This window comes from Geobacter sp. SVR, from assembly GCF_016865365.1.
GTDB lineage: Bacteria > Desulfobacterota > Desulfuromonadia > Geobacterales > Pseudopelobacteraceae > Pelotalea.
On record NZ_AP024469.1, the window covers coordinates 2,700,151 to 2,757,821 of the forward strand.

The following is a 57,671-nucleotide window of genomic DNA, read 5'->3' on the forward strand; positions in this document are numbered from 1 at the left end:
TCTCCTCGACGAGCGCCACTACGACCTCGTCCATCCCGGCCCCCTGATGCTCCATCCCTTCCACTTCGAGACCGAGCATGGTCAGCACATCGGCCAACTGCGCGGGTGTCAGGTCACATTCAACGAATTCCTTCAGCCAGTTGTAGGTCACTTTCATATCTGAGCACCATGTACCGGAATAAATTCAAAATCGCTTTGCCACAGAGGAAATAAAAACAAATCAACAGATTTAAAAACGTCCATCCTGTTTTTGTTTCTCTGTGATCTTTGTGTTCTCTGCGGCGAGAGGTTTACCGCTTTCAGAACTGCTTCAAAAACCGGACGTCATTTTCGAACAGCAGGCGCATGTCGCTGATGCCGTACTTCAACATGGCAATGCGTTCGATGCCCATGCCGAAGGCGAAACCGGAGATATCTTCGGCATCGTAGTTGACGTGGCGGTAGACTTCGGGGTCGACCATGCCTGCCCCCAGTATCTCCAGCCAGCCGCTGTTTTTGCAGACACGGCACCCCTTGCCGCCGCAGATGACGCAGGCAATATCCACCTCGGCCGACGGCTCAGTAAAGGGAAAGAAGCTGGGGCGGAGACGGACACCGGTCTTCTGACCGAACAGTTGGTTGGTGAAAATCGTCAGAATCCCCTTCAGATCTCCGAACGTGACCCCTTTGTCGACCATGAGTCCCTCAATCTGATGGAACATGGGAGAATGGGTCGCGTCGGAGTCGCACCGATACACGGTGCCCGGAGCGATGATGCGCAGGGGGGGCTTCTTCTTCAGCATGGTGCGGATCTGGACCGGCGAGGTGTGCGTGCGCAGCAGCAAGCTGTTGTCCACGAAGAAGGTATCTTGCATATCGCGGGCCGGATGTTCGGGAGGGAAGTTGAGCGCCTCGAAATTGTACCAATCGTGCTCGATCTCCGGCCCTTCGGCCACCGAGAATCCCAACCCTGCAAAGATGTCGCTGACCTCTTCGATAACCTGGGTGATCGGGTGCTTGCTCCCGGCCAGCGGGCGGCGTCCGGGCAAGGTCACGTCGATGCGCTCGGACCTGAGCCGCTCATCCTTGGCCTTTTCCCGGGCAGCGGCCAGAACTGCTTCCAGAGCGGTTTCGATCTCGTCCCTGATAGTGTTGACCAGTTGCCCCACCACCGGGCGTTCTTCGGCAGCCAGAGCACCCAATCCTTTCATCAGAGCCGTGAGTTCACCCTTGCGCCCCAGAAACCTGATCCGTACTTCCTGAAGGGCATCTTCACCGGAGGCACCGTTAATGGCTCCCAGCGCATCTTGTCTCAATCGTTCAAGCTGTTCCCGCATGGCTTTTGACCTTTATGTTTCAAGGTTTTTTGAAGTTAGGGTTGTACCTTAAAAAAAAGGAACGGGAGTGTTTCGTCCCATTCCCTTTTTAATTAGGTTATGCCGCGATCCTGTCAGAGGCCGGCCTTGGCCACTCCGGCAATTTCCGCGAACCCTTTCGGATCGGAAACAGCGATGTCGGCCAGTACTTTGCGGTCGATCTCGACATTGGCCTTTTTGAGGCCGAAAATGAACTTGCTGTAAGACAACCCGTTGACACGGGAAGCAGCATTGATGCGGGTGATCCACAGGCTGCGGAAGTCACGCTTCTTGACGCGACGATCGCGGAAAGCGTAATTCAGGGCCCGATCAACTGCTTCTGTCGCACTACGGAACAATTTACTACGCGCGCCACGATACCCCTTGGCAAGTTTCAGTACCTTGTTACGTCTGCGTCTCGCTTTAAAACCTCTTTTAACACGTGACATGTTACTACTCCTTCAGTCATGGAATATTGCCCGATCCACAAGGGGAGACAGTCCTCGTGGTTCTTGGCTTTCCCGGTTGCGGGAACTTATTTGTAGGGAATCAGGCGTGCAATGTTTTTCTGGTCCACGTCGGCCACCATGGCGCCCTGACGCAGGTTACGCTTGCGCTTGCGGGTCTTGGGGGTCAGGATGTGGCTCGTGAATGCACTGCCGCGCTTGATGCGGCCGGAAGCCGACTTTTTAAAACGCTTGGCAGCGCCACGATTTGTCTTGATTTTCGGCATCTTCTCTTCTCCTTCTGCAAGTAATAAATGAAATACTGTGTGCGTTATTTCTTTGCCTTGGGGGCAACGATCATGAACATGTTACGACCATCAACACGCGGCTGTGACTCGATCACGGCAATATCTTCAAGTTCGGCGGCAAAACGTTGAATGACAGCCCGGCCGATATCCATATGGGTTATCTCGCGACCACGGAATACCAGCGTCACCTTGGCCTTGTTCCCCTCTTCAAGGAAACGCCTGACGTGCTTGACCTTGAACATCAGATCGTGGTCGTCGGTCTTGGGACGCAGCTTGATCTCCTTGACCTCCACATGGATCTGCTTCTTCTTGGCCTCTTGCTGCTTCTTGCTCTGCTGATACTTGAATTTGCCGTAATCCATGATGCGGCACACAGGCGGCACCGCGGTGGGGGAAACCTCGACCAGGTCGAGCTCCAACTGCGCGGCCAATTCAAGAGCCTTGGAAGTGGGGATGACTCCCAGCTGTTCGCTGTCTGCACCAATCACCCGGACTTCTGCGGCACGAATGGCATTGTTGATATTCACGGTCGGTTTTGCTATGACTGCACCTCCTGAGCGGCACGGCTCAACTGCCGTTGCCTCGATCGCGCATCTATCTGAAAAGTTTGGATTCCTGTTCTACAAACGAGACAAATTCCGCTACTGTCATGGGATTCAGGTTCTTCCCGTCGCGGAAACGGGGTGTCACGGTACCGGACTCCATTTCCTTATCGCCGATGACCAGCATGTAGGGAATCTTCTGGAGCTGAGCCTCGCGGATTTTGAAGCTCAGTTTTTCGTTGCGGAAATCACCCTGAATTCTGATGCCAGATGCCCGAAGCTGCTTCAGAACCTCCTGACCGTATTCAGCCTGATTGTCGGTCACTGTCAGAACGATGGCCTGCACCGGCGACAGCCAGAGCGGGAAATTCCCGGCAAAATGCTCGATCAGCACACCGATGAAACGCTCGATGGAACCGAGGATGACACGGTGGACCATCACGGGTCGCTTCCGGTCGCCGTTGCTATCGACATAGGTCAGGTCAAAACGGTCGGGAAGCGTGAAATCGCACTGAATAGTAGCACACTGCCACTTTCTGTCAAGACAATCGCGCAGCTTGATGTCGATCTTGGGGCCGTAGAAGGCACCATCTCCCTCATTGATCTCAAAGGGCTTGCCGGAATCTTCGAGGGCGCCGCGCAGGGCCCTGGTGGCATTGTCCCAGTCCTCGTCGGATCCGATTGACTTCTCCGGCCGGGTGGACAATTCCATCTCATAGTCGAAACCGAAGATACCCATCACATCACTGACAAAGGAAAGCACCCCTTTGATCTCGGCATCCAGCTGTTCAGGAGCACAAAGGATATGAGCATCGTCCTGGGTAAAGCAGCGCACCCTCAGAAGACCGTGCAGCACGCCGGCCCGTTCATGGCGATGCACCGTACCCAATTCGAAGAAACGGAGCGGAAGGTCGCGGTAACTCCGGAGATGCGATTTGTAGATCATCATGTGCGACAGACAGTTCATCGGCTTGATTCCGAATCCCTGCTCGTCGACCTCGGTGAAATACATGTTCTCGCGGTAATTCTCGTAGTGGCCGGAGCGCTGCCAGAGTTCGGTCTTCAGGATCTGCGGCCCCACAACGATGTCGTAACCCCGCTTGAGGTGCTCGCGACGCTCGAAGTCCTCCAGGAGGGTCCGCAGCATGGCCCCTTTGGGGTGCCAGATTACCAGCCCCGCTCCGACCTCGTCGGAAAAGGAGAACAGATCCAGCTCCCTGCCCAGCTTGCGGTGGTCACGGCGCTTGGCCTCTTCCAGACGGTGCAGATAGGCATCCAGCTCCTTCTTGTCGACAAAGGCGGTGCCGTAGATGCGCTGCAGCATACGGTTCTTTTCATTGCCGCGCCAGTAGGCACCTGCGATCGACAGCAGCTTGAAGGCCTTGATCCGCGAGGTGGAAGGCACATGCGGACCGCGGCAAAGATCGGCAAAGCCCCCCTGCGTGTAAATCGAAACGGTATCGACACCGAGATCCTCGATCAGTTCACGCTTGTAGGGCTCCCCCATCTCGTCGAATTTCCTGATGGCCTCAGTGCTGGAAAGCACCTGGCGCTCCACCTTCAGATTGGCCGCAGCCAGCTCCCCCATTTTAGCTTCGATCCGCTCCAGATCCTGGGGCGTGAAGGGGGTTTCAACGTCGAAATCGTAGTAGAAGCCGGTTTCAATGGCCGGCCCGATGGTCACCTTGGCTGCCGGAAAAAGCTCCTTGACCGCCTGGGCCATGAGATGGGAGGCCGAGTGGCGCACGATTTCCAGCGCTTCGGGACTTTTCTCCGTGATGATCTCGACCTGTGCCCCGTCACTCAGGACAGCGGCCAGATCGACCAGCCCGCCGTCAATCCTGCCGGCAATGGCGGCCTTGGCAAGACCGGCACCTATCGAAGCGGCCAGGTCGGCGACAGTGGCGCCGACAGGCAATTCACGCTTGGAACCGTCTGGAAGTGTAATGGCGATCATCGACATATGGAGATCCTATTCAAATTCGTGACAGATCATTAACCGGTTTATTAAAAAGAAAAGGCATCGAACTATCGATGCCCCCGACACTACCGGCTTTAATGGTAGGCGCGGGCGGTCTCGAACCGCCGACCTCTACCGTGTCAAGGTAGCGCTCTCCCCCTGAGCTACGCGCCTGTACCAAAGCAAAAGAGTAATATCAACAAGCATCTTCGTTGTCAAGGTTTTTGTCCATTTTTTCTAACAAGGCTACATTTTCCACATGCATCGTCTGGGGAAACATGTCTACCGGCTGGATCTCCCGACAGATATAACCCAATTGGTTCAGTATGTTGAGGTCACGAGCAAGGGTGTTTGGAGAGCAGGAAACATAGATCAGCTTGGCCGGAGCCAAGGCGGCCACACGCCGCAGCACCTGCTCGTCACATCCTTTACGGGGTGGATTGAGCACTGCCAGGTCGACCCGCTCATTGTCCTCGGCGAACTGTTCCAGCAATTCGGCAGCGTCGCCCGCCTCGAAAGTGCAGTTTTGCACGCCGTTCAGACGGGCATTCTTACGGGCATCCTCCACGGCAGGCTCGACCACCTCCACGCCGATCACCTTTCGGGCGCCGGTAGCCAGGGACAACGCTATCCCGCCGATGCCGCAGTAGAGATCCAGCACGGTCTCGCGCCCGGTCAGAGCGGCCCACTGCCTGACCTTGTCATAGATCAGACAGGCACCGTCCCGGTTCACCTGGAAAAAGGACCGGGGAGACAGCATCAGGGTCACGTCGCCAATGGTCTCGGTCAGATGATGCTTCGGCGTGAGGAAACGGTCAGTGGACCCCAGGATCACATTCCCCTCGGAGGTGTTGATGTTCTGGGCAACCACCTCCACCTCCGGCATCTGTTCCCGCACGAACTTCGACAAGTGATGTATTTCATTGTAGGAGCGTTCGGCGGTGACAAAAATCACCATTGCCTTCTGTTCCGCTTCCGAGATCCTCACCACCAGGTACCGCAGCACTCCCATCCTGCTGCGCGGATTATAGATCGGTACCTTCATCTTGGTGATGCCGCGCCTCACCACCTCGATCACCCGGTTTACGAGAGGGTGGTGGATCGGACATTCATTCAGGTCGATCACCTCGTGGGAGGAGCGACGGAAGATCCCGATGCAGGGTTCGGAATGCTTTCCCGCAATGGCCAGCTTGACGGTGGTGCGATAGTGGATCAGGCGCAGCGGGGAAAGCAGGGGGTGCACGGTGACATCCCCCAGGGAACGGTACTGCCGAAGCTGGTTGAGAATGAATTGCCGCTTCCATTCGGCCTGATCGCGATACTTCATCGTCACCAGCGGGCAGCCGAGACACTGGGCGCTCTGGCTGCAGGGGGGGCGTTTGCTCCTCTTGGGGGATGGCACCAGGATCTTCTTGACATGCCCGAAGGCGATCCGTTGCGCCACGTGATCTATGCCGATCCTGACCGAATCACCGGGCAGGGCGCCGGCGATTCTCAGGGAATGCGTCCCGCCGGATGCAATTCCATAGCCTTCGTCATCGAGACCTGAGATCTCCACCTCGAGAACGGAACGGCGGGTGAGTTTGGCCTCACGCGTGTCACCGGCACCTTTTCCAGCGGTGTCCCTGTTTCTCTGCACTTCATTCTGTTTTGGGTTCTGCACGTTTTTTGAAGCTCGCTTCACACATATTCCTTTTTTGTTCTGGTCGGCCATCATGGGCCGGAAAAATCAGCGGACCTACTCCAGATACTCGCGAAATTGCCGCAGCGCCTGGCCGCGGTGGCTGATCCGGTTTTTCTCGTCGACCGAAAGCTCCGCCATGGTACGGCCGAAACCGTCTACCAGGAAAAGAGGATCATATCCGAATCCCCCTTCTCCACGTGCTTCAGCAAGTATACACCCCCCTACCCGGCCGTAAAAGACCTTCTCCTCACCTTCGGGGGAAATAAAGGCCAGGGCGCAGACAAAGGCTGCCTGACGCCGTTCCGGCGACACACCCGCCAGTTCGTGCAGGAGCGTGCGGTTATTGGCGGCGTCATCAGCCCCCTCTCCGGCAAAGCGAGCCGAATATACACCAGGCCGCCCGTCCAGCGCATCCACAACCAGCCCCGAGTCGTCGGCCAGGGCGGGCAATCCCGTAAACTTCATGGCCTCACGGGCCTTTTTAAGGGCATTGGCCTCAAAGGTCGCACCATCCTCGACGGTCTCGGGAAATGCTTCGAAATCGGCGGCACAGGTCACCCGTTCCACCAACCCTGCCAAAAAGGCCTCAATCTCTTTCATCTTTCCGCGATTGCGGGTGGCGATCACCAATTCCTTCATCCCTGCAAGGCCTCCTGCTGAAGGGCAAACAACTGGCTGATGCCCTCCACTGCCAGGCTTCGCATGCCATCCATCTGGTCCAGGGTGAACGGCTCGGCCTCAGCCGTGCCCTGCACCTCGACAAAACGGCCGCTGGAGGTCATCACGAAATTCATGTCCACCTCAGCCGAGGAATCTTCCTGATAATCGAGATCCAGCAGGGTTTCGCCTCCAACAATGCCGACACTGACAGCAGCAACCGCCTCCTTCAGCGGAATCTGTGCCAAGAGTCCTTTGTCCCTGCACGTGGTCAGAGCATCCACCAGGGCCACGTAGGCGCCGGTGATGGATGCCGTTCTGGTACCGCCATCGGCCTGGATCACGTCGCAATCGATGTAAATGCTGCGCTCCCCCAGGGCAGCCAGATCGGTGACCGCCCGCAGGGAGCGGCCTATCAGGCGCTGAATCTCCAGGGTGCGGCCGGTCTGCTTCCCTTTGGCAGCCTCACGGGCCGAGCGGGTGTGGGTGGCACGGGGCAGCATGGCATACTCCGCCGTTACCCAGCCGGTACCTTTGCCTTTCAGAAAGGGGGGTACCGATTCTTCCACCGAAGCGGTACAGATTACCTTTGTCCCGCCAAATTCCACCAGAACGGACCCTTCGGCATGCTTCGTGAAACGCCTTGTAATAGCCACCTGGCGCAGCGTGTGCGCCCCCCTGCCTTCGTTTCGTGCCATACCTGCTCCCGTCTGCGAAATCGAATGAAACGAAGGTGTTCTTATACGTTCGCCTTGATCGTGTCAAACAAAAAAGGGAAACCCCCAGCGGGTTTCCCTTGTGTGCAGATGTCGTTATGTCCCGACGATCAGCCGAGGTGAGTGTTGTTACTGCGAGCCCTGTTCACCAGAATGGTCGAGTCGAGCAATTCTCCGCAGCTGGTGCATTTCCAGGCGTCGAATGAGCGAACGAAATCGTAGTATTTCTCAGCGAACATGCGACCTTTGCAACGTGGACACTGCATACCAACCTCCCCTTGATGTAATTGCATGTGGTGTCATCGGTACCAAGGGGTATTTCAGCAAATGTGCCAAAAGAGCCGAAAAAAACATTACTACCGGCGCTTGCCGGAATCATTGAACGTAAATCCGGGCATTTAAAAGAATTTTTTTAAAACAGAATATTTTCTTTCACCGATTCCCTCCACCTTCAGCAGATCATCTACCGTCATCAAACCGCCATTCCATTGACGGTAAAGCACGATCCTCTGTGCCAGTGCCGGGCCAATGCCGGGTAACTTGTCGAAATCCCGGATCTCCATCCGATTGATGTCCAGCGGGATGCCCAGCACCATCCTTTGGGAGGCAGGAATCGGGCGAACCGCGATATCGGCGGCTTTGGAGCCACGGCGGAAGGTCAATCGGATTTCATCTCCGGCGGCAATCGCTCGGCGTTCGACACCGGATGGGAAACAGGCGGCAATGGGGCTCACGGGAAGCGCCAATCCAATGACGGTACTCGTCATTGGATTGGCGGGTAGTTCGTAAATGCCCTGATGATGGACATCGCCACGTATGCTCACCAGGGGCGATGATGATATGAAAAAAGCCGCAGGAGCGGGGTTCAACCCGCTCGTACGGCTTCTAACGACGATCGGCACGAGTGCCAGAAGGGACAGCAGAACAACAACCAGGCGTCGATATGCTTCGCTGTTCAGGTACGAGGTATGCCCCGCAGCCTGCCCGCGCACATCATCCCTCGGATTTGTGCAGTTTATAGTCGATACTGTCGATCAAGGCTTGGTAGGAAGCATCGATAACATTGTCGGAAACACCCACGGTGCCCCAACGCTGGGTCTTGTCGCCCGACTCGATCAATACGCGGATGGACGAAGCGGTACCCTGGCCGGCAGGCAGGACACGCACCTTGTAATCCAGCAGCTTGACCTCCTTCAGTTTCGGGTAGAACTTCTCCAGCGCCTTGCGGATGGCGTTGTCGAGAGCATTGACCGGCCCGCTTCCCTCGGCCGCGGTGTGCTCGACCTTGCCCCCTACCCTGACCTTGATGGTGGCCTCGGCCATCGGCTTGTGGCTATCACCCTGCTTTTCATCAATTACCCTGAAGCCGAGAATATGGAAGTAATTCTTGTGAGTTCCAAGTGCTTTCTTCATCAAAAGCTCAAAGGAGGCCTCGGCACCTTCGAACTGATACCCGCGGTTTTCCATGTCCTTGATGTTGTCCAGAATTTCCAGGGTAACCGGGTCCTTGCTGTCGAGGTTGAGATTGAATTCCTCGGCCTTGGCCAGAATATTGGAGCGGCCGGAGAGATCGGAGACCAGTACCCGGGTACAGTTGCCGACCAGTTCCGGGCGCATGTGCTCGTAGGTTTCAGGGTGGCGCTGAATGGCGCTGACATGCACGCCCCCCTTATGGGCGAAGGCCGAGTTGCCCACATAGGCCTGGTGCTTGTTGGGGGAAATATTGGCCAGCTCGTAGACAAAGCGCGACACATCGCGCAGATGGCGCATCTGCTCGTCGGAGATGCAGGTTTTGTTCATCTTGACCTTGAGGGCCGGAATGATCGAGCACAAGTTGGCATTGCCGCACCGCTCGCCAAAACCGTTGATGGTTCCCTGGACCTGGACGATGCCCTGCTCCACCGCAATCATCGAGTTTGCCACGGCGCAATCGCCGTCATTGTGGGTATGAATGCCGAGCGGCGTCTTGATCTGCTTCCTGACCGCCTTGATGATTTCGGCCACTTCGAAGGGCATGGTGCCGCCATTCGTATCGCACAGGATGATGCAGTCCGCCTTGGCCTCTTCGGCAGCCTTGAGCGTTTTGATGGCATACTCGGGATTGGCCTTGTAACCGTCGAAGAAATGCTCCGCATCGTAAAACACTTCAGGCGCATTCCTCTTGAGATACTCGAGCGAGTCGTAGATCAGCTCCAGATTCTCCTCGAGCGGGATGCGCAGCGCCTCGCGCACGTGAAAGTCCCAGGTCTTGCCGAAAATCGTGATCGCATCCGGCTCGGCCGCCACCAGCGTCCTGATGTTGTTGTCCTTTTCAGGAGTAACCTTGGCCCGGCGGGTCGAACCGAAGGCAGCGATCTTTGCCTGGGAAAGCTTCTCTTTTTTGATGTCCTTGAAAAACGCCACATCCTTGGGATTGCTTCCCGGCCAGCCCCCCTCGATATAGTGCACGCCCAGTTCGTCCAGCCGATGGGCGATACGGATCTTATCCTCCAGCAGGAACGAGATATCCTCCGCCTGGGTACCGTCACGCAGGGTTGTGTCATACAGTTTAACAAGGCTCATCGATACCTCCCGTACATGCTCTGATGCTTGATGGTAAAAGTTTTAAACTTGTAAACGTTTTCAAGGCAATTTTCAACAAAAACAGTGCGGCAGACGCCTTTGGCAGGCCTCGGCTTCGGGATGGGAAAATTTGCTGCCCTCACCGGGCCGTTTTTAGTATATAGTTGCCGACGCACTTCGGGTCCTGCCCATCAGACAAGCGATCATGAACAATTTTTCCGAGCTCACAACCGATCCCATCCCGGTCCTGATCCGGCGTCTGGCCATACCGGCCGGAACCGGTTTTTTTTTCAACACCATGTTCAATGTGGTGGATATCTGGTATGGCGGCCGCCTGTCCACGACCGCCCTGGCAGCCATGTCGCTCTCCTTTCCGGTGTTCTTCATCCTGCTGTCCATCGGCGCAGGGGTGTCGACCGGAACCACCGCCCTGATCGGCCATGCCCTGGGGCGCAACGACCATGAGACGGCGCGCATCTACATCCTCCAGGCGCTTTCGTTTGCCCTGTTGAATGCGCTGTTCCTGACGGCGCTGGGCATCTCCTTTTCGCCGGAGATATTCATGTTCATGGGCGCTCGGGAGGAATACCTGGCACTGGCCCTGAGCTACATCGACGTGGTCTTTGCCGGAGCCCCCTTTTTCATGCTCAACTTCGTGATGAGCGCCATCCTCAATGCACACGGCAATACCGCCACCTACCGCAATTTTCTGATCTGCGGTTTTCTGCTCAATCTGCTTCTCGACCCGTGGTTCATGTACGGCGGCTTCGGCCTGCCGGCTTTAGGACTGCCCGGCGTGGCCCTGTCTACCGTTGCGATCCAGTGTCTCGGCAACTTCTACCTCTTCAACCGGCTCTCCCGTACCGAGGCGATACCGAGCTTCACACTGCGGGAACTGCGTCCGCAGTGGAACTACTACCGCAACCTGTTCGGGCAGGGGTTTCCGGCTGCCATGAACATGATGACCGTCACCCTGGGCATCTTCATCATCACCTGGTTTGTCGGAAGATACGGACAGGAGGCGGTGGCAGCATACGGCATCGGTACCCGCATCGAGCAGATCGCCCTGCTGCCGGTAATGGGGCTCAATATTTCCACCCTGGCCCTGACCGCCCAGAACTTCGGAGCCGGTCAGATCGGGCGCGTCCGGCAGGTACTGGTTCTTTCGCTTCGTTACGGCTTCGTGCTGGCCCTGAGCGGAACCGCTGCAGCCCTGATTTTCACCGGCGAGCTGATGCGGCTGTTCAGCAGCGATGAAAAGGTGGTGGCCATCGGCATCAGGTTCCTGCGCGTCGAAGCCTGGGTATTTCCCGCCTATGTGCTGCTCTACATCTGCGTGGCCGCCATGCAGGGCATCCAGCGCCCCTCCCTGGCCCTGTGGATCGGCCTGTATCGCCAGATTGCCGCTCCCGCCGCCGCTTTCCCCCTGTTGACCGTGTCCGTCGGAATGGGCATCATCGGCATATGGTGGGGCATCTTCAGCGTGACCTGGTCGGCGGCGCTGTTCGTTGTCTTTTATGTCACCCGGGTTTTGAAAATGTTGGAAAAGGAAATCGTACCCCCATGAAAACCGTTGCCATTGCCACACTGGGATGCAAAACCAACCAGTTCGAATCAGCCGCCATTACTGAACAGTTCGGACGTGCCGGCTATACCGTCGTCCCTTTCACCGAACCGGCCGATATTTACGTGATCAATTCCTGTACCGTCACCGCCCGGACAGACAGCGAAACCCGCCGCATGATCCGTCGGGCCCGTCGCCTGAACCCGCAGGCGCGTATCGTTGCCACCGGCTGCTATGCCCAGGTGTCACCGGAGGAGCTTTCGCGCATGCCGGAGGTTGACGTGGTGCTCGGCAACCTGGAAAAGCTCGATACCACGCTCCTGGCGGAAGCCCCGCAGGACCGGGTCGCCGATACCGGCGCTGAAACGACCTTTTCCCCCCTCAAGCTCACCAGTTTCGCGGAGCACACCAGGGCCTTCCTGCAGGTCCAGAACGGCTGCAATACCTTCTGCGCCTACTGCATCGTGCCCTTTGCCCGCGGCAGAAGCCGCAGCGTTTCGGGCGCAGAGGTGCTGGACGGCATCCGGGGACTGGTGGATCAGGGCTTTCGCGAAGTGGTGCTGACCGGCATCCACCTGGGGGGATACGGTCTTGACCTGTCACCGGCTGACTCCTTGGAAGGGCTGGTGCGCCGCATTCTGAACGAGACGGAATTGCAGCGTCTGCGAATCGGTTCCATTGATCCCAACGAGATCAGCGACAGCCTGCTGGAGCTGTGCGCCGGCTCATCCCGGATCTGCCATCACTTCCACATCCCGCTCCAAAGCGGCAGCGACAGCGTGCTGGGGCGCATGGGGCGCCCCTACGGCACGGCCGCCTTCACCGCCCTGCTGGAACGGGTCGTGGCCGCCATGCCGGACGCCTTCATCGGCACCGACATCATTGCCGGATTCCCCGGCGAAGACGAAGAGGAGTTCCAAAGCACCTGCCGTCTGATAGAATTGCTGCCGCTGGCCGATCTGCATGTGTTTCCCTACTCCCGGCGCCCCCGGACCAGGGCGGCCGACATGCCGGACCAGGTCCCTCCGGCGCTCATCAAGGAACGTGCCGCCCGGCTACGAGCCATTGCCGGCCGCAAACACGAGCAGTTCCTGCAACGCGCCGTCGGTGGTGAACTGCAGGTGCTGGTGCAGCACCATGAATCTGCTACGGGTATGGTCAGGGGGGTTTCCCGGAATTACATCCAGGCGGAATTTCAGGGATCGTCAGCGGATATCAACTGTGAGCGGCGGGTATTGGTGACGGGCATCGAACAGGGGCAGGCGGTTTGTCACCCGATGGAATAAGCTTTGAAAACATTATTTCACCACAGAGATCACAGAGGAAAAACAAACAAATCTGGTTATTGATTGTCGGTGACGTTGGTAAACCTGCATTAGCTTGATTTCTCTCTGTAAACTCTGTGTTCTCTGTGGCAAATGTTTTTTTATGTTCGGGCAATTCATTCCCCGATGATCTTCAGCAGCACCCGTTTGCGGCGTTTACCGTCGAACTCCCCGTAGAAGATCTGCTCCCATGGTCCCAGATCGAGCTTGCCGCCGGTCACGGCCACGACCACTTCGCGTCCCATGATGGTCCGCTTGAGATGCGCATCGGCGTTGTCCTCGTAACTGTTGTGCCGGTAGCGCGAGTAGGGTTTCTCCGGAGCCAGCCCCTCCAGCCAGACCTCGAAATCCTGGTGCAATCCCGCTTCATCGTCGTTGATGAAGACGCTGGCGGTGATGTGCATGGCATTGCACAAGAGCAACCCTTCACGAATGCCGCTCTCGCGCAGATGCTCCTCCACCGTGGGAGTGATGTTGATCAATTCCCGGCGCTGCCGCGTTTCAAACCATAGTTCCTTGCGAAAAGACTTCACGATTCCTCCCGAAACCCGGATCCGCACCATCTCCCTGCCGGAACGCCTGAAAGGCCTCTGCCTTTGCAGTTTCGCGGCATTGAGCGTTTCGGCGGAGGGCCAGCGGACTATACTATCGCCACAGCCCGGCGACGTTCGGGCCCCGGCTTCTTTCAGACACTCCGGCAGTCCGGCGGCGCGGACCCAGGTTTGCACTGTTCACAGAGTTTATACAGTGTAGGTTCAATACAAACCATGTAGCGGACCGCCCGGCGCGGCCAGTTCGTCGACCTTGCGCTCCATGGCTGGATCCTCCTCCAGAACAGGGGCATGGAACGGCTTGGTGCGGGCATCGATGACCAGCGGGCCGCTGCAGCCCCAGTGGCGGCCGCGTGTTTCCGCTCCAATGCCGTAGATGTCGGTGGCGGGATTGGAACGGGTGAAGGTCACCCACAGGAAGTTGTTAAGCGTGGCTGCGGTGAAGCGGCTGTCATCGCAAATCACGATCAGGGCCACTCCTCCGAACATATCGCGCTCCCCGTAGAAACGGCAGAACTCGTCCATCAGCGCATCGCCCTTACCACGCTCCTGCCGGGAGGCGGGTCCTTGAATGGCCAGTACGCCGGGCAAACAGACCTGCGCCCCTCCGAAACCGTCCGGGTATTCCATCCCGGCCGGCACTTCCCCGGCCAGCCTGCGGCGGACCGGACCGGCGGCGGCGATCACCACCTTGGATCCCTCATTGAGGCCGGAGCCGCTGTAATCCAGGGTATCGATGGTAGTGGCGGTCTGGAAATGCAGGTTCCTGCGCCAGTCGGCCCGTTCCAGAACATGACTCAGGAACGCGGCGATATCGTGGGTATGCAGGCCGGGTGCATCCTCCTGGGCTGCGATGAACAGATACTTGGCCAGGGAAAGCTGCCCCTGCCCCAGGATGGCGTTGGCAATGGTCAGCAGTTCCTGGGGCTGGCGCTCCGCGGCATAGGGCACGTAGCGCTCGGAGGCGATGGCCAGCAACAATGGATGCACGCCGGCCGCATCCACGGCATGCACCTCCTTGACCCCCGCCACCACGGTCGGGATCAGCGGCCCGGTCAGTTCGTGGATAAAGGCGCCGAAACTGGTATCCTCCTGAGGAGGACGCCCCACGGTGGTAAAGGGCCAGATGGCATCCTTGCGGTGGTAGACCTCCTCCACCTCGACATAGGGAAAGTCGTGGGTCAGGCTGTAATATCCCAAGTGGTCGCCAAAAGGGCCTTCCGGCAGGGTTTTGCCCGTATGCACAACACCGCAGATACAGAAGTCTGCTTCAGCCGGGACCGGCAAGCGCCCCGGCAGGCGGGTCATCGGAATCCGGTGTCCGGCCAGCAGCCCGGCAAAGGAGAGCTCCGGCATCCCTTCCGGCAGCGGCATGACCGCTGCCACGGTCATGGCCGGCGCGCCGCCGACAAACACGTTCACCCGCAGGAGATCACCCCGGGCAATGGCTTCGGCATGATGCGCCCCGATGCCGCGGTGAATCTGATAGTGCAGACCGGCCTGCCGGTCCGGCTCATAGCGGTTGCCCGACAGTTGCACCCGGTACATGCCGAGATTCGATTTCGCAAAACCGGGGTTGGAAGGATTCTCGCTGTAGACCTGGGGCAGCGTGATGAAAGCACCCCCATCCCGGGGCCAGGAGACGATCTGCGGAAGCTGCGAAAGGGTGGTGCGGCACTCCAGCGCCGGCGCGGCCGTAGTGGTTGAGGGCAACAGGTGCAGCGCAGCGAAGGGTGCTCTGACGGCATCCAGGGGATGCTTCAGCAGGGAAAAGGGATTGATTTTCAGATCGACCAGCCGGCGGATGTCGTCCAGGGTATCCCGGAAGATGAAGCGGGTTCTCTCCAGGGTGCCGAACAGGTTCCCCAATAGTGGAAAACGGCAGTTGACCGGATTGGTAAAGAGCAGCGCCGGCCCGCCGGCCTGGTAGACGCGCCGCTGTACCATCCCCACCTCCAGCCGGGGATCGAGCGGCACGGCAATCCGGCGCAGCATGCCATGCCGCTCCAGGTCGAGGACGCATTCCTGCAGATTACGGTAACCCATCAGCTGCCCACCTTGCGTAGTTTTTCCAGGATGGCCTCAGTTGCGCGCATCTTGTCGCGGGCAGCGAGAATTTCCTGTTGGGAGGACTCGAGCGGAAAGCGCCTGAGCCCCTGCTGCAGCAGTTTTTCCGCATCTTCCAGGCTGCCCCGTTTATGCAGCAGCCGCGCCCGTGCGACCAGGTACTGGGGCGAGTAGGGATCAAGGGCATCCGCCTTTTCCAGATCGGCCTCGGCTGCGGTTTCGGCACCATTACGGTCGTATTTCTGGGCTCTCAGAAAGTAGACGTGGGCCAATGCCCCCCGCATCCCCTGCCGCTCCCCATCGCTTTCGGCCGATGCGAGGACATTCTCGAGAAAAGCTATGGCGCCGTCATGGTCCCCCATTCGCACCTGAGCCGTCATTACCGCGGCGACCGCCTCCACATTATGGGGCTGTAGGCTGTAAGCCTTGCGGAAGCTTTGGAGGGCCCCCTTGTAATCCTCGGCGACCAGCGCAGCCTTGCCGGCCAAGAGTCCCGAACGGACGCGCTGCCCCGCAAGCATGTCCCTGATCCCGGCGTCGCTGACAACCCCTATCCGCTCGTCATAGAGCCGGCTGAACTGGGCAAAGCGCCCCAGCCTTACATAGGTGCCGGCCAGCCCGACAACATAGGCAGCCATTTGACCTGCATCCCCCCCTGCTGACGCATCCGCCATAGCCAGGGCCTTCTCGTACAGCGGCAGCGCCTCCTCGTAACGCCCCTGACCGGCCAGATCGTAAGCCTCCGAACGCAGCAACTGGGCCTCGAACATGGCGGACACCGGTTTCAGAAGCGATTCGACGGACTCCCCCTTTCCGGTGCGCGTCAGGCGCATGCGCGCCAGATCGAAGTTGCAGTCGTCGTCGCCGGGTTCGAGATGGCGGTCGCGCAATTCCACCAGCAGTTCTCCACCGGCGGGGGTGATGCTGAGGGAATGCCCGGACGCTCTGAGTTCGTCGTGGTAAGGATAGCGCACTTCGAGTTTCGACAGGTCCTTGCCGGAGAACTTTCCGGTCGTGATGGTGGCCCCCTGGAAAAAACCGGAAACCGGGGAACCGTCCCGGTCGCGGCGCAGGAACAGGGAGACGTTATGGGCAAGTTCCAGGCCGCCGCAGGCATTGCCGGAAACGGCAAAGATCTCCATGGTGCCGGTATAAAGCTCCGTTGCGGCGGAAGCGGTGCCAGGCAGGAATACGCAGCAGAGTGCCGCATATAGTATCGAGCTGAATCGCATGCTGAACCTCGTTAAAAGAACGCTTGACCCGGCAAAGGGTATCATTGTACTCAAAGACAATCAAGGACTGTCGAGTCCAATCACGGGTTCACGATGCTGCCTGCATGCCACGGATGACCATTTTCAAGAAAATAATGGCAGTGACCCTGCTGCTCTCCCTGTTGCCGCTGCTGGTGTCGTCATTGATTCTGCTGTCCGACCTGGAATCGGTCAATGCACGCCTGTCGGCCGAGATTGCCGGGACTTCCGACATCCAGGCCTCGGAGTCGCTGCAGATGCGCGCCCAGAGCGTGGCCGAATCGATCTCCGATTTCCTCCACCAGTGCGAAAACGACCTGCAGTTCCTTTCACGCACCTCCCTGGACCAGCAAAACCTGCTCAACTTCTACGAAATCCGCCGCGGGGAGATCTGGGAGCGCGGCCCCGGGAATGTCCCCACCGGGACCCGCCGCTTGATTCCGCTGTACCGTTCCTTTGCCTTTATCGGGCCGAACGGGATGGAACGGCTGGTTATCCGGGACGGCCGTTTCCTGGCCCCCTCCGAGTTGCACAACGTTTCCCGGCCGGCCGGCACTGAATTCAAATGTGAGGATTATTTCAACCGGATCAGGCACCTGAAGCAGGGGGAGATCTACGTTTCCCACCTGGTCGGCTTTCATGTCTCCAAACAGGAGCAGTTGGCCGGTGCCGCATCCCCGGAAAGAGCCTCTAACGGTGCTTCCTACCAGGGGGTGATCCGCTTCGGCTCACCGCTGTTCGACCCGAGCGGAAGCTTCATCGGCATGGTGGTCATCTCCCTCAATCACCGGCACCTGATGGAGTTCACCCAGCACATCGATCCCGGCCGGAACTTCTCCACCGTGTTTCCCTCATACCAAAGCGGCAATTACGGCTTTTTGTTCGACGACGAGGGTTGGATCATCACCCACCCCAAATACTGGGACATCAGGGGGGTTGACCGCAACGGCAGGCAAGTCCCCCCCTACACCAAGGCCTCCAGCAAAACGGATATCGACAACGGCCTGATCCCGTTCAACCTCGATCAGGCCGGATTCGTCCACCCCAATTATCCGCAGGTGGCAGAGACGATCAGAAAGCGCAAAAGCGGCTACGTGGACATCACCAATGTCGGTGGCTCCAAGAAGATCATGGCCTTTGCGCCGATTCTGTACGGAACCGGAGATTTCAGCAAATACGGAGTTTTCGGCGGGGTCACGATCGGCTTTCAGGTGGACCAGTTTCATGACGCCGCCCGCAAGGGAAGCCGCCTGATCAACCGCGAGCTGATGGATCACCGCAAACTCAGCGGCCTGATCATCCTCATCACCGCCATCCTGTCGGGCCTCTCCGCCTGGGCCCTCTCACGCGGCATAACGCGCCCCCTGCATCAGCTGATCGATGGTGCCCGCCGTCTCGCCAAGGAGGACACGCGCAGCAATGTCAGCGTTTCCTCGAAAGACGAACTGGGAGAACTGGCCAACACCTTCAACTATATGGCCAACGAGCTGAAAGTCCGCAAGACCAACCTGCTGTCGACCCTGGAGCAATTACGCCACTCGCGGCTCGAAATCCTTGACGAACGCAACTTCAAGGAAAGCATCCTGGAAAGTATCTCCAGCGCCATCGTAACCTTTTCCACCGAAGGGCTGATGACCTCCATCAACGCCACCGGCAGGCTGTTCCTCGGCAATCACATCAGTGTCGATACCCATTACCGGGAGGTGTTCCATGGCTGGGGCGAGATGGCGGATCTCACCGAACAGACCCTCCGCACACGCAGCGGATACGGCCGTCAGCCGCTGCATCTCGATCGGGGCAATGGCATGTCCCATTTCGAGATCGGCTTTTTTCCGATCGGCAAGGATGCCGAACGCGGCCTGACTGTAACCATGCGCAACGAGACTGAAAAGGAGAAGCTTCGCGAGGAGATGATGCGGCTGGACCGGCTGGCCTCGCTCGGCAAACTGTCGGCCGGCATTGCCCACGAGGTGAGAAACCCCCTGACCGGTATATCGCTCCTGCTGGACGACCTGCACGACAACGCGACCCTGGCGCTCGACGACCAGACCATGATCAAGAAGGCCCTGACCGAAATCGAGCGGGTGGAACGCCTGATCAGCGCGCTGCTCAACTATTCTTCTCCTCCCCGGGCCGACTTCAGGACAGGAGACCTCAATGCGGTGGTCAACGACACGGTCCTCCTGATGCGCAGGCAGTGCGAGCGGCAGCAGGTGCGGATCGTCTTCGAGGCGGGCAGGCTGCCGTCGTTCCGCTTCGATGCCGAAAAGATCAAACAGGCCCTGCTGAACATCATCAGAAACGCCGTGGAGGCCATGCCAGAAGGGGGCGAGATCTCCGTCACCACCTCTGCGAATGAGGAACGCGCCATCATCACTGTCCGGGATAACGGTCCCGGCATCCGGGAAGAGGATCTGCCGCTGATCTTCGAGCCCTTCTTTACCCGCAAGGGGGCCGGCACCGGATTGGGGCTCTCCATTACCCAGCGCATCATCGAGGAACACCACGGCCGCATCTGGGTCGACTGCAACGAGGCATCCGGAACGGTCTTTCATCTGGAACTGCCGCTGAACATGGGCTGAAGGAGTACTGCAAAAAATGAGGGTAAACCTGGCGAATTATTATGGGTTTATCCGAAGGCAGGCATCCGGCGCAACTGCGTGATGTCCCGCAACGGCGGTGCTCCGAACATCCGGGTGTATTCGCGGCTGAACTGCGAAGGGCTTTCGTAGCCGACCTGAAATCCCGCGGTGGCGGCATCTAGGCGTTCCGTCAGCATCAAACGCCGGGCTTCCTGCAGGCGCAGTTTCTTCTGATACTGCAACGGGCTCAGGGCGGTCATGGAGCGGAAGTGGTGATGAAAGGTCGACGTGCTCATGCGGGCCTGGGCCGCCAGGTCATCGATCCGCAGCGGCAGCGCAAAATTGCCTTTCAGCCAGTCAATGGCCCGCGCAATCTGATGGCTCTGGCTTCCTGCCGACGCTATCTGGCGCAGACGTTCGCCCTGATCCCCCACCAGCAGCCGATAGATGATCTCCCGCTGGATGATCGGGGCCAGGATCGGAATGTCCTGCGGGTCGGCCAGCAGATCGAGCAGGCGCTGAAAAACGGCCACGAGCGCCAGGGTCACCTCACCGGTCGCCATGCCGCGGCCCGATTGCCGCACACGCGGCAGGGGCAGCGTACTGTCCGCCATCAACTGCGAAATCTCGCGCTGATCCAGCTTCAACCGGAGCCCCAGATAAGGCTTCTCCCGACTCGCCTCGACAATCTGAACCACCGTCGGCAAATGAACTGACGTGATCAGATAGTTGTGTGCGTCGTACACGTACGCATCGTCTCCCAGCAGCACCCGCTTGGCCCCTTGAGCCACCAGGCAGATGCTCGGCTCATACATGCCGCAGACCGCCTCGCTTGGCTCGATCCGCTGAAACAACGCCAGTCCCGGGACGGCGGTTGTGTGTTGTTCCCCCTGTTCGGTCCATCGGGCAATACTCCCGCCCAAAGCCTCAAGCGCAGTCATCATATTCCCTCTCCAAAACTCCTCTTCGCATCGTTTGCCAGACTGTTTGAATTACAGGTTGTTCAAAATAGGCAGATCGTCGCGCTCCCAGGAAGCTCCGCTGAGGCGCCCGAAAGGTGAGGCCGCGCGCAGCCACAAAGAGGCTTCGAGGACGGCGGCGAGATGCCTGTTTTTCAACAACCTTTTACCACACATACCCGTTGCAGATAGTACCTGCCACCATTCCAGGCCACAACCATTATCCTGGTCATCGCAGGATCAGGCAAGAATTAAACAGAATTGATCTACCGGCTTTGTTTTTTCCGAAATACGATACAATCATCAAAAGGGGCATGTGAACAGATTCGGAAAAGGCCCAGATATGAAAGGAGAAAAGGATGCACAAACGAACATTGGGGAAAAGCGGCCTGGAAGTCTCTGCCCTCGGGTTCGGCTGCATGGGTATGAGCTTCGGTTTCGGCCCCCCAAAGGACAGGCAGGAGATGATTTCCATCCTCCGAACCGCCGTGGAGCGCGGCATTACCTTTTTCGATACGGCAGAGGTCTACGGCCCGTTCATCAATGAGGAACTGGTCGGCGAGGCACTTGCACCGGTGCGTGATCGGGTGGTGATTGCCACCAAATTCGGCTTCGATACCAGCGTCGATCCCCGGGGAACCAAGGGGGCGCCGGTCCTGAATAGCCGGCCCGAACACATCAGACAGGTTGCCGAGGCCTCACTCAAGCGGCTCAAAACCGAGGTCATCGACCTGTTCTATCAGCACCGGGTCGATCCGGATGTGCCGATCGAAGAGGTGGCAGGTGCCGTAAAAACGCTGATTCAGGAAGGAAAAGTCAGACACTTCGGCCTCTCGGAAGCCGGCGTAGGGACGATACGGCGCGCCCATGCCGTCCAGCCGGTGGCAGCGCTTCAGAGTGAATACTCCCTTTGGTGGAGAAAGCCCGAAACGGAAGTGATTCCAGCCCTCGAAGAGCTGGGTATCGGCTTTGTACCTTTCAGCCCGCTGGGCAAGGGGTTCCTCACCGGCAAGATCGACGAAAGCACGTCGTTCGACAGCACCGACTTTCGCAACGTTCTTCCCCGGTTTACGCCGGAAGCCCGCAAGGCCAATCAGGCATTGGTGGACCTGCTGGGCACCATCGCGGCCCGAAAGAACGCCACCCCGGCCCAGATTGCCCTGGCCTGGCTTTTGGCCCGCAAGCCCTGGATCGTGCCGATCCCCGGCACCACGAAGCTGGAACGCCTGGATGAAAATATCGGGGCGGTCTCACTCGAACTGTCAGCCGAAGATCTGCATGAAATCGAGCAAGCCGCCGCACGCATCGACGTGCAGGGGGCGCGCTATCCGGAAAAACTGGAGCAGTTGACGGGGCGGTGACGCTCCCGGGACAACCACAATCTCAGAGGCAATGGGGCGCGGAAAAGGCCTGATCAAAACGGATTGCCGCGGATACGGCAGGATTTTTTCGGTCCGTATTTCAGCATCCGCCTAAATCCGTTGCATCAGCGAACATCCGTGTTTCCATTGCAGGTTGAAGCTTACGTATGACAGGGCATCACTCACATCAGAATACTCGACAGGAGGACAAACTATGTACAAAGCAAAAGCCTATTCCGCCGCCAGCGCTACATCGCCGCTGGCCTCCGCCGAAATCCCGCGCCGCGATGCCACGGAACGCGACGTGCAGATCGACATCCTCTACTGCGGCATCTGCCACTCCGACCTGCACACCGTGCGCGACGAATGGAGCGGCGTCATGCCCACCACCTACCCCTGCGTGCCGGGGCACGAAATCGTCGGACGGGTCACGGCGGTCGGCCCGGCAGTCACTAAATTCAAGCCGGGAGACCTGGTAGGGGTCGGCTGCCTGGTGGACTCGGACCACACCTGCCCCAACTGCAAGGCTGATGTCGAGCAGTTCTGCAACAACGCCATTTTCACCTACAACTCACCAGACAGGCACCTCGGCGGCATCACCTACGGCGGCTACTCGGAAAGTATCGTGGTGGACGAGCACTTTGTGCTGCGCGTACCCGCCAACCTCGATCCTGCCGGGGTGGCACCGTTGCTGTGCGCAGGAATCACGACCTACTCCCCCATGCGCCGCTGGGGCGATCTCACCGGCAAGAAGGTTGGCGTGGTCGGCCTGGGCGGTCTGGGACACATGGGGGTCAAGTTCGCCCGGGCCTTCGGCGCCCATGTCGTGGTGTTCACCACCTCCCCCAACAAGAAGGAGGATGCGCTCCGTCTGGGAGCCCACGAGGTGATCGTTTCCACTGATCCCGAGGAGATGAAGCGGCAGGCCGGCACGTTCGACTTCATTCTCGATACCATCGCTGCCGAGCACGACATCAATGCCTACATCGCCATGCTCGGCCTGGACGGAGAGATCACCTTGGTTGGTGCACCGGAAAAGCCGCTCCCGGTTTCCGCCTTTGCGCTCCTGTTCGGCCGCCGCAGCCTTTCCGGTTCGCTTATCGGGGGGCTCAAGGAGACCCAGGAGATGCTCGACTTCTGCGGCCAGCACAACATCACCGCCGATGTCGAAATCATCCCCATCCAGAAGGTCAACGAAGCTTACGACAGGCTGGTCAGATCCGATGTGAAGTACCGCTTCTCGATCGACATGGCCTCGCTGAAGGCCGAGTAACCGCCAGGCAAGGGGAAAACAAGAGGCCGACCGGAATGCCCGCGGGCACCGGCCGGCCTCTTTCATTATGGGTGGATGAGAGGAGCGAACACCATGAGCAAGGAACCTTCTACCGCGCGGGCAATGCTCGGCGATTTTGCGCCCAAGCTGGCTGAACTCACCGACAGCGTGCTCTTCGGCGATGTCTGGGAACGGAAGGAGCTGTCGAAACGCGACCGGAGCCTGATCACCGTGGCGGCACTGGTCGCCATGAATCGCCCGGAGCAGCTGCGGTTTCACCTTGACAGGGCACTCGACAACGGACTCACGCAGGAGGAACTGATCGAGGTCATCACCCATCTGGCATTTTACTCCGGCTGGCCCAACGCCATGACCGCCATCACCACGGCCAGGGAGCAGTTTGCCAGCCGGGATGCATGAAAGTCCGGCAAGTCAGGGCGTCACCCCGCCTTTGTTTCCATGGAAAAAGCTCGCCACCTGCGGGCTTTTTCTGTGGTAATGTTGCGGACATTATAAGGGGTATATCTCAATTTTCAGGAGCCAAAGATGTTCAAGCGCATAGACCACGTGGAACTTATCCCCCGCGACTTCGACCATGCCATCGGTTTCTATACCGAAATCCTCAGTTTCACGGTCAAGCAGCGCATGATGATAAATGCCCCTCCGCTGGAGGAAATCGCCTATCTTGCCCTGGGCGATACGGTACTGGAACTGATGCGCGTGAAGGAGCCGGTGATCGGAGAGCAGGACCCGTGGCAGACCGGCTACCGACTGATGGCCATCGAAGTGGAAGACATGGATCAGGCGGTGGCATACCTGGCCGGGAAAGGGGTGCCGGTTACCTGGGGACCGGTGACTTTTGGGAGGTCGAAACGGGCCGAGATACAGGACCCGGATGGAAATGCGATCGAACTGAGGCAGTGGTAAAACGAAGCTCACCGCAGAGGACGCGGGGCTACTCAGGGGAGATCCAAGGGTTGTCGACTAGCCGCCTTGATGCCGTCCTTCATCTGCACTACGTTGAAGTTCGAGAACATGCGGCAGCAGTTGATCCCTGTCCACTGCTTCAACAGTTTCCGCTTCGCTTCTCAGCGTATGTCCTGACATGCTTGCAGCACCTCACCTCCTCCCCTGCCGTCTCGTTATTTTTCCTGTTCGAGACCAGCGTTTTCGTATAGGGTTACACTGCCGCATGCGGCGCCCCTCTCAATCGGAGACGGTAACAATACAGCTTTGAGCCAATTCGCTCACAGGTACATGATGGAAAAGATACTGATCATCGACGACGAACCCTTTATCCGCGAAAACGTGGAACGCATCCTGGGGGAGGAAGGCTACCTGGTCTGCTCGGCCGGCTCCGGCAGCGAGGCGCGCGAGGTCGTGCTGGCCAACGATATCGACCTGATTCTGCTCGATCTCAACCTGGGTACCGAAAACGGTATCACCGTGCTCAAGTCGCTCAAGGAGATCGACCCCGACCTGCTGGTGATCATCATTACCGGCTACGGATCGGTGGAAAGCGCGGTGGATGCGCTCAAGCTGGGCGCCTTCCATTACATGAAAAAGCCCTTCAAGGCCGATGCCCTGCGGGTAATCGTGAAGCTGGCGCTCCAGACCCAGACGTTGAAGCGCGAGGTGCGCAATCTCAAACGCACCGACGGCTACCTGCCGGGCCGATCCCCCATGATCGGTTCCAGCCCGGCTTTCAATGAGGTGATAAAACAGGTGCGCGAAGTGGCCCGTATCACCACCACCGTACTGATTACCGGCGAGTCCGGCACCGGCAAGGAACTGGTAGCACGGGCCATCCACAACCTCTCCGACCGCCAGGAAGCCGCTTTCGTCGCCATCAACTGCGCCTCACTGCCTGCCAACCTGCTGGAGAGCGAGCTGTTCGGGCACGAAAAAGGGGCGTTCACCAATGCGACCAGCCGCAAACCCGGGCTGTTCGAGGAGGCTGACCAGGGCACCATCTTCCTGGACGAGATCGGCGAGATGGACATCGCCATGCAGGTCAAGCTGCTGCGCGTGCTGCAGGAGCGGGTCATCCGCCGGGTGGGAGGAATCAAGGATATCGCCATCGATGTACGGGTGATAGCCGCCACCAACCGCAACCTGCAGGACCGCATCGCCGGCGGCGCCTTCCGGGAGGACCTCTTCTACCGGCTGAACATCTTTCCGATCCACATCCCCCCCCTGCGCGAACGGACCGAGGATATTCCCCGCCTGGCTGCCTATTTCCTGGACTGCTTCAGCAGCGCCTTTGGGCGCGATTTCCGCGAGGTTGCTCCGGACGCGGCGGAACTCCTGCAGCACTACCCCTGGCCCGGCAATATCCGCGAACTCAGAAACATGGTCGAGCGCATCTGCATCATGAGGCACGGTCCGATTCTGCTGCCGGAACACCTGCCTGCGGAAATACGGGGCACTCTGGGCGCTGCTGCCGCTCCGGGCGGATGCCAGGGGGCCGGTGCCCCGCTCCTGCCGGCCGACAAGGGGCTGGAAGAAGCCGTGATCGACTACGAAAAGGCCATCATCAGCCAGGCCCTGCAGCAGACCCGCGGCAATGTCCTGCAGACCGCGGCCATCCTGAAGATCCCCCGTGGCACCCTGCGCTACAAGATGGAAAAATACGGCCTCTGATTGCTATAATGGTTGCTCGGGTGTAGCTCCATCTCAACCTTGAGGAGGTATGCCATGCATACACTGTTTGCTATCGGACTGCTACTGCTGGCAACACTGCCTGTTTCCCGTGTCAGTTGGGCCGCTGAAGAAAAAGCCACCTTTGCCGGCGGCTGCTTCTGGTGCATGGAAGCGCCCTTCGACAAACTGAACGGGGTACTCTCCGTCACGTCCGGCTATACCGGCGGCACGCTCAAAAATCCTACTTACGAACAGGTATCGGCCGGAGGTACCGGCCATGCCGAGGCGGTGCAGATCATCTACGATCCAACCAAAATCGCCTATGGCCAATTGCTGGAAATCTACTGGCACAATGTCGATCCCACCGCCAAGGACCGTCAGTTCTGCGATACCGGCCACCAGTACCGCTCTGCCATCTTCTACCACAATGGGAAACAGCGCCGGACAGCCCAGCAATCAAAGGATGCCCTGGAGAAGAGCAAACCGTTCCGGGGGGCGATCGTAACCGAAATCGTTCCAGCCGGTGAATTCTACCCGGCCGAGGAGTATCACCAGCACTACTACAAGAAGAACCCGCTGCGGTACAAATACTACCGCACCAGCTGCGGCCGCGACCGGCGTCTGAAAGAACTGTGGGGAAACGCGGCCGGGCACTGACAAATCAGGTTAAGGTAAAGGTTGAGGTTGAGGAAGCGATTCATGGCCTGACCGGAATGGAATCAATGAAAAAAACGACCGAAAAACACGACATACGGCCAGGCCAGTCGATCGAGCTGCTGAAAGAGCTGCACATCCTGACCCGCGACGGAAAACTGAACCAGGACAGCCGGCGCAAGCTCAAGCAGGTCTACCACCTCTACCAGTTCATCGAACCGCTTCTGCAGGAGATCCGCCAGGACCATCCCGATATTTCCTTGGTCGATCATGGAGCGGGCAAATCGTACCTGGGGTTCATTCTCTACGATCTCTTTTTCAAGCTTCACAGCACCGGCTCCCGTATCTACGGCATAGAGACCCGGGACGAACTGGTCGGGAAATCCCGCTCCCTGGCCCAGCGCCTCGGTTTTAGCGGCATGTCCTTTCTGAACCTGTCGGTGGCGGAATCAGCGCAATCGACGGAACTGCCGCCGGCGGTCGATATCGTCACCGCCCTGCACGCCTGCGACACGGCCACCGACGACGCCATCCGCTTTGCCCTGAAAAAGCAGGCGCGCTTTATTGTGCTGGTGCCCTGCTGCCAGGCGGAAGTGGCCTCTCTTCTGCGCAAGAACAAGGGTCAGGCGCTGGCCAACCCGTTGACGGAAATCTGGCGGCACCCGCTGCACACCCGGGAATTCGGCAGCCTGATCACCAATGTGCTGCGCTGCCTGCAACTGGAGGCGCACGGCTACCAGGTCAACGTGACCGAACTGGTGGGGTGGGAACATTCGATGAAAAACGAACTGATCATTGCCACGTACAAGAACCTGCCGCGCCGCCGGCCTGCGCAGCGCCTGGGGACAATCCTCCAGTCTCTGGGCCTGGAAGAACTGAACCAGCGTTTCTTTTCACCTGAGGAGATGCCGGTGTAATCCGACGAACAGTAACGATTCAGGCGCAATTGCTCTGACATCTCCCCTTGAAGTCAGCTCGACAAATCCCACCTATATAACCTCTTTTCCCTGATCAATATCACTGCCGAAGGTGGCCAAAATTGGCCACTTTACTGGCAGATTCCAGCCACTATTATCGATCTTATCCCTGGCACTCCGTTTTCCAACCTTAAATATCAACCACTTAGACGTGCAAAAACTTTGGCACCATGCTTGCTTTAAAACAACAATCTATTATTATTGAAACGTCATTACTGATTCCTGTAAACAGGGGTGAAATTTTCACGGCACGTTTATGACGATGTCACTACAACCAAAGGAGACGAACATGAAACTGAAGGTATTGTTAACCATGGCAATGGTACTGGCATTCGCCACATCGGCACTGGCAGCTCCGATCGTCATCAAGTTCAGCCACGTCGTGGCCCAGAACACCCCCAAAGGCCAGGCTGCCGACTACTTCAAGAAGCTTGCGGAAGAGCGCACCAAGGGTCGCGTGAAAGTGGAAGTCTACCCCAACAGCCAGCTCTACAAAGACAAGGAAGAAATGGAGGCCCTGCAGCTCGGCGCAGTGCAGATGCTGGCTCCCTCCCTGGCCAAGTTCGCTCCCCTGGGCGTGAAGGAATTCGAAGTATTCGACCTCCCCTTCATCTTTGACAACTACCAGGACCTGCACAAGGTCACCCAGGGTCCGGTCGGTGCCAAGCTGCTCAAGAAGCTTGAGCCCAAGGGCATCCTTGGCCTGGCTTACTGGGACAACGGCTTCAAAGTCATGAGCGCCAACAAGCCGCTCAAATCGGTCGAGGATTTCAAAGGCCAGAAGATGCGCATCCAGTCCTCCAAGGTGCTTGACTCCCAGATGCGCGCCATGGGCGCCATCCCGCAGGTAATGGCCTTCTCCGAAGTGTACCAGGCACTGCAGACCGGCGTTGTTAACGGCACCGAAAACCCCCCTTCCAATCTCTACACCCAGAAGATGCATGAAGTTCAGAAATACGTGACCCTCTCCGACCACGGCTACCTGGGCTATGCCGTTATCGTCAACAAGAAGTTCTGGGAAAGCCTGCCTGCAGATATCCGCACCATCCTGGAAGGCGCCATGAAGGATGCCACCAAGTTTGCCAACGACGTGGCCAAGAAGGACAACGACGAGGCCCTGGCAGGCGTCAAGAAGTCCGGGCGTTCCCAGCTGATACCCCTGACTCCCCAGGAGCGCGCCGCCTGGAAGAAGGCCATGGATAAGGCCCACAAGGACAACATGAACCGCATTGGTGCCGACATTGTCAAAGAGGTCTACACCGCCACCGGTTATCATCAGTAACAACTGACATTTCAGTTCCAAAGGCCGCTGCTTCGGTCGCAGCGGCCTTTTTCACGACCTCATCCAGGAGACAGTACTATGATGAAATACCTCGATCACCTTGAGGAAGCCATAATTACCTTCCTTATGGGCGCTGCGACGCTCATCATCTTTGTTTCGATTATCCACCGCTATGCTGCCGGTTTTCCCATTCCCGGCGTTCAAGATTGGCTGATCCAGCTCAATCTCAGTTGGGCCCAGGAACTCTGCATCTACATGTTCGTCTGGATGGCCAAATTCGGCGCCGCCTACGGCGTGCGCTCCGGCATCCATGTGGGCGTGGATGTTCTCGTCAATCGTCTTCCCGCGGAATGGCGTACGAAGGGGGTCATGGTATCCATCATCTGCGGCACCATCTTCACCGCCATCATCGGCACCCTCGGTGCGACCTTCGTCTGGGAAAACGGCCTGCACTACGCCCTGTATCACAAACTGGGTCTGCCTCTCGGCGATATTCCGGAAGGCCCGATCACCCCGGACCTGGAGTGGCCGACCTGGTTTGTCTACTCTGCGGTTCCCCTGGGTTCCTACCTGATGTGCTTCCGGTTCATGCAGGTCGGTTGGCGTTTCCTCAAGACGGGGGTTTTGCCGCACGGTCACGACGAATCGCACGTGGAAGGGCTTGAGGAAGAGGCCATCGAACATTCCCCTCTTAGCCCGGTCTCTGCAAACTCGGATATTTCCGCTGGAGGTGCAGTAAAATGAGCATGGAGAACATCGCAACCTTACCTGCTATGAGCAAGCCCAAGGCCGCCTGCTGGCTGGTCGGCATCTCGATAGTCCTGCTGGCGGTCGGATTCATCTACGGCAACGTCGGCATCGTTTTCGCCCTGCTGCTGGCGCTGATGCTGACCGGGGTACCGGTTTCCATCGCCCTGGGTCTGACCGTTCTGACCTTCCTCTATCTCCTGACCAATGTCCCGATCGAGGCTGTCGCGCTCAAGTTGTTTACCGGCATCGAGAAGTTCGAGATCATGGCCATCCCCTTCTTCATCCTGGCCGGCAACTTCCTGACCCATGGGGGTGTAGCCAAGCGGATGATCAACTTTGGCACCAGTATGATCGGACATTTCCACGGCGGCCTGGCCCTGGCCGGGATCCTCGCCTGCGCCATGTTCGCCCTGGTCTGTGGGTCGAGCGTTGCCACGGTTGTCGCCATTGGCTCGATCATCTTGCCGGCCATGGTGCAGCACGGTTTCCCGATGCGCTTCGGGGCCGGAGTAATCGTCTGCGCCGGCTCACTGGGGATCCTGATGCTGCCATCCATCCCCAAGGTCATCTACGCCATCTCGACCAACACCTCCATCGGCGCCCTTTTCGTGGCCGGTCTCTTCCCGGGCATCCTCCTGTCGATCATGCTCGGCGTCGTTACCTGGTATATTGCTAAAAAACGGAATTATCCGCGCATGCCCAAGGCCACCTGGGGCCAGCGGGCAATCGCCTTCAAGGAGAGCATCTGGGGGCTCATGCTGGTGGTCATCATCATCGGCGGTATCTACACCGGCGTCTTCACTGCCACTGAGGCAGCCGCCATGTCTGCGGTATACGCATTCTTCATCTCGGTCTTCATCTACAAAGATATGGGAATGAAGGACGTGCCGCGGGTGCTGTTACGATCGGCCAACCTGAGCGCCATGCTGCTCTACATCATCACCAACGCAGTGCTCTTTTCGTTCCTGATGTCCCATGAGAACATCCCGCAGGCCATGGCGGACTGGATCCTCGGCAAGGACCTGGGTGTGGTCACCTTCCTGATTTTCGTCAACCTGGTGCTGCTCCTGGCCGGTAACGTCATGGAGCCTTCCTCCATCATCCTGATCTTTGCTCCAATCCTGTTCCCGGCAGCCATGAAACTGGGGATAGATCCGATCCATTTCGGCATCCTGATCGACGCCAACATGGAGGTCGGCCTGTGCCATCCGCCGGTGGGTCTGAACCTGTATGTGGCCTCCGGTATCTCCAAGCTCAGTATCACGGAATTGACCATGGCTGTCATGCCATGGCTCCTTACCATGGTGGTGTTCCTGGTCATTGTCACCTACTGGCCGTCGCTGTCCATATGGTTGCCGAAGATCATGGGCATGATGTAGTTCTGTTCTGGTAAGTTCGAGCAATCTTTTCAAGGAGAGGCATCATGCCCAACCACCTTTTGATCTACGCGATAGTCATAATGAATGCGCTCTGCCAGCTCATGCTCATCTGGAGCCTGAAGGCCCTTGGAAAAACCAGGATCACCTTCATGGCCCTGGCGACCGCGCTTCCGCTGATGTCGGCGGTGATCATGCGGGGTCTTGTTGCTACCGGATTGATCCACGGCCGGCTTGCCGAACAGTCGCAGCTGGAACATCTTCTCACCCAGGCCATGGGCATCCTGCTGATCGCCGGCCCCTGGCTGGTGACAGCGGCGGCGGTGCTGTACAGAAGAAACCGGAAAATCCGGGAGTGTTCCATGGCGTGATTTTGATGGTGTAATATCACGGTGATTGAAGGGCCTGTCATTGCGACAGGCCCTTTTCTCTTTGAAAACCCGCCGCTCCCGCCTGCCCTGCATCGGGACCGTCCGATTGCAGTGGTCATTCCCAAACTTGTCGAAAAGTAGTGGTATAATTTTGCGTTCCGGCATCGGGCCCCGATCTTGAAGGAGCTCCTCCTGGTTCACGGCGGACCGCAGATAATCATCATCGACACCCGCTGTACCTCGGCAAAAAGGACACATTCGAAGGCTGAGACGCGGCAGGCCGTCGCTCCGCTGCGGCCCGGCAATCCAATCCGAAGTAAATCAGGTTGATTCCTGCCGTTCGATCGTGTAACTCTACTTCCTCCACTTCACCGGGATGAGAAACCATGAACCTGCACCTCTCAGGCAAAGTAGTCTCCGCAGCACATACTGCAGTTCAACGCCATCTGCAATGGGTGTTCCGCGTCACCACCCGGAAACCGGGCGTGGTATTCGCCGCCTGCTGCCTGTCCTTCCTGATCTCCTGCCTCGCGATCACCCGGATCCACTTCGAGGCCGACATCTTCAAGATGTTTCCCCAGAAGGGTCCCCTGTCCCTTTTTCTCGACACCATGCAGTGGACCGGCAGTTCGGGCAATGCCTACTTCCTGCTCGAGGGGGACAAGGATACGCTGATCGAAGAAGCGGAAGTCTTTGCGGGCAAGCTGCGGGAATTGCGGGTAGACGGCTCGGCGGCCTTCAAATCGGTCAAGCACAGGGTCTTTGACGGAGGTGAAGCAAAGCCTTTTACGGACTTCGTCGCCTATGCCGTGACACGGCCGCAGCTTTTCGTAGCCCCCGAAGATACCCCCTCCTACCTGCAGCTTCTATCCCCTCCGAAGATGGAGCAATCGCTTCGGAAAGCCACGACGGAACTGGCATCCCCGGGGGCGCTCAAAGAGCTGGTTGCTGCCGATCCCCTGTATCTGCGGAACCTGATCCTGCCGCGTTTGAAAAAGGCCTCCGAATCGCTGAATCTCGATCCATTGTCCCCCTACCTCCTTTCGCGCGACGGCAAGGTCCTCATCATCATAGGCGAACCGGCCCGGCCGGTCACTGACATAATGTTTGCCAGAAAACTGGTGGCCGGCATAAACGAGGCGCGAAAGGGGGCACACATCAGCATCTCCTGCGCCGGTGCCCATTTGAGCGCAGTCACTGACGAAGCGATCATGAAAAAGAATGTCATCGAAGGGGTCTTCCTGTCGCTGGCAATCGTCCTGTCGCTCTTTTACCTGTCGTACCGCAGATTCCTCCCCACGCTGCTGATACCGGTCATCCTCTGTTTCGGGGTAGTATTCTCGGTGGCGGCAGGGGGCATCGTCTACCCGACCATGAGTGTCATCTCCTTTGCCTTTGCATCGCTCATCATCGGCATTGGCACCGATTATTCGATCCACCTGTATGACCGTTTCCATTTCGAACGGTTTTCGGGGCGATCGTCCTATGAAGCGCTGGAACTCGCTGTGGTGGACACGGGGCATGCCCTGTTCACGGCCGGCATGACCACCGCCTTTCCCTTCCTGGCCCTGATGGTTTCGGATGTACGGGCCCTGGCCGAACTGGGGCTGCTGGTGGGCCTGGGGGTCATTTTCTCGCTGTATGCCACCTTGTTCTTCCTGCCGCCTCTGCTGTTGTTCATGGAGAGGAGATTCCCCCTGAAGGAGTACCGGCCGCTGCCCGGGTTCGGCTTCGGACTTATCTGGCGCCTCACCTATTTCCACCCCCGGAGAACATTGGCCATCTGCCTTGCAGTCACTATGTTCCTGCTGGTCTGCGCCACCGGGATATCCTTCGAATCGGAGCTGAAAAACCTCCAGCCGCGATCGTCGGAAGCGTTCCTGGCCCAGCAGAAACTTGAGCAGCATCTGAGCATCAGCCCCAAAGAGATGATTGTGGCGGTGGAAGGCAACGAGCTGGCAGAGGTCATGTCAAAAGGGAGCAGGGTTGCGGCACTGGCGGAACGCTATCGGGCGCAGGATGAGTTGGTGGCCTATTCATCCTTGCTGAGAGTGATCAATGATGCGGACACGCAGGGAGAGGTGATACGGCAGCTGGCAGCCTGGCCGCATTCGGCGGGGCTGCGGGGCGAAATCGACCGGGCCCTGGCACAGGAGGGTTTCGCATCGGAACCGTTCGCCACCTATGTGAAAGGACTTTCCGAACTGTCGGACAGCCGCGCGATTCCGGTTTCAGAAGGGATCGAACACCTTGCCGCGTCCCCGTTCAGAGGGATCGTGGAACGGCATCTGGCCCACACGGCCGATGGCTATCACCTTCTCACCTATCTCAACTACCGCGGCAGCGAATTCCGCCAGGATGCATTCCTGAGTGAACTGAAAACGGCTGCGCCCGGTTCGCGGGCCACCAGCATCGACCTTGTCAGCCGTCAGCTGACCGAATCGGTGAAGCAGAGTTTCATATGGGCCGTGCTGATCGGCGCCATCATGGTGTTCTTCCTGCTCGTCTCGCACTTCAGTTCGCTGACCGGCATTCTCTGCTCCCTTTTCCCGGTCACGGCCGGAGCGATCGCCATGCTGGGAGTAATGCCCCTGGCAGGCATGAGCCTCAACTTCATGAACGTCATGGTCCTGGTGACCATCCTGGGCATGGGCAGCGACTACGGCCTTCATGTTGCCCACAGGGTCAGGAACTGTGCCCGGGAGGAATATCAGGCCCGCTTCGTCCAGTCGGGACGGGCGGTCTTTCTTTCCGGACTCACGACCATCGCCGGCTTTGGCTCCCTGGCCCTGACCGATTATGGGGCAATGGCCTCCATCGGCTGGGCCACCAACGTGGGTGTTGCAGCGACAACCCTCTTTACCCTTGCTGCCGTTCCTGCCTTCATCTCACTGATCGGCAACAAGGGCTAGCTCTTCCGCCGGCCTGACGCACCTGAGACACACCAGCCATCCTCGGGTGCGTCAATGTACCGGTGATGCGCACCTGCCTGATCATTTCCTGATGCCTGTCAGCCGGCCCAGCACGATCCCGCCGAGCGCCGCCAGAATGCTGAGCATGGCGCCCATCTTGGCCGCTCCCCTTGTCACGGGATCGACAAAAGCCTCGCCAGCCACAAACAGCGCCACCGTAAATCCGGTGCCGGCGATCATGCCGACCACCAGCAGGTCGCGCTGCTGCATGCCATGCGGCAGGCCGAAGCCGATCCTCTCTGCCAGGTACCCGAAACCGAGAATTCCCGCTGTCTTGCCGGCAATCAGCGCAATCAGGACCAGCCAGGTAACCGTCCCCACACTGGAGAACTCGACGCCGGCATTGGCCAGTCCAAAGGCGAACATGCCGAAATCGACCACCACCTTCCATTCGTGCTCGAACGTGGCAAGCGTGGAACGATCCGAAGGGTCTTCCTCGAACAGATGCCTGGTTTCGCGGCGTCTGTGGGGCAAAAAGGGAATGATGAACACCAGCGCCAAGGCAGGATGAAGGTGCGCCCGGTGCAGTCCGAGCCAACTGAGCGCTCCGCCGAAGATCAGGTAGGGCCAGTAACTTTTCACCTTCAGCCGCCGCAGCACATAGGCGGCAGCCATGCCCAGACCGGTCAGCAGCAGCCAGGAGGGTGCTGCCGGATGGAGCGGATCGGGATAAAACACGGCGATGATCGCCAGACCGAGGGCATCGTCGGCGACTGCCAGCAACAGCAGGTACGATACGGCCGGGTGCCCTCCTCCGAACACCAGCCGGGCCGCCAGCCAGGCCAGGGCGATATCGGTCGCGGTCGGAATGCCCCAGCCGTTGCGCAGTTCGGGCGCTCCAATGACTGCATTCAGCCCCAGGTATACCGCAACCGGCCCCAGCACTCCCCCCAATGTCCCCAACAGTGGGTTGACCGCCCGGGATACCGGGTACAGATCTCCTCCCGGCAGAAAGCTCTGGGTGATCTCCACCGCAGCAATGCCGAAAAACAGCACCATGAACAGTTCATTGGAGAGGGCATGGAAGGAGAAGCCGCCGAATGATGGGGCGGTGATGAAGCGCTGATATCCTTCCGGGTCGAGGTTGGCCCACAGCAGGGCGAGCACCACGCCGCACACTAGCGGTATGGAAAACTCCCTCAAGAGATTGATGCGCTCTTGTATTGCCTTTTTCATGGGTTCGTGCTCCATCAATCGAATAGTGTTCGTAATGAACCTTCCGGAATACGAACGTCCGGTTCATGCCCTTGGCGATGATTCCGACGGTGCTAGCGCAGTCGTTGGCTTCCCCCTTCTCATCTGCGGCAGGTTGTGCGGATAAGTACGGGAAAGAACGTCGGCTGCGGTTTATCCCCTGGACGATGGACCGGAGATCATTGGGCCGGAAGCAGGAAGGACTTCGCGAAGAGCTTGCATGGCAGGATCAATACTTCACGCGCGGGTCGAGTGCGTCGCGGATGCCCTCCCCCAGCAGGTTGTAGGCCAGCACGGTCACCAGAATCGCCAGACCGGGAAACAGCGAGAGCCACCAGGCAAACTCGATGTAGTCCTTGCCGGAGGTGAGGATGTTGCCCCAGCTGGGTGTGGGTGGCTGGACCCCGATGCCGAGAAAGGAGAGCGCCGATTCGGTCAGGATGGCGGCGGCAACCCCCAGGGTGGCAGAGACCAGCACCGGGGACATGGCATTGGGCAGAATATGGCGAAAGATGATGCGGAGGTCGGAACAGCCGATGCTGCGGGCTGCCATGATATAGTCCATCTCGCGGATCGACAGTGTCTCGGCCCGCACCAGGCGCGCCACTCCCATCCAGCCGGTCAGGCCGATGATCGCCATGATGTACCAGATGTCGGGGCGCAGAAAGGTGATTACTGCCAGGATCAGGAAGAAGGCCGGGAAACAGAGCATGATGTCCACCACCCGCATCAGCACCGTGTCCGTAAGACCGCTGTAGTAGCCAGACACCAGGCCGACCACCGTGCCGATGGTCACGGCAATGCCCACTGCCACGAATCCCACTTTGAGCGAGATGCGCGCACCGTAGAGCACGCGGCTGAAAACGTCGCGCCCCAGTTCGTCGGTGCCGAACCAGTGCTGCCACGAAGGGGGAGCCAGCACCTGCCAGGCATCGATGGTATTGGGATCGCTGGGGGCAATCAGCGGCGCCAGCAGGGAGACGGCAAACAGCAGCGCCACGATGCAGCCGCCGGCCATGGCCATGCGGTTGCGCTTGAGGCGCTGCCAGAACACCGCATACATATAGGAATGCTTGAAGTCCATGGAAGTATTCAATGGACTCACGCAGCCAGTTTTGCAGGCAGTTCGTGCTTGATTCCGAGCAGGCCGTCTATGGAAAGGTCCTCATCCAGAAGAGGCCAATGAATGCCGTACCCAGCGGGTGATACTTCAAACCGCGAACGTTCCAATCCGGAGGAGTTGAAAAGACGGGAAGAGATCTCCTCCAGAATGAATTCGTACTCTTTGCCGTCTACGGTCATCTGCAATGAGGCATCTGTTACCATGACATTTTTGACCTCATGATACGGTTTCATTAATTTTTCTCCTTCTGAAATCGTTCCCATTCGGCTTCGATGAATTCGAAATACTCGTAAACAATCTTGATAATTTCACGCCTGTCTCGGCTACTCATATTGTAGCTGAACGCTTCAATCACATCAGAATTAATCCGAGTCAAGCCAGAATTTGCACTCCATATCACCCTTACGGCAATGAATATGAAGCGGCTCACAACCTTCATTGGCATAGAAAAAGAGACGACAGCCAAGAATAAACAGAATTGTAGGCATCGGTCCCTCGGAAAGTGATTGCATTTAGGCCCCGTGCCTGATGCGCGGATCCGCCAGGGCATAGCTGATATCCGCGATCAGGTTGCCGATCAGGGTCAGGAAGGCGCCGATCACCAGGATGCCCATTACTACCGGGTAGTCGCGCGACATGACCCCCTGGTAGAAGAGCTGCCCCATGCCGGGGATCGCGAAGATGGTCTCGAAGATGACGCTGCCTCCGATCAGGCCGGGGATAGAGAAGCCGGCCAGGGTGATCAGCGGCAGGAGCGCGTTGCGCAGGGCGTGCTTGTAGATCACCACCCGCTCGGACAGCCCCTTGGCACGGGCAGTGGTGATGTAGTCCTGGCCGATGACATTCAGCATGGAGGAGCGCATGTAGCGCGACAGGCCGGCCAAGCTGCCGAAGGAAGCCACCATGACCGGCATGATCAGATGTTTGGCCAAATCGGCCAGATACCGCACTGTGCCGTACCCGTCGCTTCCCAGGGTATGCAGCCCCGAGATGGGCAGCCAGTTGAGCTTTACGCCGAAGAAGTACATCAGCAGCAGCGCCAGCCAGAAGGTCGGCACGGCAAACCCCACGAACACGAATACGGTTATACCCTTGTCGAGCCAGGTATCGCGGTGGGTGGCCGCCAGGATGCCGATCGGAATCGCGAGGCCGAACTCCAGCAGCAGGGCGATGATGTTAAGGGAAATGGTCACCGGCAGACGCTCCCCGATCTTGTCGATCACCGGTCGGTTATCGGAGGAAAAGGAACGCCCCAGGTCAAGCCGCGCCAGTCTGCCGACCCAGCTGAAGTACTGGACATGCAGAGGTTGGTCAAGACCGTAGAATTTCCTGATACGCTCGCGGGCCTCCTTGCCCACCTTGGGATTCATGGCCATCTGCATCTCCACCGGTTCGCCGGGGGCCAGATGGATCACGGTGAAGGTGATCAGTGTAATGCCGATCATCAGCGGGATCAGCATCAGCAGGCGTTTTACGAGATAAGCGGTCATGGATCTCCCACGAAACAGAATACACTCACGATTCCAGCAGCAACTCCTCGGGTTCCTCGATGTACTCCTTGACCCGTTTCAGAAATCCGACCGCCTGACGGCCGTCCACGATGCGGTGATCGTAGGAGAGCGCCAGGTACATCATCGGACGGATAACGACCTGTCCATCGCGGACCACCGGCCGGTCCAGAATGGCGTGCATGCCGAGCACACCGCTCTGAGGAGGATTGAGGATCGGGGTGGAGAGCATCGACCCGTAGACCCCGCCGTTGGAGATGCTGAAGGTACCCCCTTCCAGGTCCGCTATGGCCAGACGGTTGTTCCTGACCTTCTCCGTGAAATCCGCTATGGCCTGATCCATTTCATACATCCGCATCCGCTCGACGTTGCGCAGAATGGGCACGACCAGCCCCTTCTCGCCCCCTATGGCGATGCCGATGTCGTAGTAGTGGTGGTAGACGATATCGTTGCCGTCGATTCTGGCATTCAGTGCGGGAAACTCCTTCAAAGCCTCGACGCACGCCCTGATGAAGAACGGCATCAGCCCCAGCGTACTCCCGTGCCGCTGGCGAAAATGCTCGCGGTATTTCTCGCGCAGCATCTTGACATGACTCAGGTCAGCCTCGGTGAAGGTGGTCAGCATGGCGGTCTGCTGCCGTGCCGCCACCAGGCGCTCCGCAATCCGCTTGCGGATCGGCGTCATGGCGACCCTCTCCTCGCGGCGCGAACCGTGGACCGGGGGGACCTCGCTGCCCACTGGAAGCGGCTCGGTGTGTGGTGGGGCTGGTTCGATAGCAGGCGCTTTTTTCTCCTCCCCCGGAACCGCGGTCGGCGCAGGCGTGGCTGCTGCCGATTCAGGAGGAGCCTGGGCGGGGGGTTCGGGTGCCGGCACAACAGCCCCCTGCTTTTCCGGACGGCGGGATGACTCCTGGATCCGTGAGAACAGATCATCCAGGGTGATTCGTCCCCCCCTGCCGCTGCCGTTCACCGTTTCCGGGGCGATCCCTTCCCGGAGCATTTCGCGCCGTACCGAGGGGGATGAAACCGAAGCCTTGATCTCTTCATGCAGTCGCGCCCGTTCGTCAACGGAGGCCGCTTGTTCCCGAGGGGCCGGGGCAACGGCAGCCTGTTCGGCAATCGAGCCGATCACGGCGCCGATCTTGACCGTTGTCCCCTCGGCCACGGTGATCGTCAGAATGCCGGCTGTGTCGGCATGCAGATCGAGCGTGATCTTGTCGGTTTCCAGCTCGCAGAGCGGTTCGTCCTTGGCAACCGCCTCCCCGTTCTTCTTGTACCACTTGGCAAGCAAAGCTTCATATACGGATTCGCCGACTTCAGGCACCTTGATGTCCATACGAGACTCCCTCCCCGGAGACGATAGGCTTGCAGCATACTACTGCATTTTACCCGATTCTCCAAAAAAAACAGGGGCACCCGGCCAGGTTGCCCCTGTTTATATTTCATTGTGCCTGCATATGGCCTACTGCTGTGCCTTGAGATGCTCCCGCCCGAAAGGGGACATCTGCCGCAGAAGGTGGATGATGGGGGGCAGTTCGCGGATGACCAGGTCGATCTCGGCTTCGGTGTTGAAACGGGACAGCGAGAAGCGGATCGAGCCATGGGCGCAGGTAAAGGGCACTCCCATGGCTCGCAGGACATGGGAAGGCTCCAGCGAACCCGAGGTACAGGCACTGCCGGACGAGGCACAGATACCCCGCTCGGACAGATGCATCAGAATCGATTCCCCTTCGACGAATTCGAAGGCGATGGAGGTCGTATTGGGCAGACGGTCGGCACCGTCGCCATTGACACGGGCATAGGGGATGGCGGCCATCAGCTCTTTCTGCAGGCGGTCGCGCATGGCCTTGACCTGGGTGTTCTCCAGCTCCATGTGCTGGCCGGCCAGCTCACAGGCCTTGCCCAGGGCGATGATGGCGCCGGCGTTCTCGGTACCGGCCCGACGGTTCCTCTCCTGATGTCCTCCCACCAGCAGCGGCCGATAGGGGGTACCACGACGCAGGTAGAGCACGCCGATACCCTTGGGGGCGTGCAGTTTGTGCCCGGAAACCGACAGCATGTCGATCCGGGAATCGGCCATGTTGATCGGGATCTTGCCGACCGCCTGGACCGCATCGGTATGAAAGAGCGCCCCTTTGGACTTGGCAATGGCAGCCGCCTCCTCCACCGGAAAGATTACGCCGGTTTCGTTGTTGGCCCACATCAGAGAGACGATCGCGGTGTCGTCGTCGACAGCGCCCCTGAGCTCATCCATGTCGAGGCGGCCGGCGCCGTCCACCCCGATTTCGGTGACACGGTAGCCCTTCTGGGTCAGGTTGCGGCACTGGGTCAGAACCGCCGGATGCTCCACCCGGGAGGTGATCACATGCCGGCGGTCCGGGAAGACCTCCAGCGCCGAGCGGATGGCGGCATTGTCACTTTCGGTGCCGCAGGCGGTGAAGATGATCTCGTCCGGCGAGGCACCCAGCAGGGCAGCCACGCGGTTGCGCGCCTCGACCACCTTGCCCTGCACCTGGCCTCCGAAGAAATGCATGGAACTGGGATTGCCGTACAGCTCGCAGAAATAGGGGCGCATCTCCTCGAAAACCGCTTCATCCACCTTGGTGGTGGCATTGTTGTCCAGGTAGATCTCTTTCATGCCGGGACCTCCTCGACCACGATGTCCTCGGCCACCAGGTCGCGCAGCTTGAGCTCGACCATCCGGGCGGTATTGCCGGATGATGCACAGCCGGCGCAGGCTTTGCGGAAAGCCACCTGGACCCGGGAGCCGTCGATGTCGATCAGTTCCAGATCGCCGCCGTCAGCCCACAGCAGAGGACGAATGTCGCGTTCGAGGACTTCCTGGATCAGCTGCATCTTCTTCATATTGGAAAGCTTCTCGGGGCGCTTGCGCGGTTCCTCGGCACGGGTGCCGATCACTTCGTCGATCAGTTCCTTGATTTTGGGAATGCAGCCGCCGCAGCCGCCGCCGGCCTTGGTGAAATGGGTGACCTGCTCCGCTGTGGTGAGGTGGTTGGTTTCGATCACTTTTTTCAGGAAGATGTCGGTGATGCCGAAGCATTTGCAGACAATGGTCCCCTCCTGGTCGGGATAGGCCGGACCATGGTCATGGCTGTGGGCCGGCACCTCGTGGCCACGGTACTTGGCAACGGCCGCTTCCAGCGCCTCCTGTCCCATCACGGAACAGTGCATCTTCTCCTCCGGCAGTCCCCCCAGGAAATCGGCGATCTCCTGGTTGCTGATGGCCAGGGCCTCGTCCAGGGTCTTGCCCTTGACCATCTCGGTCAGGGCCGATGAAGAGGCAATGGCACTGGCGCAGCCAAAGGTCTGAAACTTGGCGTCGACGATCTTCTCCTTGTTCTCATCCAGCTTGAGGTACAACTTCAGGGCATCGCCGCAGGCAAGACTGCCCACTTCGCCGACGGCATCCGCATCGGGTATGTCTCCCACATTGCGGGGGTTAAGAAAATGGTCTTTGACGATCGGTGTATAATCCCACATGTCTCTGTTTCCTCTCCGTGTTAATTACCATGGCGGTGCTGCGCTGCAGCGCCAAAAGAATCGATATGCCTGGTCGCTCCGGCCTCAGCGCCGGTAAGCGTCATGCTCTGCTCGGTGTTCCAGCTATCCCAGAATGAAGTTTCTGCCGGCCACCATCACTTCCGTCAGGCGGCCATCTGTGGCGGCCTCGCCATAAAGACGCACCACCGGCTCGGTCCCGGATTTGCGGAACAGCATCCAGCTGCCATCCTCCAACAGCAGCTTGGTCCCATCGATCCGGATGACCTCCCTGACTTTTGCTCCGGCCACTTCGGCAGGCAGGGCTTCGATCTTGGAAGCGTAGGCTGCCTCCAGTTCCGGTGAAAGCTTGAGGTTGTCGCGGCGGGTAACAACCCGGCCCACTTCTCCGTAGAGCCGCTCCAAAAGCTCGCGCACGGTTTTGCCTTCACGGGCCACCATCTCGGCCACCAGCAGGCAGGCCAGGATGCCATCCTTCTCGGGCACATGCCCCTTGATGGTCAGGCCGGCACTTTCCTCGCCGCCGATCACGATCTTGTCCTGACTGATCAGTTCTCCGATGAACTTGAAGCCGACCGGTGTCTCATATACCGGAACCCCGTGTTTTCTGGCAACGGCATCGATCAGGTGCGACGTTGCCACGCTTCTGGCCACGCCCCCTTCCAGCTTGCGGACGCGGATCAGGTAATCTAGAAGCAGGGCGATGATGTAGTTGGGCTCAATGAAACTGCCGTCCGCATCCAGGATGCCGAAACGGTCGGCATCGCCGTCGGTCGCCAGGCCGAGCCGGATCGCGGGATCGTTTTTGACCAGCGCAATGAAATCCGGGATATGGCTTTCAGACGGTTCCGGCGGATGTCCGCCGAAATAGGGATCAGGGCGGTCATTGATCATGACGAACGGAATCTTTACCTGCGCAAAGGGGGCCTCCAGGTAGCCGCGGGCCGTTCCGTAGAGCGGGTTGAGCGCGACCTTGCCCAGCTTCGCAATGGCATCGAAATCAACCTTCCGCTCCAGTGCCGCGAGATAGTGTTCGCGCGGATCGATGGTCTCCAGCAGTCCGCGATCCTTGGCTTCGGCTGACGAAAGCTGCTTGTAACTCGCCTTGCCCAGCATCTGGTTGGCGCGGCGTTCGATATCTTTAGTCGTCTCCGGCAACGCCGGGCCTCCCCAGGAGGGAGAAAACTTGACTCCGTTGTATTCCGGCGGATTATGGCTGGCCGTAAAATTTATCGCTCCGGCGGCATTGCGCCTCAATATTTCGAAGGACACCACCGGTGTCGGCGTATCCCGTTCACAGAGAAACGACTTGATGCCGGCCCCTGCCAGTACCAGGGCAGCCTCCTGGGCAAAGCGCTGTCCCATGAAACGGGTGTCGCAGCCGATCACGACCCCTTTGTGCTGCTCTCCGGCCGCCGTCAGGTGATCCGCGATGGCCTGAATCACGATCTTGACGTTGTCGAAGGTGAAATCTTCGCACAGAATTCCGCGCCAGCCAGATGTCCCAAAGGCGATCTGCGTCATCATTACCTCCTTGTCAATTCCAGATTATATGCGAAAATATATCGTCATGCGGGAACGCAAACGGGCACATCGGGTCGTCACAACAAGACAGCTTTTGTCGTATTAGATTAATACACGAATCCCTCTCAGTCAAGTCAAACAGCCGCAAATATAAGGGACTTTTCCTATTGACATTTTTCTTCCATACTTGTTACAGTCAAGACTCGGTAACGAACAAAAATTAGGAGGAAGAAGCATGCAGTGTCAGACAGTACTTCCAGGTGCCGAGTGTACCTTTTGGGGTAAGCAAGGGTGTATTTTCCCGGATGGATCATGCCAGGTAATCGTAGAAAACTGCGAAGGTTGCGACCGTATCGTTACCGGAACCATCGGCCAGGTCTGTAATGCCTACCCTGCACCCGCCAAAAAATGGCAGCACGGGATTTGCAACTTTGCTTCGCACGTCAAGGTGGAAATCAAAGTTGACGATGCCAAGATCAACCCCCTCAAAGCATCCAAAAAGGCATCGGGCGGCAAAAAGAAGAAGTAAGCCATTCGGCAGCCTGTCTTTTCTCGGGGGGATTTCAAGAAATCCCCCTTTTTTTATTGCCCGGAGACCGACATGTCCTTCAACTCCCTCACCTGTCCCACCTGCGGCACCCCTGTCAAGGCGTACCGCAACCCATTCCCAACGGTTGACATCATCATCGAGATCAACGACGGCATCGTTCTGATAGAACGCAAAAACGAACCGTATGGCTGGGCCTTGCCGGGGGGATTCGTGGATTACGGCGAAAGCCTGGAAGAGGCAGCCCGCCGGGAAGCCAGGGAAGAGACCTCACTGGAACTGTCGGATCTGAGACTGGTCGGCTGCTACTCGGACCCTCGCCGCGACGCGAGGATGCACACTATTTCCACCGTTTTCGCGGCAGTCGGCCATGGAGTTCCTGCTGCAGCCGATGACGCAGCCCACCTTGAAATATTCCACTCTGACCACCTGCCCCGTCAGCTGTGTTTCGACCATGCCGACATCCTGAACGATTACCTTCGCAAAAAATGTCAGCAACTACTCTGAATAATGCCCCGGTTTCGCCGCATGCAGTCCAACGCGAGACATCCCGGTCCGGAAGGTCTGAGGGCAGGCCTATGCCGGCATCGGTAAAAACTCCGGTTGCGGGTTTACGCCGATGAGCCCCAGCTCAAAGGAATAACGGTAAAAAAGTTTCAGCCCTTCCACATGGTCTGCAGTCAGATCGTACGAAATGTTATCCCGCCAGTAGGCAATCAGCCTTTCACGCCCCATCCAGGCCATTTCCGGTGACGTAGCGGCAATCACGGCACAATCCCGCTCGGCATACCGCTTGGCAATAACGAGCTGCCCGGCCAGTTCCTGCAATTCCCGGCAACGCTCGGCCGCAGCGCTCCGTGTACAGAACCAGAGCGCAAACACGAACGGCAGGCCGGTCCATTCATGCCACAGGGAACCGAGATCGTAGACCTGCAGACCGTCTGCGGTCATTGCGGCGCGCAGTGCCGTATCACCGATCAGGAGCAGGGCCGGCGACTCGCGCAACGCCTCATCCGGTGGCAGGGAAGTGACGGCATACCGGCAGGTGAGACCAAAGCGTTTCTGTAGAAGGATCTTTAGAAGATTGACCGAGGTAGCTGATTCGGAGCTGAGCAGCACGGTCCTGCCGTCAAGTTCGCTGATCGGCAGGCGGGAAAAGAGCAGCACGCTGGCGACGGCGCCCGTACTGCTGATGGAAACATCGGGAAGAATGAGGTAACGATCGGGGTGAACGGCATACTCTATCGACGATGAAGGGCAGACATCGATCTCGCCCGCCGCAAGCATGGCGTTCAAATGGGCCGGAACCCCGCCGGTGAAGCGATAGCCGTCGCAGGGAAAGTGCTCGCTGAGGGCATGGAACAGCGGAGTGACGTTGGCGTAACTTATGCGGCCGATGCGAATCATCAGTGGATATTGGAGTAGAGCTTGTCCGCGTCTCCCTCGACGACACGGACATTTTCGCGCTGCAGGATCTCGCCGGTCACCAGCAGATACTGGGTGATGGCATTGTCGTAGTTGACCTGTGCGATGATCTGGTTGCTCTTGGCGGCCGCCAGATCGTTTTCCACATCCAGCACATCCTTGGTGGTAGCCAGACCCACTTCGTTCTTGCGGATGAAGGCCTTGAGGCGTTCTTCAGCATAGGCCCGTTCGCGGTCGGTCACGTCGATCTGGGTGAAGCCGCTGTTGACGGCCCGAATGGCGGCTTTGACGTCTTTGGCGGTATTTTCCTCCAGGCTTCTGATCTGCAGGGCGGTCTGCTCGGTCTTGAGCCGGCTTTTCCGGTAATCGTTCTCAGCGGCGCGGTTGCCGAGCGGATAGGAGAAATTGAAGCCGACGCTCCAGACCGGGAAATCGAAGCTGGTCATTCTGTCCAGGGTCCGGGGATAGGTATGGTCGAGCCCTGCCATGGACCCCGACAGTACCAGGGAAAGGTCCGGCTTGATCCGGTCGTTCAGGACGCGGGTCTGCAGTTCGTTGATGTCCTGGTTTCGTCTCTGTTCCTTGATGTCGGGACGCGACATGGCCAGCTTGATGGATTCCTGCTCGTTCAGCCGGACCGGTTCCCGGGAAGGAATGTCGCTCGTGACGATGTCGCCGCTACCCTCGATCTGCAGAAGCACGCGCAGGACGTCGATCTGATCTTCGACCGCCCGTTCTGCATCGATTACATCCTTTTCACGGGAGGTGGCCCCGAATTCGGCGTTCAGGATTTCCATTGCCGGCAGAACCCCCACCGCAACCCTGGCCTTGGTGTCGCTCAGGATCTTGCGGGCCAGCACGAGCGAAACCCTCTTGACCTCCAGTTGCTTGCGCAGGCTGTAGAGCTTGAAGTATTCGATCCTGACCTGGGCGACGAGACTCATCAACCTGAATTTGAAATGTTCCAGGGAGGCGAACTTGGAAAGGCGCGAGATGTTGATGTTGACCTCGGTAGCCTCTCTTCCGAAATTCTTGAGGAGCGGCTGACTGAACGTAAGCCCGAGCTGCGACTGCCAGAAATCCCGCAGCGGGGAGAGTGTGTTGGTATTGGTGAAACTGTTGTCAAAAGCGAGCGTTGCGGTGCCGCCGGTCCACAGCAGCTGGCTGAGTGAAGCGTCGAACAGGAAGGTGCGGTCGAGGTTGGTGTCAGTCCCCAGGTTCGTGAGAAGCGGGGCCTTGGAATCGGTATAAATGGTCTGCAGGTTGAACAGCGGATCATAGATGGCACGGTTGCGGTTGACGTCGGCTTCGAATTGAGCCGGCGTGTAGAGCTCGGCGCGAATATCCAGATTCTTTTCGGCACCCCGCCGAATGGCTTCGTTCAGCGACAGTGTGAGGGGCGGCTCTGCTGGTGGAATTGATGCTGGTGGAACTGCTGCTGGTAGAGCTGTTGCCGCGGACTGATCTGCTGCATGTGCGCCACCTGCCAGGTAGAGGAAGGTCGCAAAACAGGTAAGGATTTTTCTCACTCACTGTTCCTTTCATGAAAACGGGACGGGATACTACCGCTATCCCGTCCCGTTGTAACACATTTCCAGCCGGATTTCTAATATCCGTTTTCGACGTAATCGGCATAATCTTCGGCCGACATCAACCCTTTCAGTTCATCGGCGTCATCCAGCGACACCTCTGCAAGCCATCCGCTGTCATAGGGATCGTCGTTGATCAAGCCGGGATTGTCCTGAACCTCATGATTCACGGAGCGCACCGTACCGCTGAAGGGGGCGTAAATCTCGGCCACTGTTTTGCGAGCTTCCAGGGAGCCGAGTGAATCATCCTGTTCCACCTCGTCCCCTTCGTCGGGAAGCTCGGCACCCGAAATCACTCCCAGTTCCTCCTGGGCATAATCGGTAATCCCGATCACCGCCGATCCGTGTTCAACCCGTACCCAGACATGTTCTTTCGAATATTTCAGTTCTTCGGGAAAGTCCATTGCCGCTACTCCAGTACGATTCTTTCCAGGAAGGAGGTATCGATGTTGCCCTCAATGAAATCCTTGTTGGTCATGATCCTCTTGTGGAAGAAGATCGTGGTCTTGATGCCTTCGATGATGTATTCGTCCAGGGCCCTGGCCATGCGCTTGATGGCATCCTCGCGCGTTTCGGCGTGGACGATCAGCTTGGCGATCATCGAGTCGTAGTGCGGTACGACACTATACTGATCATAGACGAAGGAGTCAACGCGAACCCCCAGTCCCCCCGGCGGATGATAGGCGGTGATTTTGCCGGGACAGGGGGTGAATTTGAGAGGATCTTCGGCATTGATGCGGCACTCGATGGCATGACCGTTGATCTTGATGTCATCCTGGGTATAGCGCAGTGGCAATCCTGCAGCGGAACGGATCTGCTCGCGGACGATATCGACGCCGGTGACCATTTCGGTAACCGGATGCTCGACCTGTACGCGGGTATTCATCTCCATGAAGTAGAAATTGTTCTGCTTGTCCACCAGAAACTCGACCGTGCCGACACTGTTGTATCCCACCGCAGCGGCTGCCTTGACAGCGGCGTCCCCCATGGCTGCACGCAGCTCGGGGGTGGTGATGGTAGAGGGTGCCTCTTCCAGCAGTTTCTGGTGCCGGCGCTGAATCGAGCAGTCGCGCTCGCCAAGATGAATGACATTGCCGTGTTTGTCGGCCAGGATCTGGATCTCGACATGACGGGGTTGTTCGCAGTACTTTTCGATGTACACGTCAGGGTTGCCGAACCCAGCCTGGGCCTCGGCACGGGCCGTGGCAAAAGCGTTGGGGAGGGTAGCCTGGGAATGCACGATCTTCATGCCGCGCCCGCCGCCGCCGGCTGTTGCCTTGATGATCACCGGAAAGCCGATCTCCTTGGCGATCCTGACGGCGTCCTCAACGGTGTCGACCCCCTCCTTGGTGCCGGGCAGGATCGGAACCCCCTGTTCGATCACGGCCTGACGGGCGCTGATCTTATCCCCCATGATCCGCATGCTTTCAGGGCTGGGGCCAATGAAGGTAATGCCGCACTTCTCGCAGATTTCGGCAAACTTGGCATTTTCGGACAAAAAGCCGTAACCGGGATGGATGGCCTGGCAGTCGGTCAGTTCCGCAGCGCTGATGATGGCGTTGATATTGAGATAGCTCTGGGCGCTGGGTGCCGGACCGATGCAGACGCTTTCATCGGCCAGTTTCACGTGCAGGGAGTTGCTGTCCGCCTGGGAGTAAACAGCCACCGTCTTGATGCCCATTTCCTTGCAGGCGCGGATGATTCGTATGGCAATCTCGCCGCGGTTGGCGATCAATATTTTATGGAACATGGAGAATGACCCCTTGAGTAAGATTCTTCAATTTTGCCACAGAGACACAGAGAAGCGCTCTAAATATCGATTCCCAAAAAGATTAAGAAACAGCGCGATCAATTTTCCGAAATTCTCTGTGACCCCTCTGTATCTGCCGTGTCTCTATGGCAACAGTTTTACAGCTTTTCGACGACGAACAGCGGATCGCCGAACTCGACCGCCTGGGCGTTGTCCTTGCAGATCTTGACGATCTTGCAGCGGAACTCGGCTTCGATCTCGTTCATCAGCTTCATAGCCTCGACAATGCACAGCACCTGCCCGGCCTCGACAACCTGGCCGACCTCGGCGTAGGGGGCGGCGTCCGGAGCGGGGGCACGGTAGAAGGTGCCGACGATGGGGGAATTGATCGTCTCCCCTTTTTCGGCTGCGGCCGCCGGAGCAGCGGCGGGTGCGGAGGAAGCAGAAACCGCCGCCGGTGCGGCAGGAGCTGCCAGCGGCTGGGGCACGGCATATGCGGCGGGAGCCGGCATGGCGACGTACTCGGTCTTGGAACCGCGGCGGATGACGATCTTTTCGTCGGAATTGTCCATCTCGAATTCGGTGATATCCGTCTCCGTAATCATCTTTATCAGTACTTTCAAGTCTTTAACGTCCATCATCGTCTCCTTTGGATGCAGCCTTGCATTCTCCGGGATTTACCGGTGGTTCTGGCTGTGGAATACACTGCTAAATGATCATCAACTTTTTGGAAACCTGCGTCAGCAAGCGGCACCCGTCGGCAGTGACCGCCACGGTGTCCTCGATCCTGACCCCGCCGAAACCGGGAATGTAGATGCCGGGTTCGATGGTGAAAACCATGCCCTCTTCGGCCATGGCCTCGCTGCGCGGCGAAATCACCGGCTTTTCATGAATTTCCAGCCCGACGCCGTGTCCCAGGCCGTGGCCGAAATAGTCACCGTAACCACGCTCCTGAATGTAGCCGCGCGCCACAGCGTCCAGTTCACGGCAGGCGATCCCCGGCCTCACCGCTGCAATGGCCCGGTCATGCGCTTCCTTCACAATGTCATAGATCTCGCGGCTGCGGCTGCCTGGCTGGCCTACCGCCAGAGTCACCGTCTCATCGGAGTAGTATCCGGCCAGAGCCGCACCGTAATCCACGGTAACCAGCTCCCCCGCCTTGATCAGCTTCTCCGAAGCCCGACCATGGGGCATGGCCCCCCGCTCTCCGGAGGCCACGATAAAATCGAATGCCCGCCCTTCAGCGCCGCGCCGGCGCATTTCGAATTCCAGCTCGCGTGCGATGAAGGACTCGCTGACGCCGGGCCTGATCATGGGAATGATCGCCAACAGAGCGTCGGAAGCCAAGCCGGCAATGGCTGCCAGCTCCTCTATTTCGTTGGTATCCTTGCAGGAGCGGATCTGGTCGAGCTCAGCACCGATCGCCACCAGCTCGGAGCCCTCCTGAATTTTTCCGGAGAGATCCTTGAAAGCGCCCACAGTCACATGGGCGGCTTCGAACCCGATCCGGCCGAGCGCCTGCTCTTTGAGCAGGGTGCCGATCGCCTCGTACTTTTCGAAAAACTGCCGGATTTCGGTGTCAGAGGTTTCCTGTGCAGCCTGGGTGGTATAACGGGAGTCGCACAGCAGCCAGGCAGCCTCACGCGTCAACAGCAGGGCACCTTCGGACCCGCTGAAGCCGCACAGATACCGGACGTTCAACAGGTTCGAAAACAGAATGGCATCGAGACCATACCGCTCGAAAAAAGGCTCCAATTTTGCGCGCCTGTTTTTTAGCATAACTGAATCCGTAAATACAAATTGTTTTTGGCTGCATCACTGCAGCCATACAACGGCCGATCAGCCGTTTTTAGCAAAATTAAAAATAGCCCGCAATCCCAACAGATAGCTGTCAGGGCCGAAGCCGCAGATCTGGCCGACCGCCAGAGGCGCGGTCAGGCTGGTATGGCGGAAAGCCTCGCGGCGATGGATATTGGAAAGGTGCACCTCGACAAAAGGCACCCCCACTGCTGCGAGCGCATCGCGGATGGCGATGCTGGTATGGGTATAGGCGGCCGGGTTGATGACGATTCCATCACAATCACCGGCGACCGCCTGAATGGCATCGATCAGCGCCCCTTCCGAATTGGATTGGAAAAAGCGCACGCTGCACCCAAGCTCGTCAGCCAGCGTTTCTATCGCAGCGTTGATTTCTTCCAGGGTCAGGCTGCCATAGATGCCGGGTTCGCGCAGCCCCAGCAAATTGAGGTTCGGGCCGTGGATTACGAGAATATTCATGGTCAAGTGAGCTCCCGGGCCAGTTCGAAAGACTTGAGGTGCAAGCGATGGCGCCCCATGCCGATGTTGCCCTCACGGGACAGTATCAGCACAGCGAACAGTTCATCGTTCAGCGCGCGCATAATGGCGCGCAGACGGTCCGTAGTGACGCAGACCTCTTCCAGTTCTCCGGCATGTATCACCTCGACCGTACGCCTGATCTCCTTGAGTACGGTCGCATATTCGACGCTGATGAGCTGAAGATCGAAGGCGGCCCCATCCGCCGTGACCTCCGCCACGGCAACGCCGTCAGAGGCCATGACCATGACGGACAGCGCCCCTTCCACACCGGCAATGACGTCGGACAGCATATCCTTCAGCGGCATGCCTTGATCCTTCCGATGGCGTCGAGCCACTCTTCCATTGTGGCGATGGCGCTCTCCGACCTGCTTGGAATGGAATCGTCCACAGGAGGCATGAGCTCTTCTCGCACGGGCAGTTCAGCCTCGGCGCCGGCTGCGCTGTCCGCGACAGCTGGTGAGCCGGTTTCCGTGGCCTCGAGATTGGCAATGCGGGCCCGGATATGCGCATTGGAAGGGTCCTCGGCCAACAGGGCGCGATAGATGCCGAGCGCTTTTCCGACATGCCCCTGCTGGACGTACAGTTCTGCCAAGGTAGCCGTAGAAAGGGGGTCCTGCTGTTCGGCCGCTGCAACCGAGCGGCGGGTCTCTTCCTCCTCGAAACTACCCTCTTCGAGGATATCGGCCTCCTCGAAATCGATGATCTCCGGATCCTCGAAAGTTTCCTCGCCTGCCCCGCTCGCGAACGCCCCGGCGGCAAACATGCCTGCGAGCCCCGTGTCCGCAATGACGTCAGCTCCCTGATCCGGCTCACACTCAGGCCGTTGTCCTGCCAGTCCGCTCAAGGCCAGCAATTGGTCGGGGGGCAGACGTTCCATGCGGTGGGAGCCGATGCCGCGGTTGCAGATAAAGGTGATGGCTCCGCCACGGCTCTTTTTGTCGGTAACCAATGCGTCCAACAGCCTGGCCGGCGCCACCGCGGGGGGGACCAGCGCAAGACCGAAACCGGTCAGCAGCGCCTCGATCCGGGCAGCATCACCAGCCGTACAGTGCCCGTATTGCATACTGACCCGCGAAGCCAGAGCCATGCCGATCGCCACTGCTTCGCCGTGCACCAGCTCGCCGTAGCCGGCCCCGGTTTCGATGGCATGGCCCAGGGTATGTCCGAAGTTGAGGCTGGCCCGCAGCCCGGCCTCCTTCTCGTCCACTTCGACCACCTGCGCCTTGAGCTGGCAGGACCGCAGGACAACCTGTTCGAGCGCCTGCCGCTCCAACGCCAGGATATCTGTGCTGTGCTGTTCGAGATATTCGAAGAAGGGACGATCGAAGATGACGCCGTATTTGACCACCTCTGCCAAGCCGGCCCTGAATTCCCGTCCGGGCAGCGTCTTGAGAGTATCCACGTCGATCAGCACCAGCCGCGGCTGGTAAAAGGCGCCGATCAGATTTTTGCCGCGCGGGTGATCAATGGCGGTCTTGCCCCCCACGCTGCTGTCAACCTGCGCCAGGAGCGTCGTCGGCACCTGGACAAAAGGGATGCCCCGCAGATAGGTGGCTGCCGCATACCCGGCCAAGTCTCCGACCACCCCGCCCCCCAGGGCAACGATGAAGGACGACCGGTCGATTCCCCCTTCGATCAGTGCGTCATAGACGCTGTTCAGGGTACTGCTGTTCTTGTATTCTTCACCATCGGGGATTTCAATCAGGGTGACCGAATTGCCGGCATCTGTGAGCGATTTAAGGACACCATCGGCATACAGGGCGGCGACCGTCGGGTTGGTGACGACTGCGGCGCGGCCGTTCAGACCCCGCTCGGTGCAATACCTGCCAAGGTTCTTCAGAATATCGCTGTCGATCAGGATATCGTAACTGTTGTCACCGAGGCTGACGGTCAATTGGCTCACGGGGCGATCCCTCAAGATGCTTGTAGATGACTGCCGCCACATCTTCCACGGATTTTCCATCCATGTCAATTCCAATGTAAGCGGCTGACGCTTGTGCCGATTCCGGTTACCGGTGCTTGCGGGCCGTGCTGTCCGGGCATTCAGGCCATGCGTATCCGTTCCAGATAGCCGGCGTAATTATGCTCGATTTCCCCCAGCGAGTCTCCCCCAAACTTTTCCAGAAAAGCATTGGCGATCTCGATGGCAACCACCGCCTCGGCTACCACCAGAGCGGCCGGTACGGCGCAGGTATCGGAACGTTCCACCGCTGCCTCGAAGGCCTCGTGGGTACGCATGTCAACGGAACGGAGCGGTTTGTACAGGGTAGGGATCGGCTTCATGGCAGCCCGCAGCACGATCGGCTCGCCGTTGGACATCCCCCCTTCGATACCCCCGGCATTATTGGTGGTGCGATAGTAAGCAGTGGCAGCCCCCTGCTCCAGCCGGCCGGCATCGCGGAACAGTTCGTCATGCACCAGCGACCCGGGAATGTGAGCGGTGCCGAATCCCATACCCACCTCGACCCCCTTGATGGCCTGGATGCTCATCAGCGCCATGGCCAGCCGGGCATCGAGCTTGCGATCCCACTGGACATAACTGCCGAGCCCCGGCGGTACGCCGATGACCTGCACCTCCACCACTCCACCCAGGGTATCGCCGCAGGCTTTGGCGGCATCGATGGCCCTCTTCATCTCCTGTTCGGCAGCCGCATCGCAGCAGAACATCTCCGAAGCGGCAGCGCGCTCCCAGAGCTCTGCCGGAGGCAGATCGGGCCGCGGCGCAGACACCCCGCCAACCTCGCTGACGATCCCCCCCACCCGAATGCCGAACGGCTGCAGCAGCGCCTTGGCCGCAGCACCGACCGCAACACGCACGGCGGTTTCGCGGGCACTGGAGCGCTCCAGGATGTTGCGCACGTCGTCATGGTCATACTTCAGGGCCCCGCTCAGATCGGCATGGCCCGGGCGCGGCCTGGTCACTGCCAGGGAATCGTCACGGTGCTCGGACGACGGCGACATCTTCAGGGACCAGTTCTCCCAGTCGCGGTTTTTCACCACCAGGGTCAGCGGAGAAGCCAGCGTTCGTCCCCAGCGCACGCCGGACAGGATCTCGACGGTATCCCGCTCGATCTGCATACGGCCGCCGCGGCCGTAGCCCATCTGGCGGCGGGCCAATTCGCGGTTGATGGTTTCGGCTTCGAGCGGAATGCCGGACGGCATCCCTTCTATGATGGCGGTCAGTTGGGGGCCGTGGGACTCACCGGCGGTCAGGTAGCGCAGCATTAGTCAGGAAACCTCCATGAGGAATGGGGGGTCAAAGTACCACCGATGCCCCGTTACGGCAAGCAAAACGCGCGCGAAAGCCCGCCGGATGATGTGTTTTCTCAGACCGGAACCGGTGCCTCCTGCCGAACGTTTGAATGGCTGCCACGTTCAGATCTTGAGCTTCGCTTTCTTTTTCTGCTTCATCGAATCCTTGAGACGCTTGGCGGTCCGGACGATCATCATGCGGTGGGTTCCTTCGGCTGCTGCCTCGTCCACCGGTATCCTCTGGATATAGCTGCCGTCTGACTGCATGTCCCAGGCAGAGCGCCGATCGTCCAGGTGGGTATCGAATATGGCCCGCAGCTCGCGGGTAAGTTCTGGCAACTCCACCGGGCAGAGGATCTCCACCCGCGCCTCCAGATTACGTTTCATGGCGTCTGCCGAGGCGACGAAATACTCTTCTGCCCCTCCGTTCCTGAAGTAGTATATCCGGGCATGTTCAAGAAACCGGCCCACCACGCTGATCACCCGGATAGTGTCCGAAAGGCCGGGAATGCCCGGGATCAGCCGGCAGGTGTCGCGCACCACCAGATCGATTCTGACCCCTGCCATGGAGGCGCGGTACAGGGCTCTGACTATGTCGCCATCTTCCAGGGCGTTCATCTTGAACTGGATGTGCCCTCCCCCCTGTTCGGCAGGCACGCTCATTTCCCGCTCGATCCGCGCCAGCAGCGCCTTTTTCAGAAAGCGCGGGGCCGGATAGAGCTTGGTGTAATGGCGCTTGGCCATGAAACCGGTGGTGAGATAGTTGAACAGTTCGGTCACATCCTGCCCAATGGTCCCGTCGCAGGTCAAGAGGCCCACGTCGCTGTAGATGCGGGCTGTTTCGGCGTGGTAGTTGCCGGTGCCGATGTGCACGTAGCGTTGCAGCCCAGTGTAATCCTGGCGCACCACCATGATCAGCTTGCAATGGGTCTTGAACCCGACCACGCCATAGGTGACATGAATGCCGGCCTCTTCCATGCGTTCCGCCAGCCGGATATTGGCCGCTTCGTCGAAGCGCGCCTTCAGTTCCACCACCACCGCCACCTGCTTGCCGTTCTGGGCGGCCAGCACCAGCGCATCGATGATCCGGCTCTGGGCCGAGGTGCGGTACAGAGTCATCTTGATGCCGCGCACCTTGGGATCTGTTGCGGCTTCTCGCAGAAAACGCTCCACCGAGGTGGAGAACGATTCGTAGGGATGCTGCAGCAGGATAGCGCCGGCGTCGCGGATGACGTGGAATATGTTGCGCTGGGATTGCAGCAGCGGATGATCGACAGGGTGATAGGGGGGATCGTGCAGCCGGGGGTAATCGAGCCGCGCCAGTTCGAACAGGTCGCGCATGGCCAGCATGCCCGGCACCTCGAATACGTCGCTCACCTCGTCCAGCTCCAGTTCCGCGGCCAGACGCCCCCGGTGTACCGGATCCATTCCAGAGCCGATCTCCAGCCGGACGATCGGCGCAAACTTGCGCTCCTTCAGCTCCGACTCGATCATGGCCATCAGGTCGTCGGCCTGTTCCTCGTCTTTTTCGGTGTTGGCGTTGCGGGTGACGCGGAACAGCTCGCAGGCCAGGATCTCCATGCCCGGAAAGAGCATGTCCAGATTGTTCATCATCACGTCCTCCAGCAGGACGAAATGATCCCCCTTGCCTACCCGCAGGAGGCGCGGCGTGCCGAGCCCGACCGGCACCTTGATCCGCGCCAGGGAGGTCTCCTTGGCCTTGGGGTAGCGCAGCGTCACCAGCAGGTTGAGCGACAGATTGGAGATGAACGGGAACGGATGGGCCGGATCGATGGACTGCGGGGTCAGAAGAGGAAAGATATTGGTATAGTAGTGCTCGCGCAGCAGCTTTTTTTCCTTGGGCAGCAGATCCCGATACTGCTCGATGATGATGTTCTTTTCTTCCAGAAGCTGCGCCACCTGCAAAAAGAGCGCATGCTTGTGCGCCTCCAGCTTGCGCACTGCGGCATGGCACTCGACGACCTGCTGGCGGGGAGTGCGGCCGTCAAGGGTCAGCTCGCGCATACCGGCGCCGATCTGCTGTTTCAGACCGCCGATACGCTTCATGAAGAACTCGTCCAGATTGGCACTCACGATGGCAATGAACTTGACCCGCTCCAGAAGCGGCGTCCGCGTGTCCTCAGCCTCGTACAGCACGCGCTGGTTGAATGACAGCCAGGTCAATTCGCGGTTCAGATACCACCTGCTGTCGGACAGATCGACCTCGGCTCCTCCCGACGGAGGCTCAACAGTCGGCGCATTCCCGGGTTCAAGGGCCACCGCCTTTACGGACCTGGTTCTGGCCCCTCTGTCTCCGGCTTTGGCAGGCTTGACCGCATGCGTCTTCGGCTTGGCCTTGGCGGCCTTCGATTTGCCCTTCGCTTTTACGTGCTTGATCTTTTCCAGCTTGGGGGGTGCTGCGGCCATGCCCGGGTCAGCGGAAAGGGCAGCATCCTTGACTGCTTTCGGGCTTTTCGTCTTCTGCGATTCTGTCACCGGAAGGACTCCGTTTCAAAGTGGTAATGGTGCGAACAGTACAGGTTTCCCGACGACTGCAAGGACATACCCCGAGAGCTCGATCCGCCGGGGTTGTTGCCACTTCTACTTCCCTGCCTCCTGTTTTCTGCCGATGCTACGACTGCCGGACATGGCGCCCCGGCATTCCGCTACAACGGAGGCCGGTCCCCCAGTTTCCATTCGGCCCGGATATGGTAGGGCCTGGTGGTATAGGCTCGATACACCGCGGTACCGTCATATTCCAGCAGCGCCTTGAGGCGGTCCTGCATTACCGGATTATCGACCCTCTCCAGTGCCTCGGCTTCGGTCAGCCAGCAGGCCTCGGCGCTGTCGCCGGTCGGCGCCAGATCTCCGTTCAGGTAGCGCCCCTGAAACGTGAAGATCAGCGCCGCAGGGGGTGAAAGCTTGGACCACACCGCCGCCAGTGCGCCCGGCTCGATCTCCACGCCCGATTCCTCGCGTACCTCGCGGCGCAGTCCCTCCACCAGATCCTCCCCCTCTTCGATCCGCCCCTGCGGAATCTCCCATCCGCGCTTGTGGTTCCTGATCAGCAGTACCTCGTTGGCGGCATTGCGCACCAGGCAGCCGACCACCACGCACTGCAGCGAATGATTGCCAAAGGTGGTGCATCCCCTTTCCTGCTCCTGGGGTACAACCACCCCTGCTGCCACCGCCTCCCCCGGAAGCGAAAACAGGTCGTCGAGCCGCTCGAAATCGAACTCGCTTCCCGACAGTTTCCAGATCAGCTCCAGCTTCTCCCTGTCATCGGCAGTGATTTTGGAGACATCCCGGGTGATCTTGCGGTACAGTTCTGCGGAAACCTGATTTTCGGCGCGGATATAGGGGACATTGCTGTCATCGAGGATCTGCTGGGTGATGGGGCTGATCGGCACCGAACCGGAGATCACCAGCCCGACGATCCTGTCGTGATACTGAGGCATGCGGTAGAGATGCGCCATGGTCACCAACAGTTGATCCCTGCTGCTGTTGACGATCAGCAGCGACGGCGACTGCAGGAGTTCCGCCACGCGATGGGTCGATGCGGCCCCCACCTGCACCCGGTGAATTATCCGGTGCAATTCCTGCCGGTTGCCGTGCAGCGGCAGGTCCAGCAGCCGGGATATGCGGCTCAGGGTGGGATTGGCCAGCACCGGGTGATAATTGAATCCCCCGATTACCCGCAAAGGTCCGCTTTTCAGGGCCCGTTGCAGATAATCGAG

At 58.9% G+C, this 57,671-nt stretch carries 53 protein-coding genes, 1 tRNA gene and 1 pseudogene (2 of these 55 only partly in view); 17 read left to right on the top strand and 38 right to left on the bottom strand.

All coding sequences use genetic code 11. The features are described 5' to 3' along the window. From pheT to cimA, 13 genes are all read right to left on the bottom strand, one after another. Positions 1 to 157: the 5' portion of a phenylalanine--tRNA ligase subunit beta gene (gene pheT / locus GSVR_RS12615; RefSeq protein WP_173199869.1), read on the bottom strand. It extends 2,246 nt beyond the left edge of the window; only the first 157 of its 2,403 coding nucleotides appear in the window; the start codon lies at positions 155 to 157; its stop codon lies beyond the left edge, outside the window. A gap of 142 nt (positions 158 to 299) precedes the next feature. Continuing rightward, positions 300 to 1,316 (bottom strand): phenylalanine--tRNA ligase subunit alpha, encoded by a 1,017-nt coding sequence (gene pheS, locus GSVR_RS12620; RefSeq protein WP_173199867.1) that lies wholly within the window; start codon positions 1,314 to 1,316, stop codon positions 300 to 302. Between the two features lie 113 nt (positions 1,317 to 1,429). Then, positions 1,430 to 1,783 (bottom strand): 50S ribosomal protein L20, encoded by a 354-nt coding sequence (gene rplT / locus GSVR_RS12625; RefSeq protein ID WP_173199865.1) that lies wholly within the window; start codon positions 1,781 to 1,783, stop codon positions 1,430 to 1,432. Positions 1,784 to 1,869: 86 nt separating this feature from the next. Then, positions 1,870 to 2,067, bottom strand: a complete 198-nt coding sequence (rpmI, locus tag GSVR_RS12630; protein ID WP_173199863.1) for a 50S ribosomal protein L35 — start codon at positions 2,065 to 2,067, stop codon at positions 1,870 to 1,872. A gap of 44 nt (positions 2,068 to 2,111) precedes the next feature. Beyond that, a complete protein-coding gene (infC, locus tag GSVR_RS12635; RefSeq protein ID WP_173200028.1) occupies positions 2,112 to 2,630 on the bottom strand; it encodes a translation initiation factor IF-3 in 519 nt (172 codons plus the stop codon). Positions 2,631 to 2,682: 52 nt separating this feature from the next. Further along, the gene (gene thrS, locus GSVR_RS12640) at positions 2,683 to 4,593 is read right to left on the bottom strand and encodes a threonine--tRNA ligase (RefSeq protein WP_173199861.1); all 1,911 of its coding nucleotides are present in this window, start codon (positions 4,591 to 4,593) and stop codon (positions 2,683 to 2,685) included. 96 nt (positions 4,594 to 4,689) lie between these two features. After that, a tRNA-Val gene (locus tag GSVR_RS12645) sits at positions 4,690 to 4,764 on the bottom strand. A gap of 22 nt (positions 4,765 to 4,786) precedes the next feature. Next, entirely contained in the window at positions 4,787 to 6,274 is a 1,488-nt protein-coding gene (gene rlmD, locus GSVR_RS12650; RefSeq protein ID WP_239077319.1) for a 23S rRNA (uracil(1939)-C(5))-methyltransferase RlmD, read from the bottom strand. A 54-nt stretch (positions 6,275 to 6,328) separates the two neighbouring features. Then, positions 6,329 to 6,913 carry an XTP/dITP diphosphatase gene (locus GSVR_RS12655; protein ID WP_173199859.1) on the bottom strand — a complete coding sequence of 195 codons (585 nt, stop codon included), beginning with the start codon at positions 6,911 to 6,913 and terminating at the stop codon, positions 6,329 to 6,331. Then, positions 6,910 to 7,629 carry a ribonuclease PH gene (rph, locus tag GSVR_RS12660; RefSeq protein ID WP_173199857.1) on the bottom strand — a complete coding sequence of 240 codons (720 nt, stop codon included), beginning with the start codon at positions 7,627 to 7,629 and terminating at the stop codon, positions 6,910 to 6,912. Before rph ends, GSVR_RS12655 begins: the two co-directional genes overlap by 4 nt. Positions 7,630 to 7,757: 128 nt before the next feature. Next, the gene (locus GSVR_RS12665; RefSeq protein WP_173199855.1) at positions 7,758 to 7,913 is read right to left on the bottom strand and encodes a hypothetical protein; all 156 of its coding nucleotides are present in this window, start codon (positions 7,911 to 7,913) and stop codon (positions 7,758 to 7,760) included. Between the two features lie 132 nt (positions 7,914 to 8,045). Beyond that, on the bottom strand, positions 8,046 to 8,639 hold the full coding sequence (locus GSVR_RS12670; RefSeq protein WP_173199853.1) for a helix-hairpin-helix domain-containing protein: 594 nt from the start codon (positions 8,637 to 8,639) through the stop codon (positions 8,046 to 8,048). Position 8,640: 1 nt separating this feature from the next. Beyond that, positions 8,641 to 10,209 (bottom strand): citramalate synthase, encoded by a 1,569-nt coding sequence (gene cimA, locus GSVR_RS12675; RefSeq protein ID WP_173199851.1) that lies wholly within the window; start codon positions 10,207 to 10,209, stop codon positions 8,641 to 8,643. A gap of 205 nt (positions 10,210 to 10,414) precedes the next feature. Between cimA and GSVR_RS12680 the strand changes: the two genes are divergently transcribed. Together GSVR_RS12680 and mtaB are read left to right on the top strand one after the other, a co-directional pair. Further along, positions 10,415 to 11,776 (top strand): MATE family efflux transporter, encoded by a 1,362-nt coding sequence (locus GSVR_RS12680; protein WP_173199849.1) that lies wholly within the window; start codon positions 10,415 to 10,417, stop codon positions 11,774 to 11,776. Continuing rightward, a complete protein-coding gene (gene mtaB / locus GSVR_RS12685) occupies positions 11,773 to 13,059 on the top strand; it encodes a tRNA (N(6)-L-threonylcarbamoyladenosine(37)-C(2))-methylthiotransferase MtaB (RefSeq protein WP_173199847.1) in 1,287 nt (428 codons plus the stop codon). The genes GSVR_RS12680 and mtaB overlap by 4 nt, the downstream gene beginning before the upstream one ends. 155 nt (positions 13,060 to 13,214) lie before the next feature. On the opposite strand, the gene GSVR_RS12690 is transcribed toward mtaB, so the two are convergent. From GSVR_RS12690 to GSVR_RS12700, 3 genes are all read right to left on the bottom strand, one after another. Next, entirely contained in the window at positions 13,215 to 13,631 is a 417-nt protein-coding gene (locus GSVR_RS12690) for a secondary thiamine-phosphate synthase enzyme YjbQ (protein ID WP_173199845.1), read from the bottom strand. Positions 13,632 to 13,853: 222 nt separating this feature from the next. Next, positions 13,854 to 15,695, bottom strand: a complete 1,842-nt coding sequence (locus GSVR_RS12695; protein WP_173199843.1) for a UbiD family decarboxylase — start codon at positions 15,693 to 15,695, stop codon at positions 13,854 to 13,856. Continuing rightward, entirely contained in the window at positions 15,695 to 16,948 is a 1,254-nt protein-coding gene (locus tag GSVR_RS12700; RefSeq protein ID WP_173199841.1) for a lipopolysaccharide assembly protein LapB, read from the bottom strand. Before GSVR_RS12700 ends, GSVR_RS12695 begins: the two co-directional genes overlap by 1 nt. Before the next feature lie 104 nt (positions 16,949 to 17,052). On the opposite strand from GSVR_RS12700, the gene GSVR_RS12705 reads away from it, so the two are divergent. Continuing rightward, complete coding sequence (locus tag GSVR_RS12705; protein ID WP_173199839.1) at positions 17,053 to 19,548, top strand: PAS domain-containing sensor histidine kinase; 2,496 nt, start codon at positions 17,053 to 17,055, stop codon at positions 19,546 to 19,548. Between the two features lie 47 nt (positions 19,549 to 19,595). Here GSVR_RS12705 and GSVR_RS12710 read toward each other — a convergent pair whose 3' ends face one another. Continuing rightward, the gene (locus tag GSVR_RS12710) at positions 19,596 to 20,492 is read right to left on the bottom strand and encodes an AraC family transcriptional regulator (RefSeq protein ID WP_173199837.1); all 897 of its coding nucleotides are present in this window, start codon (positions 20,490 to 20,492) and stop codon (positions 19,596 to 19,598) included. Between the two features lie 374 nt (positions 20,493 to 20,866). Between GSVR_RS12710 and GSVR_RS12715 the strand changes: the two genes are divergently transcribed. From GSVR_RS12715 to GSVR_RS12770, 12 genes are all read left to right on the top strand, one after another. Continuing rightward, entirely contained in the window at positions 20,867 to 21,868 is a 1,002-nt protein-coding gene (locus GSVR_RS12715; protein ID WP_173199835.1) for an aldo/keto reductase, read from the top strand. A gap of 214 nt (positions 21,869 to 22,082) precedes the next feature. Then, on the top strand, positions 22,083 to 23,141 hold the full coding sequence (locus GSVR_RS12720) for an NAD(P)-dependent alcohol dehydrogenase (RefSeq protein ID WP_173199833.1): 1,059 nt from the start codon (positions 22,083 to 22,085) through the stop codon (positions 23,139 to 23,141). Positions 23,142 to 23,216: 75 nt separating this feature from the next. After that, complete coding sequence (locus GSVR_RS12725) at positions 23,217 to 23,561, top strand: carboxymuconolactone decarboxylase family protein (protein ID WP_370552034.1); 345 nt, start codon at positions 23,217 to 23,219, stop codon at positions 23,559 to 23,561. A 126-nt stretch (positions 23,562 to 23,687) separates the two neighbouring features. Continuing rightward, positions 23,688 to 24,068 carry a VOC family protein gene (locus GSVR_RS12730; RefSeq protein WP_173199829.1) on the top strand — a complete coding sequence of 127 codons (381 nt, stop codon included), beginning with the start codon at positions 23,688 to 23,690 and terminating at the stop codon, positions 24,066 to 24,068. Between the two features lie 333 nt (positions 24,069 to 24,401). Then, positions 24,402 to 25,784: a sigma-54 dependent transcriptional regulator gene (locus tag GSVR_RS12735; RefSeq protein WP_173200024.1), complete on the top strand. Its 1,383-nt coding sequence runs from the start codon at positions 24,402 to 24,404 to the stop codon at positions 25,782 to 25,784. A gap of 54 nt (positions 25,785 to 25,838) precedes the next feature. Next, on the top strand, positions 25,839 to 26,441 hold the full coding sequence (gene msrA, locus GSVR_RS12740) for a peptide-methionine (S)-S-oxide reductase MsrA (protein ID WP_173199827.1): 603 nt from the start codon (positions 25,839 to 25,841) through the stop codon (positions 26,439 to 26,441). A gap of 65 nt (positions 26,442 to 26,506) precedes the next feature. Next, positions 26,507 to 27,355, top strand: coding sequence for an SAM-dependent methyltransferase (locus GSVR_RS12745; protein WP_239077320.1), 849 nt, complete (start codon positions 26,507 to 26,509; stop codon positions 27,353 to 27,355). A 349-nt stretch (positions 27,356 to 27,704) separates the two neighbouring features. Then, positions 27,705 to 28,697, top strand: a complete 993-nt coding sequence (locus GSVR_RS12750; RefSeq protein WP_173199823.1) for a TRAP transporter substrate-binding protein — start codon at positions 27,705 to 27,707, stop codon at positions 28,695 to 28,697. 78 nt (positions 28,698 to 28,775) lie between these two features. Then, entirely contained in the window at positions 28,776 to 29,441 is a 666-nt protein-coding gene (locus tag GSVR_RS12755; protein ID WP_173199821.1) for a TRAP transporter small permease, read from the top strand. Beyond that, on the top strand, positions 29,438 to 30,826 hold the full coding sequence (locus GSVR_RS12760; RefSeq protein ID WP_203978662.1) for a TRAP transporter large permease: 1,389 nt from the start codon (positions 29,438 to 29,440) through the stop codon (positions 30,824 to 30,826). The genes GSVR_RS12755 and GSVR_RS12760 overlap by 4 nt, the downstream gene beginning before the upstream one ends. A gap of 44 nt (positions 30,827 to 30,870) precedes the next feature. Further along, positions 30,871 to 31,194 (top strand): hypothetical protein, encoded by a 324-nt coding sequence (locus tag GSVR_RS12765; RefSeq protein ID WP_173199819.1) that lies wholly within the window; start codon positions 30,871 to 30,873, stop codon positions 31,192 to 31,194. A gap of 386 nt (positions 31,195 to 31,580) precedes the next feature. Next, a complete protein-coding gene (locus GSVR_RS12770) occupies positions 31,581 to 34,106 on the top strand; it encodes an RND family transporter (protein WP_173199817.1) in 2,526 nt (841 codons plus the stop codon). An 81-nt stretch (positions 34,107 to 34,187) separates the two neighbouring features. On the opposite strand, the gene GSVR_RS12775 is transcribed toward GSVR_RS12770, so the two are convergent. The 9 genes from GSVR_RS12775 to GSVR_RS12815 all read right to left on the bottom strand — a co-directional run bounded on the left by GSVR_RS12775 (position 34,188) and on the right by GSVR_RS12815 (position 43,034). After that, positions 34,188 to 35,330, bottom strand: coding sequence for a Na+/H+ antiporter NhaA (locus GSVR_RS12775; protein WP_173200020.1), 1,143 nt, complete (start codon positions 35,328 to 35,330; stop codon positions 34,188 to 34,190). Between the two features lie 259 nt (positions 35,331 to 35,589). After that, positions 35,590 to 36,444: an oligopeptide ABC transporter permease gene (opp4C, locus tag GSVR_RS12780; RefSeq protein ID WP_173199815.1), complete on the bottom strand. Its 855-nt coding sequence runs from the start codon at positions 36,442 to 36,444 to the stop codon at positions 35,590 to 35,592. Positions 36,445 to 36,461: 17 nt separating this feature from the next. Then, positions 36,462 to 36,716 (bottom strand): DUF2442 domain-containing protein, encoded by a 255-nt coding sequence (locus tag GSVR_RS12785; RefSeq protein WP_173199814.1) that lies wholly within the window; start codon positions 36,714 to 36,716, stop codon positions 36,462 to 36,464. A gap of 129 nt (positions 36,717 to 36,845) precedes the next feature. Beyond that, positions 36,846 to 36,995: a DUF4160 domain-containing protein gene (locus GSVR_RS22410; protein WP_370552035.1), complete on the bottom strand. Its 150-nt coding sequence runs from the start codon at positions 36,993 to 36,995 to the stop codon at positions 36,846 to 36,848. Further along, positions 36,996 to 37,973, bottom strand: coding sequence for an ABC transporter permease (locus GSVR_RS12795; RefSeq protein ID WP_173199812.1), 978 nt, complete (start codon positions 37,971 to 37,973; stop codon positions 36,996 to 36,998). Positions 37,974 to 37,998: 25 nt separating this feature from the next. Next, positions 37,999 to 39,327 carry a 2-oxoglutarate dehydrogenase complex dihydrolipoyllysine-residue succinyltransferase gene (gene odhB / locus GSVR_RS12800; RefSeq protein ID WP_173199810.1) on the bottom strand — a complete coding sequence of 443 codons (1,329 nt, stop codon included), beginning with the start codon at positions 39,325 to 39,327 and terminating at the stop codon, positions 37,999 to 38,001. A 126-nt stretch (positions 39,328 to 39,453) separates the two neighbouring features. Then, complete coding sequence (gene nifS, locus GSVR_RS12805) at positions 39,454 to 40,629, bottom strand: cysteine desulfurase NifS (protein ID WP_173199808.1); 1,176 nt, start codon at positions 40,627 to 40,629, stop codon at positions 39,454 to 39,456. Then, a complete protein-coding gene (gene nifU, locus GSVR_RS12810; RefSeq protein ID WP_173199806.1) occupies positions 40,626 to 41,492 on the bottom strand; it encodes a Fe-S cluster assembly protein NifU in 867 nt (288 codons plus the stop codon). Before nifU ends, nifS begins: the two co-directional genes overlap by 4 nt. Positions 41,493 to 41,615: 123 nt before the next feature. After that, entirely contained in the window at positions 41,616 to 43,034 is a 1,419-nt protein-coding gene (locus GSVR_RS12815; protein WP_173200018.1) for a phosphoglucomutase/phosphomannomutase family protein, read from the bottom strand. A gap of 235 nt (positions 43,035 to 43,269) precedes the next feature. Here GSVR_RS12815 and GSVR_RS12820 point away from each other — a divergent pair, with 235 nt between their 5' ends. Together GSVR_RS12820 and GSVR_RS12825 are read left to right on the top strand one after the other, a co-directional pair. Further along, a complete protein-coding gene (locus tag GSVR_RS12820; RefSeq protein WP_173199805.1) occupies positions 43,270 to 43,563 on the top strand; it encodes a PxxKW family cysteine-rich protein in 294 nt (97 codons plus the stop codon). 72 nt (positions 43,564 to 43,635) lie between these two features. Beyond that, entirely contained in the window at positions 43,636 to 44,088 is a 453-nt protein-coding gene (locus tag GSVR_RS12825) for an NUDIX hydrolase (RefSeq protein WP_173199803.1), read from the top strand. Between the two features lie 69 nt (positions 44,089 to 44,157). Here GSVR_RS12825 and GSVR_RS12830 read toward each other — a convergent pair whose 3' ends face one another. From GSVR_RS12830 to GSVR_RS12890, 12 genes and pseudogenes are all read right to left on the bottom strand, one after another. Then, positions 44,158 to 44,988 (bottom strand): menaquinone biosynthesis protein, encoded by an 831-nt coding sequence (locus tag GSVR_RS12830; protein WP_308936466.1) that lies wholly within the window; start codon positions 44,986 to 44,988, stop codon positions 44,158 to 44,160. Further along, positions 44,988 to 46,535 carry a TolC family protein gene (locus tag GSVR_RS12835; protein WP_239077321.1) on the bottom strand — a complete coding sequence of 516 codons (1,548 nt, stop codon included), beginning with the start codon at positions 46,533 to 46,535 and terminating at the stop codon, positions 44,988 to 44,990. The genes GSVR_RS12830 and GSVR_RS12835 overlap by 1 nt, the downstream gene beginning before the upstream one ends. Positions 46,536 to 46,612: 77 nt before the next feature. Then, positions 46,613 to 46,999 carry a glycine cleavage system protein GcvH gene (gcvH, locus tag GSVR_RS12840; protein ID WP_173199801.1) on the bottom strand — a complete coding sequence of 129 codons (387 nt, stop codon included), beginning with the start codon at positions 46,997 to 46,999 and terminating at the stop codon, positions 46,613 to 46,615. 5 nt (positions 47,000 to 47,004) lie between these two features. After that, positions 47,005 to 48,345, bottom strand: a complete 1,341-nt coding sequence (accC, locus tag GSVR_RS12845; protein ID WP_173199799.1) for an acetyl-CoA carboxylase biotin carboxylase subunit — start codon at positions 48,343 to 48,345, stop codon at positions 47,005 to 47,007. A gap of 158 nt (positions 48,346 to 48,503) precedes the next feature. Then, positions 48,504 to 48,983, bottom strand: coding sequence for an acetyl-CoA carboxylase biotin carboxyl carrier protein (accB, locus tag GSVR_RS12850; protein ID WP_173200012.1), 480 nt, complete (start codon positions 48,981 to 48,983; stop codon positions 48,504 to 48,506). Between the two features lie 70 nt (positions 48,984 to 49,053). Then, a complete protein-coding gene (locus GSVR_RS12855) occupies positions 49,054 to 50,124 on the bottom strand; it encodes a Xaa-Pro peptidase family protein (RefSeq protein WP_173199797.1) in 1,071 nt (356 codons plus the stop codon). Between the two features lie 60 nt (positions 50,125 to 50,184). Then, on the bottom strand, positions 50,185 to 50,622 hold the full coding sequence (gene aroQ / locus GSVR_RS12860; protein WP_173199795.1) for a type II 3-dehydroquinate dehydratase: 438 nt from the start codon (positions 50,620 to 50,622) through the stop codon (positions 50,185 to 50,187). Positions 50,623 to 50,624: 2 nt separating this feature from the next. Beyond that, a complete protein-coding gene (locus GSVR_RS12865; protein ID WP_173199793.1) occupies positions 50,625 to 50,987 on the bottom strand; it encodes a roadblock/LC7 domain-containing protein in 363 nt (120 codons plus the stop codon). A 521-nt stretch (positions 50,988 to 51,508) separates the two neighbouring features. After that, a pseudogene (gene aroB / locus GSVR_RS12870) lies at positions 51,509 to 52,627 on the bottom strand (3-dehydroquinate synthase); the annotation flags it as partial. Positions 52,628 to 52,725: 98 nt separating this feature from the next. Continuing rightward, a complete protein-coding gene (gene aroC / locus GSVR_RS12875; RefSeq protein WP_173199791.1) occupies positions 52,726 to 53,907 on the bottom strand; it encodes a chorismate synthase in 1,182 nt (393 codons plus the stop codon). A 150-nt stretch (positions 53,908 to 54,057) separates the two neighbouring features. Beyond that, positions 54,058 to 56,361, bottom strand: coding sequence for a polyphosphate kinase 1 (ppk1, locus tag GSVR_RS12880; protein WP_173200010.1), 2,304 nt, complete (start codon positions 56,359 to 56,361; stop codon positions 54,058 to 54,060). A gap of 239 nt (positions 56,362 to 56,600) precedes the next feature. After that, positions 56,601 to 57,671, bottom strand: the 3' portion of a protein-coding gene (locus tag GSVR_RS12890; protein WP_305040927.1) for an AAA family ATPase. The gene runs 561 nt beyond the window's last position; only the last 1,071 of its 1,632 coding nucleotides appear in the window; its start codon lies off the right edge, out of view — the gene reads right to left on this strand; the stop codon is at positions 56,601 to 56,603.

Coding starts and splice junctions, on each gene's coding strand:
- GSVR_RS12745 (WP_239077320.1), top strand. CDS start 26,507: ATGAAAAAAACGACCGAAAAACACGACATACGGCCAGGCCAGTCGATC.
- GSVR_RS12665 (WP_173199855.1), bottom strand. CDS start 7,913: ATGCAGTGTCCACGTTGCAAAGGTCGCATGTTCGCTGAGAAATACTAC.
- GSVR_RS12855 (WP_173199797.1), bottom strand. CDS start 50,124: ATGCTAAAAAACAGGCGCGCAAAATTGGAGCCTTTTTTCGAGCGGTAT.
- GSVR_RS12830 (WP_308936466.1), bottom strand. CDS start 44,988: ATGATTCGCATCGGCCGCATAAGTTACGCCAACGTCACTCCGCTGTTC.
- pheS (WP_173199867.1), bottom strand. CDS start 1,316: ATGCGGGAACAGCTTGAACGATTGAGACAAGATGCGCTGGGAGCCATT.
- GSVR_RS12785 (WP_173199814.1), bottom strand. CDS start 36,716: ATGAAACCGTATCATGAGGTCAAAAATGTCATGGTAACAGATGCCTCA.
- GSVR_RS22410 (WP_370552035.1), bottom strand. CDS start 36,995: ATGCAATCACTTTCCGAGGGACCGATGCCTACAATTCTGTTTATTCTT.
- aroQ (WP_173199795.1), bottom strand. CDS start 50,622: ATGAATATTCTCGTAATCCACGGCCCGAACCTCAATTTGCTGGGGCTG.
- GSVR_RS12815 (WP_173200018.1), bottom strand. CDS start 43,034: ATGACGCAGATCGCCTTTGGGACATCTGGCTGGCGCGGAATTCTGTGC.
- GSVR_RS12705 (WP_173199839.1), top strand. CDS start 17,053: ATGCCACGGATGACCATTTTCAAGAAAATAATGGCAGTGACCCTGCTG.
- mtaB (WP_173199847.1), top strand. CDS start 11,773: ATGAAAACCGTTGCCATTGCCACACTGGGATGCAAAACCAACCAGTTC.
- opp4C (WP_173199815.1), bottom strand. CDS start 36,444: ATGGACTTCAAGCATTCCTATATGTATGCGGTGTTCTGGCAGCGCCTC.
- rpmI (WP_173199863.1), bottom strand. CDS start 2,067: ATGCCGAAAATCAAGACAAATCGTGGCGCTGCCAAGCGTTTTAAAAAG.
- msrA (WP_173199827.1), top strand. CDS start 25,839: ATGCATACACTGTTTGCTATCGGACTGCTACTGCTGGCAACACTGCCT.
- thrS (WP_173199861.1), bottom strand. CDS start 4,593: ATGTCGATGATCGCCATTACACTTCCAGACGGTTCCAAGCGTGAATTG.
- GSVR_RS12765 (WP_173199819.1), top strand. CDS start 30,871: ATGCCCAACCACCTTTTGATCTACGCGATAGTCATAATGAATGCGCTC.
- GSVR_RS12725 (WP_370552034.1), top strand. CDS start 23,217: ATGAGAGGAGCGAACACCATGAGCAAGGAACCTTCTACCGCGCGGGCA.
- accC (WP_173199799.1), bottom strand. CDS start 48,345: ATGTTCCATAAAATATTGATCGCCAACCGCGGCGAGATTGCCATACGA.
- nifU (WP_173199806.1), bottom strand. CDS start 41,492: ATGTGGGATTATACACCGATCGTCAAAGACCATTTTCTTAACCCCCGC.
- nifS (WP_173199808.1), bottom strand. CDS start 40,629: ATGAAAGAGATCTACCTGGACAACAATGCCACCACCAAGGTGGATGAA.
- rph (WP_173199857.1), bottom strand. CDS start 7,629: ATGGCACGAAACGAAGGCAGGGGGGCGCACACGCTGCGCCAGGTGGCT.
- GSVR_RS12760 (WP_203978662.1), top strand. CDS start 29,438: ATGAGCATGGAGAACATCGCAACCTTACCTGCTATGAGCAAGCCCAAG.
- odhB (WP_173199810.1), bottom strand. CDS start 39,327: ATGGACATCAAGGTGCCTGAAGTCGGCGAATCCGTATATGAAGCTTTG.
- gcvH (WP_173199801.1), bottom strand. CDS start 46,999: ATGGACTTTCCCGAAGAACTGAAATATTCGAAAGAACATGTCTGGGTA.
- GSVR_RS12770 (WP_173199817.1), top strand. CDS start 31,581: ATGAACCTGCACCTCTCAGGCAAAGTAGTCTCCGCAGCACATACTGCA.
- GSVR_RS12730 (WP_173199829.1), top strand. CDS start 23,688: ATGTTCAAGCGCATAGACCACGTGGAACTTATCCCCCGCGACTTCGAC.
- GSVR_RS12720 (WP_173199833.1), top strand. CDS start 22,083: ATGTACAAAGCAAAAGCCTATTCCGCCGCCAGCGCTACATCGCCGCTG.
- GSVR_RS12735 (WP_173200024.1), top strand. CDS start 24,402: ATGGAAAAGATACTGATCATCGACGACGAACCCTTTATCCGCGAAAAC.
- GSVR_RS12755 (WP_173199821.1), top strand. CDS start 28,776: ATGATGAAATACCTCGATCACCTTGAGGAAGCCATAATTACCTTCCTT.
- cimA (WP_173199851.1), bottom strand. CDS start 10,209: ATGAGCCTTGTTAAACTGTATGACACAACCCTGCGTGACGGTACCCAG.
- GSVR_RS12795 (WP_173199812.1), bottom strand. CDS start 37,973: ATGACCGCTTATCTCGTAAAACGCCTGCTGATGCTGATCCCGCTGATG.
- GSVR_RS12695 (WP_173199843.1), bottom strand. CDS start 15,695: ATGGGTTACCGTAATCTGCAGGAATGCGTCCTCGACCTGGAGCGGCAT.
- GSVR_RS12820 (WP_173199805.1), top strand. CDS start 43,270: ATGCAGTGTCAGACAGTACTTCCAGGTGCCGAGTGTACCTTTTGGGGT.
- GSVR_RS12825 (WP_173199803.1), top strand. CDS start 43,636: ATGTCCTTCAACTCCCTCACCTGTCCCACCTGCGGCACCCCTGTCAAG.
- rplT (WP_173199865.1), bottom strand. CDS start 1,783: ATGTCACGTGTTAAAAGAGGTTTTAAAGCGAGACGCAGACGTAACAAG.
- GSVR_RS12680 (WP_173199849.1), top strand. CDS start 10,415: ATGAACAATTTTTCCGAGCTCACAACCGATCCCATCCCGGTCCTGATC.
- ppk1 (WP_173200010.1), bottom strand. CDS start 56,361: ATGGCCGCAGCACCCCCCAAGCTGGAAAAGATCAAGCACGTAAAAGCG.
- GSVR_RS12750 (WP_173199823.1), top strand. CDS start 27,705: ATGAAACTGAAGGTATTGTTAACCATGGCAATGGTACTGGCATTCGCC.
- GSVR_RS12655 (WP_173199859.1), bottom strand. CDS start 6,913: ATGAAGGAATTGGTGATCGCCACCCGCAATCGCGGAAAGATGAAAGAG.
- GSVR_RS12715 (WP_173199835.1), top strand. CDS start 20,867: ATGCACAAACGAACATTGGGGAAAAGCGGCCTGGAAGTCTCTGCCCTC.
- aroC (WP_173199791.1), bottom strand. CDS start 53,907: ATGCTGCGCTACCTGACCGCCGGTGAGTCCCACGGCCCCCAACTGACC.
- GSVR_RS12700 (WP_173199841.1), bottom strand. CDS start 16,948: ATGCGATTCAGCTCGATACTATATGCGGCACTCTGCTGCGTATTCCTG.
- GSVR_RS12865 (WP_173199793.1), bottom strand. CDS start 50,987: ATGCCGCTGAAGGATATGCTGTCCGACGTCATTGCCGGTGTGGAAGGG.
- accB (WP_173200012.1), bottom strand. CDS start 48,983: ATGGACGTTAAAGACTTGAAAGTACTGATAAAGATGATTACGGAGACG.
- GSVR_RS12710 (WP_173199837.1), bottom strand. CDS start 20,492: ATGATGACTGCGCTTGAGGCTTTGGGCGGGAGTATTGCCCGATGGACC.